Origin of the sequence: Micromonospora sp. NPDC005173 (assembly GCF_040608515.1) — a bacterium.
Classification (GTDB): domain Bacteria; phylum Actinomycetota; class Actinomycetes; order Mycobacteriales; family Micromonosporaceae; genus Micromonospora.
In genome coordinates this window covers 1-57,671 of sequence record NZ_JBEXIK010000036.1, presented here as the reverse complement: position 1 = coordinate 57,671, position 57,671 = coordinate 1, and the positions used below count along the sequence as shown (strand labels likewise).

General features: G+C 68.2%; 46 protein-coding genes and 6 pseudogenes. 28 read left to right on the top strand and 24 right to left on the bottom strand.

The genetic code is table 11. The features are described from left to right. Positions 1-246: 246 nt before the first annotated feature. Positions 247-1,100, bottom strand: a protein-coding gene (locus ABZV00_RS28640; protein ID WP_355611638.1) for an IS5 family transposase whose coding sequence is annotated in 2 segments (ribosomal slippage) — positions 247-710 and positions 710-1,100 — 855 coding nt in all. Because the reading frame shifts where the segments join, the coding sequence is not laid out codon by codon here. 126 nt (positions 1,101-1,226) lie between these two features. Further along, positions 1,227-1,589: a cyclic-phosphate processing receiver domain-containing protein gene (locus ABZV00_RS28635; RefSeq protein ID WP_355611665.1), complete on the bottom strand. Its 363-nt coding sequence runs from the start codon at positions 1,587-1,589 to the stop codon at positions 1,227-1,229. Positions 1,590-1,769: 180 nt separating this feature from the next. On the opposite strand from ABZV00_RS28635, the gene ABZV00_RS28630 reads away from it, so the two are divergent. Further along, the gene (locus tag ABZV00_RS28630; protein ID WP_355611635.1) at positions 1,770-2,051 is read left to right on the top strand and encodes a hypothetical protein; all 282 of its coding nucleotides are present in this window, start codon (positions 1,770-1,772) and stop codon (positions 2,049-2,051) included. A 138-nt stretch (positions 2,052-2,189) separates the two neighbouring features. Here the strand turns inward: ABZV00_RS28630 and ABZV00_RS28625 are convergent, their stop codons facing one another. Further along, positions 2,190-3,020, bottom strand: coding sequence for an SDR family oxidoreductase (locus ABZV00_RS28625; protein ID WP_355611632.1), 831 nt, complete (start codon positions 3,018-3,020; stop codon positions 2,190-2,192). 324 nt (positions 3,021-3,344) lie between these two features. Between ABZV00_RS28625 and ABZV00_RS28620 the strand changes: the two genes are divergently transcribed. From ABZV00_RS28620 to ABZV00_RS28610, 3 genes are all read left to right on the top strand, one after another. Next, on the top strand, positions 3,345-3,794 hold the full coding sequence (locus tag ABZV00_RS28620; RefSeq protein ID WP_355611629.1) for an adenylyltransferase/cytidyltransferase family protein: 450 nt from the start codon (positions 3,345-3,347) through the stop codon (positions 3,792-3,794). Positions 3,795-3,966: 172 nt separating this feature from the next. After that, a complete protein-coding gene (locus ABZV00_RS28615; RefSeq protein WP_355611626.1) occupies positions 3,967-4,482 on the top strand; it encodes a pyridoxamine 5'-phosphate oxidase family protein in 516 nt (171 codons plus the stop codon). A 155-nt stretch (positions 4,483-4,637) separates the two neighbouring features. Then, positions 4,638-5,096, top strand: coding sequence for a hypothetical protein (locus tag ABZV00_RS28610; protein ID WP_355611623.1), 459 nt, complete (start codon positions 4,638-4,640; stop codon positions 5,094-5,096). 192 nt (positions 5,097-5,288) lie between these two features. Here the strand turns inward: ABZV00_RS28610 and ABZV00_RS28605 are convergent, their stop codons facing one another. The 4 genes and pseudogenes from ABZV00_RS28605 to ABZV00_RS28590 all read right to left on the bottom strand — a co-directional run bounded on the left by ABZV00_RS28605 (position 5,289) and on the right by ABZV00_RS28590 (position 8,432). Further along, entirely contained in the window at positions 5,289-6,524 is a 1,236-nt protein-coding gene (locus tag ABZV00_RS28605) for a DUF6596 domain-containing protein (RefSeq protein WP_355611621.1), read from the bottom strand. Continuing rightward, entirely contained in the window at positions 6,521-6,844 is a 324-nt protein-coding gene (locus ABZV00_RS28600; RefSeq protein WP_355611619.1) for a YciI family protein, read from the bottom strand. Before ABZV00_RS28600 ends, ABZV00_RS28605 begins: the two co-directional genes overlap by 4 nt. A gap of 53 nt (positions 6,845-6,897) precedes the next feature. Further along, entirely contained in the window at positions 6,898-7,506 is a 609-nt protein-coding gene (locus tag ABZV00_RS28595; protein ID WP_355611617.1) for a dihydrofolate reductase family protein, read from the bottom strand. 300 nt (positions 7,507-7,806) lie between these two features. Continuing rightward, a pseudogene (locus tag ABZV00_RS28590) lies at positions 7,807-8,432 on the bottom strand (DUF4291 domain-containing protein). A gap of 317 nt (positions 8,433-8,749) precedes the next feature. On the opposite strand from ABZV00_RS28590, the gene ABZV00_RS28585 reads away from it, so the two are divergent. Further along, positions 8,750-9,322, top strand: coding sequence for a GNAT family N-acetyltransferase (locus tag ABZV00_RS28585; RefSeq protein WP_355611662.1), 573 nt, complete (start codon positions 8,750-8,752; stop codon positions 9,320-9,322). On the opposite strand, the gene ABZV00_RS28580 is transcribed toward ABZV00_RS28585, so the two are convergent. The 4 genes from ABZV00_RS28580 to ABZV00_RS28565 form a co-directional block, all read right to left on the bottom strand. Next, complete coding sequence (locus tag ABZV00_RS28580) at positions 9,305-9,997, bottom strand: hypothetical protein (RefSeq protein WP_355611614.1); 693 nt, start codon at positions 9,995-9,997, stop codon at positions 9,305-9,307. The genes ABZV00_RS28585 and ABZV00_RS28580 overlap by 18 nt on opposite strands. 217 nt (positions 9,998-10,214) lie before the next feature. After that, positions 10,215-10,838: an NAD(P)-dependent alcohol dehydrogenase gene (locus ABZV00_RS28575; RefSeq protein WP_355611612.1), complete on the bottom strand. Its 624-nt coding sequence runs from the start codon at positions 10,836-10,838 to the stop codon at positions 10,215-10,217. Between the two features lie 114 nt (positions 10,839-10,952). Beyond that, a complete protein-coding gene (gene ygiD, locus ABZV00_RS28570; RefSeq protein ID WP_355611659.1) occupies positions 10,953-11,798 on the bottom strand; it encodes a 4,5-DOPA dioxygenase extradiol in 846 nt (281 codons plus the stop codon). 188 nt (positions 11,799-11,986) lie between these two features. After that, entirely contained in the window at positions 11,987-12,868 is an 882-nt protein-coding gene (locus ABZV00_RS28565) for a LysR family transcriptional regulator (protein ID WP_355611610.1), read from the bottom strand. A 116-nt stretch (positions 12,869-12,984) separates the two neighbouring features. Between ABZV00_RS28565 and kdgD the strand changes: the two genes are divergently transcribed. From kdgD to ABZV00_RS28525, 8 genes are read left to right on the top strand one after another with little or no spacing between them, the layout of a single operon-like run. After that, positions 12,985-13,899, top strand: coding sequence for a 5-dehydro-4-deoxyglucarate dehydratase (gene kdgD / locus ABZV00_RS28560; protein WP_355611608.1), 915 nt, complete (start codon positions 12,985-12,987; stop codon positions 13,897-13,899). A 2-nt stretch (positions 13,900-13,901) separates the two neighbouring features. Next, positions 13,902-15,512, top strand: coding sequence for an aldehyde dehydrogenase (NADP(+)) (locus ABZV00_RS28555; RefSeq protein WP_355611605.1), 1,611 nt, complete (start codon positions 13,902-13,904; stop codon positions 15,510-15,512). A 44-nt stretch (positions 15,513-15,556) separates the two neighbouring features. After that, a complete protein-coding gene (gene gudD, locus ABZV00_RS28550; protein ID WP_355611602.1) occupies positions 15,557-16,912 on the top strand; it encodes a glucarate dehydratase in 1,356 nt (451 codons plus the stop codon). Between the two features lie 38 nt (positions 16,913-16,950). Next, the gene (locus ABZV00_RS28545; protein ID WP_355611599.1) at positions 16,951-17,967 is read left to right on the top strand and encodes a tripartite tricarboxylate transporter substrate binding protein; all 1,017 of its coding nucleotides are present in this window, start codon (positions 16,951-16,953) and stop codon (positions 17,965-17,967) included. After that, positions 17,964-18,497 carry a tripartite tricarboxylate transporter TctB family protein gene (locus ABZV00_RS28540; protein WP_355611596.1) on the top strand — a complete coding sequence of 178 codons (534 nt, stop codon included), beginning with the start codon at positions 17,964-17,966 and terminating at the stop codon, positions 18,495-18,497. Before ABZV00_RS28545 ends, ABZV00_RS28540 begins: the two co-directional genes overlap by 4 nt. 46 nt (positions 18,498-18,543) lie before the next feature. Next, a complete protein-coding gene (locus ABZV00_RS28535; RefSeq protein ID WP_355611593.1) occupies positions 18,544-20,058 on the top strand; it encodes a tripartite tricarboxylate transporter permease in 1,515 nt (504 codons plus the stop codon). Positions 20,059-20,093: 35 nt separating this feature from the next. Next, the gene (locus tag ABZV00_RS28530; RefSeq protein WP_355611590.1) at positions 20,094-20,486 is read left to right on the top strand and encodes a universal stress protein; all 393 of its coding nucleotides are present in this window, start codon (positions 20,094-20,096) and stop codon (positions 20,484-20,486) included. Positions 20,487-20,522: 36 nt separating this feature from the next. Then, positions 20,523-21,446, top strand: coding sequence for an AEC family transporter (locus ABZV00_RS28525; protein ID WP_355611587.1), 924 nt, complete (start codon positions 20,523-20,525; stop codon positions 21,444-21,446). A 159-nt stretch (positions 21,447-21,605) separates the two neighbouring features. On the opposite strand, the gene ABZV00_RS28520 is transcribed toward ABZV00_RS28525, so the two are convergent. Further along, entirely contained in the window at positions 21,606-22,190 is a 585-nt protein-coding gene (locus ABZV00_RS28520) for a hypothetical protein (protein ID WP_355611584.1), read from the bottom strand. Between the two features lie 240 nt (positions 22,191-22,430). On the opposite strand from ABZV00_RS28520, the pseudogene ABZV00_RS28515 reads away from it, so the two are divergent. The 8 genes and pseudogenes from ABZV00_RS28515 to ABZV00_RS28480 form a co-directional block, all read left to right on the top strand. Then, positions 22,431-22,562, top strand: a pseudogene (locus ABZV00_RS28515) (DNA polymerase ligase N-terminal domain-containing protein); the annotation flags it as partial. Positions 22,563-22,891: 329 nt separating this feature from the next. Then, positions 22,892-23,767, top strand: coding sequence for a transposase (locus tag ABZV00_RS28510; RefSeq protein WP_355611581.1), 876 nt, complete (start codon positions 22,892-22,894; stop codon positions 23,765-23,767). Continuing rightward, the gene (locus ABZV00_RS28505) at positions 23,743-24,819 is read left to right on the top strand and encodes an integrase core domain-containing protein (RefSeq protein ID WP_355611578.1); all 1,077 of its coding nucleotides are present in this window, start codon (positions 23,743-23,745) and stop codon (positions 24,817-24,819) included. Before ABZV00_RS28510 ends, ABZV00_RS28505 begins: the two co-directional genes overlap by 25 nt. Before the next feature lie 61 nt (positions 24,820-24,880). Then, the gene (locus ABZV00_RS28500) at positions 24,881-25,660 is read left to right on the top strand and encodes a hypothetical protein (RefSeq protein ID WP_355611575.1); all 780 of its coding nucleotides are present in this window, start codon (positions 24,881-24,883) and stop codon (positions 25,658-25,660) included. Continuing rightward, positions 25,660-26,562, top strand: coding sequence for a bifunctional diaminohydroxyphosphoribosylaminopyrimidine deaminase/5-amino-6-(5-phosphoribosylamino)uracil reductase RibD (gene ribD, locus ABZV00_RS28495; RefSeq protein WP_355611573.1), 903 nt, complete (start codon positions 25,660-25,662; stop codon positions 26,560-26,562). Before ABZV00_RS28500 ends, ribD begins: the two co-directional genes overlap by 1 nt. Positions 26,563-26,730: 168 nt before the next feature. Beyond that, positions 26,731-29,685, top strand: coding sequence for an AAA family ATPase (locus ABZV00_RS28490; RefSeq protein ID WP_355611571.1), 2,955 nt, complete (start codon positions 26,731-26,733; stop codon positions 29,683-29,685). Positions 29,686-29,765: 80 nt separating this feature from the next. Continuing rightward, positions 29,766-29,918, top strand: a complete 153-nt coding sequence (locus tag ABZV00_RS28485) for a hypothetical protein (RefSeq protein WP_355611568.1) — start codon at positions 29,766-29,768, stop codon at positions 29,916-29,918. Next, entirely contained in the window at positions 29,881-36,120 is a 6,240-nt protein-coding gene (locus ABZV00_RS28480) for a S8 family serine peptidase (RefSeq protein WP_355611565.1), read from the top strand. The genes ABZV00_RS28485 and ABZV00_RS28480 overlap by 38 nt, the downstream gene beginning before the upstream one ends. A 684-nt stretch (positions 36,121-36,804) precedes the next feature. Here the strand turns inward: ABZV00_RS28480 and ABZV00_RS28475 are convergent. The 4 genes and pseudogenes from ABZV00_RS28475 to ABZV00_RS28460 form a co-directional block, all read right to left on the bottom strand. Next, positions 36,805-38,113, bottom strand: a pseudogene (locus tag ABZV00_RS28475) (ISL3 family transposase). Positions 38,114-38,237: 124 nt separating this feature from the next. Then, the gene (locus ABZV00_RS28470) at positions 38,238-38,819 is read right to left on the bottom strand and encodes a dihydrofolate reductase family protein (RefSeq protein ID WP_355611656.1); all 582 of its coding nucleotides are present in this window, start codon (positions 38,817-38,819) and stop codon (positions 38,238-38,240) included. 63 nt (positions 38,820-38,882) lie between these two features. Continuing rightward, positions 38,883-39,773, bottom strand: coding sequence for a helix-turn-helix domain-containing protein (locus ABZV00_RS28465; RefSeq protein ID WP_355611562.1), 891 nt, complete (start codon positions 39,771-39,773; stop codon positions 38,883-38,885). 401 nt (positions 39,774-40,174) lie between these two features. Further along, positions 40,175-40,399, bottom strand: a pseudogene (locus ABZV00_RS28460) (site-specific integrase); the annotation flags it as partial. Between the two features lie 513 nt (positions 40,400-40,912). Here ABZV00_RS28460 and ABZV00_RS28455 point away from each other — a divergent pair. Further along, positions 40,913-43,846, top strand: coding sequence for a M20/M25/M40 family metallo-hydrolase (locus tag ABZV00_RS28455; protein WP_355611559.1), 2,934 nt, complete (start codon positions 40,913-40,915; stop codon positions 43,844-43,846). A 190-nt stretch (positions 43,847-44,036) separates the two neighbouring features. Next, positions 44,037-44,417, top strand: a complete 381-nt coding sequence (locus ABZV00_RS28450; RefSeq protein ID WP_355611556.1) for a transposase family protein — start codon at positions 44,037-44,039, stop codon at positions 44,415-44,417. 318 nt (positions 44,418-44,735) lie between these two features. Here the strand turns inward: ABZV00_RS28450 and ABZV00_RS28445 are convergent, their stop codons facing one another. The 3 genes from ABZV00_RS28445 to ABZV00_RS28435 all read right to left on the bottom strand — a co-directional run bounded on the left by ABZV00_RS28445 (position 44,736) and on the right by ABZV00_RS28435 (position 47,661). Next, a complete protein-coding gene (locus ABZV00_RS28445; RefSeq protein WP_355611554.1) occupies positions 44,736-45,146 on the bottom strand; it encodes a VOC family protein in 411 nt (136 codons plus the stop codon). Positions 45,147-45,159: 13 nt separating this feature from the next. Beyond that, on the bottom strand, positions 45,160-45,933 hold the full coding sequence (locus ABZV00_RS28440) for an ArsR family transcriptional regulator (RefSeq protein ID WP_355611551.1): 774 nt from the start codon (positions 45,931-45,933) through the stop codon (positions 45,160-45,162). A 459-nt stretch (positions 45,934-46,392) separates the two neighbouring features. Further along, entirely contained in the window at positions 46,393-47,661 is a 1,269-nt protein-coding gene (locus tag ABZV00_RS28435; protein WP_355611548.1) for an MFS transporter, read from the bottom strand. Positions 47,662-47,718: 57 nt separating this feature from the next. On the opposite strand from ABZV00_RS28435, the gene ABZV00_RS28430 reads away from it, so the two are divergent. Then, positions 47,719-48,696 (top strand): helix-turn-helix domain-containing protein, encoded by a 978-nt coding sequence (locus tag ABZV00_RS28430; protein WP_328414351.1) that lies wholly within the window; start codon positions 47,719-47,721, stop codon positions 48,694-48,696. Between the two features lie 273 nt (positions 48,697-48,969). On the opposite strand, the gene ABZV00_RS28425 is transcribed toward ABZV00_RS28430, so the two are convergent. Then, positions 48,970-51,198 (bottom strand): UvrD-helicase domain-containing protein, encoded by a 2,229-nt coding sequence (locus tag ABZV00_RS28425; protein ID WP_355611544.1) that lies wholly within the window; start codon positions 51,196-51,198, stop codon positions 48,970-48,972. 757 nt (positions 51,199-51,955) lie between these two features. On the opposite strand from ABZV00_RS28425, the gene ABZV00_RS28420 reads away from it, so the two are divergent. After that, a complete protein-coding gene (locus ABZV00_RS28420; protein WP_355611541.1) occupies positions 51,956-52,492 on the top strand; it encodes an isochorismatase family protein in 537 nt (178 codons plus the stop codon). Between the two features lie 138 nt (positions 52,493-52,630). After that, positions 52,631-53,503: a transposase family protein gene (locus tag ABZV00_RS28415; RefSeq protein ID WP_355611538.1), complete on the top strand. Its 873-nt coding sequence runs from the start codon at positions 52,631-52,633 to the stop codon at positions 53,501-53,503. Here ABZV00_RS28415 and ABZV00_RS28410 read toward each other — a convergent pair. Together ABZV00_RS28410 and ABZV00_RS28405 are read right to left on the bottom strand one after the other, a co-directional pair. Continuing rightward, entirely contained in the window at positions 53,500-54,444 is a 945-nt protein-coding gene (locus tag ABZV00_RS28410) for a hypothetical protein (RefSeq protein ID WP_355611535.1), read from the bottom strand. The genes ABZV00_RS28415 and ABZV00_RS28410 overlap by 4 nt on opposite strands. Then, positions 54,441-54,773: a PadR family transcriptional regulator gene (locus ABZV00_RS28405; RefSeq protein ID WP_328414369.1), complete on the bottom strand. Its 333-nt coding sequence runs from the start codon at positions 54,771-54,773 to the stop codon at positions 54,441-54,443. The genes ABZV00_RS28410 and ABZV00_RS28405 overlap by 4 nt, the downstream gene beginning before the upstream one ends. Positions 54,774-55,135: 362 nt before the next feature. Between ABZV00_RS28405 and ABZV00_RS28400 the strand changes: the two are divergent. Then, a pseudogene (locus ABZV00_RS28400) lies at positions 55,136-55,384 on the top strand (VOC family protein); the annotation flags it as partial. Here ABZV00_RS28400 and ABZV00_RS28395 read toward each other — a convergent pair. Then, a complete protein-coding gene (locus ABZV00_RS28395; RefSeq protein WP_355611532.1) occupies positions 55,336-56,283 on the bottom strand; it encodes an SDR family NAD(P)-dependent oxidoreductase in 948 nt (315 codons plus the stop codon). The pseudogene ABZV00_RS28400 and the gene ABZV00_RS28395 sit on opposite strands and share 49 nt — an antisense overlap. Before the next feature lie 110 nt (positions 56,284-56,393). On the opposite strand from ABZV00_RS28395, the gene ABZV00_RS28390 reads away from it, so the two are divergent. Next, entirely contained in the window at positions 56,394-57,059 is a 666-nt protein-coding gene (locus ABZV00_RS28390; RefSeq protein WP_136725630.1) for a TetR/AcrR family transcriptional regulator, read from the top strand. Positions 57,060-57,468: 409 nt separating this feature from the next. Here the strand turns inward: ABZV00_RS28390 and ABZV00_RS28385 are convergent. Continuing rightward, positions 57,469-57,671 (bottom strand): annotated as a pseudogene (locus tag ABZV00_RS28385) (MFS transporter); the annotation flags it as partial.

Sequence of the window (57,671 nt, the reverse complement as noted above, 5' to 3'; positions counted from 1 at the left end):
GAGACAACACCGTGTACCGCGCAAACTCCGGCCTGTGCCAGGTGGGGGGCGTCAGCCGATGCTTGCCGTCTTCGATCGCAGGAAATACTACTGGCGGGTGTGGCGGTAGGAGGGAAGAAGCCAGCCAGGTGCGTAGCGGGTGCGGCCGGCGATCACCCAGACGAACTCGACCGTCAGGGCTGCCGCGACCACCGCGAACGCGGCGCCGCGCCAGGACAGCCAGTCGTGGGGGGTGACTAAGAGCTCCTAACTCTTTGAGTGTTGGAGTCGGCGCCAGCAGATGATGGCGCAGGCGAGGGTGAGGAAGGCTTGGTGGATGTCGTCGCGGATCTCCCACCGCATCCGCAGGCGGCGGAACCAGTGCAGCAGGGCGATGGTTTGCTCGACGACCCAGCGTCGGGTGCCGAGTCCGGAGCCGTGGTCGACGCCGCGTCGGGCGATGACGGGTGTGATGCCTCGGGTCCGTAGCGCGCGGCGGTAGATGTCGTAGTCGTAGCCGCGGTCTGCGTAGATCCGGTCGGGCCGTTGCCGGGGTCTGCCGCGGATGCCCTTGATCGGCGGGACTTTGTCGATCAGGGGCAGGAGTTGGGTGACGTCATGGCGGTTGCCGCCGGTCAGGCTGACGGCGAGGGGGATGCCGCCCGCGTCGGTGATGACGTGGTGTTTCGAGCCTGGCTTGCGGCGGTCGACCGGGCTCGGGCCGGTTTTGGGCCGCCCTTGAGCGCCCGAACATGGGAGCCGTCGATCACCGCCCGGGACATGTCCAGTTGCCCGGCGGCCCGGAGTTTGCCCAGCAGCACTTCGTGCAGTTGCTGCCACACGCCGGCGTCGTTCCAGTCCCGCAACCTGCGCCAGCAGGTCATCCCCGATCCGAAGCCGAGTTCCTGGGGCAGGTGCTCCCACGGGATCGCCGTGTAGAGCACGAACAAGATCCCGCACAACACCTTGCGGTCATCCAGCGGCTTACGGCCGGGATAGCGACGCCGACGTGGTGCTCGAGGTGGCAGCAACGGCGCGATCTCGGCCCACAACTCGTCCGAGACGATCCACGGCGGCTGCTCACCCCTCCTCACGCCCGAGCACGCTAATCGACCGTCCATCAAGGACGAATGCCCCTAGATCATTCTGTTAGGAGTTCTAAGAGCCACCGACACGGCTGCTCAGCGACCGCTCATGCCGCCGTCCGAGTGTGACAGCCGTCGGGCGGCGCGTTCGAGCCGGTCAGCTTACGCGCGGCCGTCGAGATAGCCGACGTCCGTGGAGCCCGACGCGACGCGGACGCGATACCCCCAGTGCCGTAGGACCTGGGCGATCTTTGCGGCGCCGGCCGGGTTGGCGGAGTGGACGTTGATGACGCCGACGTCAAAGGGGCGCTTGTCGAAGGCAGCCCGTTCCAGGACCTCCACGACCGGCCAGATCGTGTCGTCCCCGCCTAGGTCGTGGTCCAGCCACAGCTCGTCTAGGCGCCGGTCCCGGTACCGATCGAGGAGTTCAACTCCGGCGGCACTGGTGTGGGCCCCCTCGGCGCTACGGCCATCCACGAACGAACGGAGGTCATCGACCAGGACGATCGTTCGGCGGGCATCCACGCGATGATGATGCCTGGCACCGTCAGGATCCGACATCCGGATTTTGCCGCCGACCGTGCGCGTCGACGCCGGAGTGCCCATCACCCTTCGTGACCATCAGCGGCGGTACGTCCAGGCGCAGGTGCGTCCGGTCGTGCCGATGTCCGTGCGCCTGCTCGGGCTCCGCCTATGATCGTGTGCATGTTCGTCGAGGTCATTGGTAATCTTCGGTTGCCCGACGACGTCGATCGCGATGACGTCGAAGACCTACTCGCGACTGCTCTTGAGTCGGACGGCGAAGTGACCGGCGCGGGTAGCGGGTCGGGGCGGTGGCATCTCGACGTCGAGGTCTCGGCCAATGCGGATCAGTATCCACACGTGCTTCGAAGGCTGGCCACCGCGCTGGTCGGCCAGGATCTTGGATGGGTGGTGCTCCGACCAGAGCACGAGGAGACGGGGAAGCCAGCCCGCGAGCTTGCCTGAGGCCGCTCACGACACGTCCGCTTCTGCCGCTGAGGCGGTGCTGCGGCTCACGTCGATCGTCACGGTCCGTACGCCGCTCAGCAGGCCATTGATCACAAGTCTGGCGAGCGCGCCACATGGCGACGATCTTGGCTCGGCTTACGCCACTAGCTCCTCGCTGAGGGTCCATAGACGCGCGGCCGCCTCGGGGTCGCGGGCCAGGGAGCTCGGCTCGATCTGCTTGCCGCGGAAGAAGTAGCCTCCGGTTACCTCGGCCGCCTCTGGGGCGCTGGCCAGGTGGACCGGGGTGGCCGCGCCGGTCTGGACGGTACCCATGAAGGGCTTGGCGGCCGCGACGAGGAGCTTCGCGACGCCGCGGACCTCGCGGCCCAACTGGGTGCGGATGAGGCCCGGGTGCAGGCAGTTGGCGACCACGCCGGTGCCGGTCAGGCGCTTGGCCAGCTCGGCTGTGAACAGGACGTTCGCCAGTTTCGACAGCGGGTAGCTCGGCTCGCCGCGGGCCAGTTCGTCCCAGGGAATCTGCTTGGCCGAGCGATGCACATTGGACGAAACCGTGATCACGCGGGCCGGCGCGCTGCCTACCAGCCGTTCCCGCAGCAGGCTGGTCAGCAGGAACGGCGCCAGATGGTTGACGGCGAACATGGTCTCGTAGCCGTCGACCGTGAACTGCTGCTTGAGCATGATCACACCGGCGTTGTTGTCGAGCACGTCGAGCCGGTGGTACTTCTCCAGCACCTCGGCGGCCAGTCGGCGCACTTCGGCCAGGCTCGACATGTCGGCCGTCAGGAGGTCCACCTCGGCGCTGGGCGCCCGATGCCGGATCTCCTTGACGGCCGCTCGCCCTCGCTCGACGTCGCGCCCGACGACGACCACGGTGGCCCCCAGCTCGGCCAGCCGGGCCGCCGTCTCCCGGCCAATCCCGCTGGTCCCGCCGGTCACCAGACACACCTTGCCGGACATTGTGGTCATCGACCCTCCCGGATGTACTTGCCGCAGCGCCATTCTCTCCACGGCGACGCCTCGAGTACCAGGTGTGGCTCGACGCCGTCAGCAGACGTGCCCAAGACACACGAGCGCGACGAGCAATCCCTCCGTCGAGCGAACGCGTCTGCCCTCGTACATGTGGCAAACGCCTGAAGACGTGCCAGCCTTCAGGTATCTCTGATTTCCGTGCCCGGCGCACTCATTCGCCGCGATCCGCTCGGTCATGCCGATGTCCGCGCCTCGGCGGTCTCGTCCGGTAGAACGGTGAGCGACCGCGACTGGTGTGGGCGAAGAAGCAGGTGAGTTGTTGTGGAGAACCCAGACGTGGGTGCGGCTGCCATATCGCGGGTTTACGTCGACATGGTTGGAGACCTGTTCCACGCGGGCCACGTGTCGCTCCTCCGGGAGGCGCGCCGCCATGGTGACTGGCTGGTCGTCGGCGTGCTGTCCGACGACACCGCAGCCTCCTACAAGCGTCGTCCCATCATGACCCTCGCCGAGCGTGTCGCCGTGATCGAGTCGTGCAGGTACGTCGACGAGGTGATTGAGGACGCCCCGCTCCAAGTGACCGAAGAGTTTCTTGCCGAGCACGGGATCACCACCGTGGTGCACGGCGACGACTTGTCGCCCGAGGGGGCCGAGTTCGTATACGGGCCCGCTGCAGCAGCCGGGAAACTCACTTACGTTCGGCGCACGGGAGGAATCTCAACCACCCAGTTGATCCAGCGGGTGCTCGACGCGGCCGCCTCGGCGAAATGAATGACCGGATCTGCAGCAGACGGCTTGCGCTGCGGCCATCCGGACATGCCGCGATCCGCGCGCTACGCAGCGTCACGCCGAGCTGGCCCGGTTGCCGTCCGGACGTGCCGAATACAGGGCGTCCGGGTGAGGAGGGTCGGTGGGAGTTTGAGCGGCTCAGGAGAATGCCGGTATGCCGCTGACGAACCCTTGGCTTGCCGGTCCAACTCCTGATCGAGAGCTGCCGCGCGAGCAGCTCGAAGAACGCATCCTGAATCTGCTGTCGACTCACAACCTCGCTGTGATCGCCATCGTCAACAAGGACGGCAGCCCTTCCGCGACCCCGGTGCGCTACTACAGCCTGGGCTTCGAGATCTTCTACACCAGTTGGAATGCCTCGGTGAAATCCCGGAACCTCAAGCGCGACCCGCGGATCTCCGCAGGGATCGTCGCGCCCCTTGTCGGACAGTCGAGCAGCCGCGGGGCGCAGCTGTTCGGCAGGGCACGGACTCTTGAGCGTGACGACCCCGAGGTTGAGCAGTACTGGGAGGCGTTCCGGTGGCAGTCGGACCACGTTGAGCAAGGACGCTCCCTGAGGGAGCCGCCCACCGACCCTCTGACGATCATCACCCCCAACCGCATCCTTTACACAGAGCACTGGCTGCGACGTGCTGGATACCGACCCCGGCAGACCTGGCGCCCTGCATAGGCTCTGATACCCGCTTCTACCGCAGTCCGGGCGTTACTCGGCGTATCCGCAGGCCTGAATTGGTGTAGCCGTATTCGGGCTCAGGTCGATATCGTCGCGCCGTGGTGCAAACCAGGCGGTACCCCTATGTCGGTCCGGCCGAGTTCCGTGACCGGGTGATCGCGGTGGACGCTGTTGCCGTGGACTCGGTTGCCTCGCTCGACGAGTGGCTGGCTGGGCGCGACCGTGGAGATCTCGCCGAACCGGTCACGTTCGTCGTTGCTCTCGATGGCGTGCTCAGGCTGGCGCCGCGTCGTAGCGAACACATCGCCCTCGCGGGCGGGCGGGACGTACTCGCCGCCGGTGAGATGGCGTTTGCCTCCGCCGGCATCGGCTGGCGCGTCGCCGAGGTGACCAACCAGTCGACTGGCTACTGCCCCGACCCGGACTGCTGGCCCGCTGTGGCCAAGGCGCTCGACCGAGTCGGCATACCGCATCCTGGCGGCTTCACCGACCGGGTCATCTTCCGCCGTTGCCCGAGCTGCGGCGAGCGCAACATCGTGCGGGACGACGACTTCACGTGCGCCCTGTGCGGTAGCGCCCTGCCCGCGCAGTGGAACCTCACGTCCGACTGACGGCATCCGGATCTGCCGCGGACGGCGCGTTGCGGAGCGTGACCGCCGGCGTCCCGAGGGACGTCCGGACGTGCCGATGACAGTGCAGTGCCGACCGTAGAAGCTGACGATCTCATGCGGGTATCGGGCCGATCTGATTGCGTCGGGGCCGGCCGCCGCTGCGCGCGGGGTTTCGATCGGGATTCGTGGGCGCTACCGCAGTTGGTCGCGGCGGCGGGTCAGGTTGGCGGTCTCGGCGGTGTTGCCGGCCAGCTCGATGGCTTTGTCGTAGGCCGCGTGCGACTGCTGACTTTGGCCCAGCCGGCGCAGCAGGTCGGCGCGGGTGGCGTGGTAGGGGTGGTAGCCGGCCAACGCGCCGTCCAGACGGTCGACGGCTGCCAGTGCCACCTCCGGTCCGTCGAGCTCGGCGACCGCGATGGCCCGGTTGAGGGCGATGATCGGCGAGGAGTCGAGGTGGACGAGTTGGTCGTAGAGGGCGAGGACCTGCGACCAGTCGGTGTCGCGGATGTCGCGGGCGGAGGTGTGCACGGCGTTGATCGCGGCGAGGATCTGGTAGCGGCCCGGAGCCGCCCCGGCGGCGGCAGCGGCGAGGCGCTCGCGCACCAGCCGGTGACCCTCGGCGATCAGCGCCGCGTCCCAGGCCCCACGGTCCTGCTCGTCGAGAGCGACCAGTTCGCCGCTGGCCGAGACCCGGGCGGGGCGGCGGGCCTCGATGAGCAGCATCAGCGCCAGCAGCCCGGCCACCTCACCGTCGTCCGGCAGGAGGGCACGGATCAGGCGGGTGAGCCGGATCGCCTCGGCGGTCAGGTCGTGTCGTACGGGATCGGTGTCGGGGCCGCTGGCCAGGTAGCCCTCGTTGAAGACGAGATACAGCACGGCGAGTACGCCGGAGACACGAGCCGGCAGATCGTCGGCGGACGGCATCCGATAGGGGATGCGCGCCGCCTTGATCTTGGCCTTCGCGCGGGTGATGCGCTGCTCCATGGCACTCTCGGCCACCAGGAAGGCACGGGCGATCTCGGGCACGGTCAGACCGCCGAGCATGCGCAGCGTCAGCGCCACGCGGGCCTCCATCGCCAGCGCCGGGTGACAGCAGGTGAAGATCAGCCGCAGCCGGTCGTCGTCGATGGCGCCGAGAGGCTCGGGTGGGGTGTTGTCGTACACCATCTGAGCCTCCTTGTGCTTGTCGTCGCGCTTGTTCTCGCGCCGGATCCGGTCGATGGCCTTGCGAACGGCGGTGGTGGTCAGCCACGCGCCGGGGTTGGGCGGTACGCCGTCGACCGGCCACCGCTCCATGGCGGTCGCGAACGCCTCGGCCGCTGCCTCCTCGGCAATGTCGAGGTCACCGAAACGCCGGGTCAGCGAGGCGACCACCCGCGCCCACTCGTCGTGGTAGGCCCGGGTGACCGCCTCCTCGACGTCGCTCACTGGAACGGCCGCACCTCGATCTTCCGATCGCAGACCTTCGACGCCTCGGCGGCGAGCTTGAGCGCCACATCCAGATCGCGGACCTCCCACACCCAGACGCCGGCGAGGTACTCCTTCGACTCCACGAAAGGCCCGTCGCTGAACACCGCCTGCTCGCCCCGGTTGTCGATGACCGTCGCCGCGTCGGTGTCCGCGAGTCCGCCCGCGAAAACCCAGTAGCCCTCGGCGATCAGTCGTTCGTTGAACGCGCTGATGGCAGGCCGCCTGTCCGTGCTGCCGGGATTGCTCTTGTCATCGATCACGGAAACCAGATACCGCATCTGAAGATCATCTCCTGTGGTGTCAAGACAGCGTGGTTCGGCGGTCAGGGACTTCAGGCCGTTGCATACCGCGGGCGCCCGGCCGGCCGGTAGACCTGGATCGTCACGCCCTTCGAGTCGACCCGCGACTCGACCAGGTCGAACGCAAGATCCGGACCGGTCTCCGAAAACAACCGCGCGCCCTGGCCGAGAACCACGGGAACGACAATCAGAGTCATCTCGTCGACCAGATCGTTCTCCAGCAGCCACCGGGTCAGGGCGCCACTGCCGTGTACCTGCAGCTCACCCCCGGGCTTGGCCTTCAGCTCACTGATGGCCGCCGCGAGGTCACCGCGGAGAACGGTCGTGTCCTCCCAACGCGGCGCGGTGAGCGTGGTCGAGGCAACGTACTTGGGGGCCTCGTTCAAGGCCACGCCGATGGGATGTGCGCGCATCTGGTCGATTGATCCCCAGGAGCCGGCGAACAACTCGTAGGTGCGCCGGCCGAACAGGAACGCGTCGGCGCGCTGGTAGGTCTGCGTGATGAACGTCCTGGTCTCGTCGTCACCCGCCCCCCGGGCCCATCCGCCGCGCTCGAATCCGTTCCTGCGGTCATCCGACGCGGCGCCGTTTCCCTGCATCACTCCATCGAGGGTGACCTGGGTCATGGTCGTCAGCTTCATGATCGCGGTTCCTTTGCCTTGGCGCCGCCCCTTGTGGGCGGCCTCACCCCTGCTACGAACACCACGTCCCCGATCCGACACCCCCTCCCGGACTTCTTTGAAGAATTTTCCGGGACGCCGGTCGTCATCGCTCCGACAACACGACAGTTTCGCAGCGACTGCGCTTCGCCTCCTCAAGCACGCCCAGCGCGGACAAGCTCCTGGACCAGATCGACCGATCACGAAGATCCTGACTAGTCGTCCGCACATGCCGCCGAGCGGGCGCGCTGGCGTGCCGAACGGCCGTCACTGTGTGTGCTGTTACTCGGGCACTTCTTCGGCGGTGACGTCCGGGCTGGCGTTGAGGCCGGCGGCGATCTGAGCCGGCAGCGGGTAGACATGTTCGACAGGCAGGTGAGCTGCTGCCGCCTGTTCGTCGCCGCCGCGCAGAAGGTCCCTCACGCGGTGAACGGTGGGGGTGATGTCCGTGACGGCAACGATCCAGTCATCGCGTACCGGTCGACAGCCCCGCCGGACAACCCAACCTGCAGCGACCGGTACGGCAGCGCCTTCAGATGCAGCGACCGTTCCGGATCCCACTGCACTCGCACTGGACCGGTCTTCAGTTGCCGCGACCAGGTCGCCTTGTCGCCGTGCAGGTCTCGGTCGTAGTGGCTCAGGCAGGCGTGCGCCAGGGCCCACTCAAATCCCTCCCGCGTGATGTCGATGGACAGCACGCGTTCTTGCCCTGGCTTGGTGGCCCAGCCGCAGCGGTACATCATCCACAGGAAAGAGGGCTTGATCCACGTCATCCGGTCCTGCTTGAAGGGGGCCACGAAACGGCCGGCTGCCACCGCCGGCAGCGCAATCTGCGGGGAATACGCCTGGTACACGGTGATGGTGTCGGCCGAGTAGCGGGCGCGGATCTGACGGGCGCGAATGGACACAGCCTGATCGTCACCGATCGGGGCTCGACTGCTCCACGGAGATTCCGCACCCACGCCGGCGCCAGGCCGAAATGAACCTGCGGCTGCATCCGGATCTGCCGCATCGCGCACGGTGAGTAGCTCGGCTCGGCGGTTCTTGGATCAAGCAAAGTGACAGAGCGTCACATTCTGCGAGGCGTCCGGTGTCGTAGGGTGGGCCGCTTCGAGCCGTCCGGGGGCCAGGTGGGACGGGTCAGAACCACGAGGCGGAAGGCTGGCTGCTGAGCGTATTTCCCAGCGGCGCGGGGAAGGACGGGCTGCTGTACGGCCGTATGGTGATGGCCGTGACCGACGTGACGTACACCCGCCACGGCGCCGAGGCTGCCGCCGGGTTGCTGGATGAGTTGTGCATGGTATACGCAGACGCCTACGGCCAAGTCGCTGGCGAGGACACGACAGTCAAGGCCGACGCGTTTCGCGACCGTGCCACAGGTGCATTGAGTGCGCGCAACTACGAGCTGGTCACGGCGCGGGCGGATGGTGAGCTGGTTGGCTTCGTCTTTGGCTACAGCTTGCGGCAGGAGCGCGACTGGTTCGCAGGCCTGGACCCGGCTCCCGAAGCTGGTTTCACCGACGAGCGCGGCGCCGAACGCACAGTCGTCCTGGCCGAGATCGAGGTGCGCAAAGCCTGGCAAGGTCAGAGGATTGGACGCAGCTTGCACGACACGTTCTTGGGAGGACGTCTCGAGGAGCGTGCCACGCTGTCGGCCAACCCGGACGCCACCGCAACTCATGCGCTTTATGAGGGATGGGGCTGGCGGCGGGTGGGCACTAAGCCCGGTCGGCCCGGCGCCTACTACCGCGAGTACGCAGTGTTCGTGCGCCGACTTCCACTACTTGATCGACGGTGAGCGGTAGGCGTCGATCGACTGATCAAGTTGCTTGACGGCGCGGGTCCGCTTCCACGGGTCGAGTCCGCGGCGCAGTTCCTGCAGTCGCTGCTCGATGCGGCGCGTCGAGTTCAGCGATGTCAGCTCCACTACTTCGGTGATGGTCTGGCAGGCCAAGCCGATGTTCTGCTGGCGTGCGAACGCCTCAGCGCGATACAGCAACCGGAACGAGCGGTTATGTAAGTTGCCTTCGTCGGTGAGGCCCAGTGCCTTCTCGGTCGCGGCGAGAACTTGGTCTGTGCCCTGGAACTTCAATGCATTCTGTGCGCTGGTGCTCCAGAAGAATGACTCGTCGTAGAAGTACCACCACGACTGGCGAGGGGCTTGGTCGGCTAGCGCCGCTTGCAGGGCAGCGTACTCGCGATCGAGGGTGTCCTTCGACTGGTCGGCCTGCCCGTCGGCTGTGAGGGCGCGGACGGCCACGTCGGCGGCGTAGGCGCGGGCGTAGGGGCTGCCGCTCTGGTCGGCCCAGGCGGCGGCGGCGGCATGATCGAATCCGACACGAGGTTGACCCTGCCACGTCGCCAGGTGACTCATCGTGCACAAGATGTAGGTCACCAACTCCACTGCCCGCGCTTCGTGCGCGGCGCTGCGCGCATCGTCGTAGAACCGTTGTGCGGAGCCGTAGTCGCCCATGTTGAAGCACAGCACTCCGTGAGCGCCGAGATCGCCTCGCCAAGCGGCACGGTGCCGGCGATCGGCATCCGCAGCGCCCCTTTCTCGGCGGCCCGCACGACCTGGTCGAGGTCGGCGGGGACAGCGCTGGCGACCAGCATTTCGTACGGCCCAGGCAGGGCCGCCCGCGCGAACTTCGCGGGCGCGGGGTGGATGTCGACGATGTGACCGCCGGGCTTCACCAACGTCTTCGCCGATTGAGCGGCAGTTTGCCGGAGGCGTCGAGGACGACGTCGAACCGCCCCGCGAGTTTCGCCGGGTCGAAGTCGAACTCGACGATCGGGGAGACGCCGAGGTCGTGTGCCTCCTGGACGACGGTACCGCGGCAGCTGCCGCCCACGGAGGCGCCCATCATCAAGGCGAGCTGGACGGCGGACCGGCCGAGGGCAGCGGCGACGAAGACGGACTGCCCGGCCTTCAGCTTGCCTTTGTTGACCAGGGCCTGGTAGGCGGTGACCGCGGGCGTCGGGAGTGCGGCGCCCTCCTCCCAGGAGATGTTCGCCGGCTTCTTCGCGATGCCCTTCTCCTCGGCGAGGACCATCTCGGCGAACGCCCCCGCCCCCTTGATGCTCGCCCCGCCGAGAACCTCGTCGCCGACGCGGACCCGGGTGACGCCTTCGCCGATCGCCTCCACAACGCCCGGGAAGTCGTGGCCGAGGGCGCGCGGGAACTTCCGTCCGGTCATTATCTGCAGCCTGCCGCCGCGGATGCCCGCGTCCATCGGGTTCACCGCCGCCGCCCGCACACGGACCAGGACCTCACCCCTGCCGGGCTGCGCTGGCTCGAAGTCCTCGAGCCGCATGACCTCGGGGCCACCGTACTCGTGGTACCGGATGCGCGGGGACGGCTGGAATGGATGGGTGCTCGAAGCAGCGGCGCGATCACCGCCCGCGCCTCATCAAATCGGCAGGACACGCTAAATGTTGGTGCCGTCGGGCGGGACCTCGGCGGGCGGCCGCGGCGAGCCCCCCGCACCTGCGGCGTTCGGGCAGGACAGACCGAGGGTGTACGCCGTCATCGACAGTGAGCCGTAGGCGTAGCCGTCCACGAGGATCCCGGTCTCGGAGGCGTCGTTGACCGCGGCGAGGCCGGCGAGGTACAGCGCGGGGATGAAATGGTCAGGTGTCGGCACCGCGTGCCGGAAGTCGCGGTGGCCGACGAGCGTCGCGAAGTCGGTGGGGTTGGTCAGCATCAGGGTCTTGGCGTCCTCGTCGAAGCGCTGGGCCCAGTCGTAGCCGTCGTCGGTCAGCTTCCAGTCCATCCCCTGGAGGTTGTGCACCACGTTGCCGCTGGCCACGATGAGCACCCCGCTCCGACGCAGTGGCGCGAGTCGGGCGCCGAGATCCACGTGGTAGTCCAGAGGCTTGTCCGCGTTGATACTGAGCTGCACCACAGGAATCGAGGCGTCGGGGAAGGCGTGCGTCAGGACCGACCAGGTGCCGTGGTCGATTCCCCAGCTGTCCACGTCGGCGCCGACCCAGGTCGGGTGGACGGCGTCGCTGACCTCCGCAGCCAACTCGGGCAGGCCGGGGGCGGGGTACTGCACCTCGAACAGCGCCGGCGGAAAGCCATAGAAGTCGTGGATCGTGCGCGGCCGCGGCATGGCCGTGACGGCGGTGGCATTGATGTACCAGTGTGCACTGATGACCAGGATCGCGCGGGGACGAGGCACCGCGGCACCGAAGGCCTTCCACGCGGTGGTGTAGCGGTTGACCTCAAGGGCGTTCATGGGATTGCCGTGACCGATGAAGGCGGCGGGCATGAGCGTGTCCCGGCCTTGGAGGTTGTCTGTGTACACGTCGTCGCGCCGCTCCAGACTCGCCGCGCCGGCTGGCGCACCTCCTGCTGCTCGGTTTGGTCTTTTACATCATGCTCTACCTGCAGAACGTACGTGGCTAGGGCGGTGTTTCAGAGGTATCGGTCGAGCCGAGCCGGAGTCCAGGCTGCTGACTACGTCGTCACCTTGGCCAGGAGGGCGGCCAGCGCCGGGTTCTGGTGGGCGCCGCGCCACAAACAGTGCAGCTTCACCGTGTCCTCCTGGATGTCCCTGACATCCAGAAACGCGAGGTTCTCCAGGCGCAGCGCCGAAGCCGACCTGGGCACCAGGGCCACGCCGAGATTGGCGTTGACCACGGACAGCAGGGTGTGCACCTGGCTGATGTGCTGGACGTATCGGGGGGCGACCCCCGCCTGGTGGAAGGCAGCGACCACCAGTTCGTAGAAGTACCAGGCCTCCGACGGTGAATAGGTCACGACGTCGTGCTCGGCGATGTCGGCCAATTCCGGTGGACGGCCGAGGCGGGTCAGTGGGTGGTTGCTGGGCGCCGCCAGCACCAGCGACTCGGTGTGCACCAGACGGGACGCCAGCAGGTCGGACCGGGGCACCTCGCGGACCAGCCCCACCTCGATCTCGTCGGCCAGGATCGCGTCGAGTTGCGCCCGGGTCACCATCTCGGTGAGCACCAGGTCGACGCCGGGCAGGTGCTCGGCCGCCGCGGCGATCCAGCGCCCCAGCACCGTCAGGGCCGACACCGCGGTGAAGCCGATCCGGATGGATCCGGCCGTCCCGTCGGCGACCCGTCGCGCGGTCAGTGGGGCCGTGGCGGCGAGGGCCAGCAGTCGCCGGGCCTCGTCGAGGAACACCCGGCCGGCGGGCGTGAGCGCGACGCCGGTGGGGGTGCGTTCGAACAGCACCAGGTTGGTGCCGCGCTCCAGTCGCTGTATCTGGCGGCTGAGCGGGGGCTGTGTCATGCGCAACCGCAATGCCGCCCGGCCGACGTGGCCCTCCTCCGCGACGGCCACGAAACCCCGCAACTGATCAAGCGTGAACATCCCACCTCCAGGGGAGATGCCGAAAAGGTATCAGATGATGCCCATCTTGAGTTGGACGGGTATAAGCGGAGGTGGTTAACCTCGCGGTCACCTACTCGAAACAGGAGTTGAGCGTGATGACGCGTTACACCCCCACGGAGCTTCAGCGCGTGCTGGGGAGCGGGTTGCTGTCCTTTCCGGTTACCCACTTCACCGACGAGCTGCAGTTCGACGAGGCGCTGTACCGCGACAACCTGGCCTGGCTCTCCTCGTACCCGGCGGCGGGTCTGTTCGCCGCCGGCGGCACCGGCGAGTTCTTCTCCCTGATCCCCGAAGAGGTCGGCCGGGTGGTCCGCGCGGCGGTCGAGGCCAGCAGCGGTGCCATGCCGATCCTCGGACCGGCGGGCTACGGCACGGCACAGGCCGTCGAGATGGCCCGCGACGCCGAGCGCGCGGGCGCCGACGGGATCCTGCTGTTCCCGCCGTACCTGACCGAGGCGAGTCAGGACGGCCTCGCCGCCCACGTCCAGGCGGTCTGCGCGGCCACCTCGCTGGGCGTGATCGTCTACCACCGCGCCAACGGCGCGTTCGGCGTGCCGACCGTCGAGAGGCTCGTCCGCGACTGCCCGAACCTGATCGGCTTCAAGGACGGAATCGGCGACATCGAGCTGATGACCCGCCTGTACGCGACGGTGGGCGACCGCCTGCTCTACATCGGCGGCCTGCCCACCGCGGAGACGTTCGCCCTGCCCTACCTCGAACTCGGCGTCACCACGTACTCCTCCGCGATCTTCAACTTCGCCCCCGAGTTCGCCCTGGACTTCTACACCGCGGTGCGGGCGCAGGACCGTTCCGGCGTCTACACCCGGCTCAACGATTTCGTGCTGCCCTATCTGGAGATCAGGAACCGCAAGGCCGGCTACGCGGTGTCGATCGTCAAGGCCGGCATGCGGGCCGTCGGCCGCCCGGCGGGCCCGGTGCGGCCGCCGCTGACCGACCTCACCGCCGACGAGCTGAGCACGCTCACCACCCTCATCAAGAAGGTGGGCTGACCATGACCACCACGGATGCCAGCCCCAGCCGGATCGACACGGCCCTGACCGGCGCCATGCTGATCGGCGGCAGTGCCGTCCGCGGCGGGGGCGGCGAGGTACGGGCGGTCGACCCGCGTACCGGAAGCGAGCTCGAACCGTCGTACGGGCTGGGCGGCGCCGCCGAGGTGGACCGCGCCGCGAAACTCGCCTGGGCCGCGTTCGACAGCTACCGCCAGACCGACCCGGAGACCCGGGCCGGGTTCCTGGAGACCATCGCCGCCAACATCGAATCCCTCGGCGACGCCCTGATCGACCGGGTGCAGGCCGAAACGGGCATCCCGGCGGCGAGGGTGCTGGGCGAACGCGCCCGCACCTGCAACCAGCTGCGTCTGTTCGCCTCGGTCGTCCGCGAGGGCAGCTGGCTCGGCGTACGGATCGACCCGGCCCAGCCCGACCGGACGCCGTTGCCGCGGCCGGACATCCGCCAGCGCCGCATCCCGCTGGGCCCGGTGGCGGTCTTCGGCGCCAGCAACTTCCCGCTGGCGTTCTCCGTGGCCGGCGGCGACACCGCCTCGGCGTTGGCCGCCGGCGCTCCGGTCGTGGTCAAGGCACACGGCGCCCACCCCGGCACTTCCGAGCTGGTCGGACGGGCGATCCAGGCCGCGGTGCGCCAGCACGGCCTGCCCGAGGGCACCTTCTCCCTGCTCTTCGGCGACGGCCCCGGACTCGGCGCCGCACTGGTCCGCCATCCCCGGATCAAGGCGGTGGGCTTCACCGGGTCCCGCACCGCCGGGACGGCCCTCGTCGCGGCGGCCGCCGCGCGACCCGAGCCCGTCCCCGTCTACGCCGAGATGTCCAGCCCCAACCCGGTGATCGTGCTGCCCGGCGCCCTCGCCGAGCAGGGCGCCGAGCTGGGCACCGCGCTGATCGCGTCGGTCACCACCGGCGTCGGTCAGCTGTGCACCAGCCCGGGGCTGGTCTTCCTGCCCGCGGGTGACGGCCTCGACGAGTTCGTCACGGCGGCCGCCGACGCCGTCCGCACCTCCCCGGCGGCACCCATGCTCACCGCGGGGATCTGCGCCGCCTTCACCGCGGGCGTGGACCGGCTGGCCGCGATCGAGGGCGTGACCGCCCTGGCCCGGGGCGCCGAGAACGCCGCGATCGCCTCGGCCGGACGTGCCGGAATCTTCGTCACCGACGCCGCCACCTTCCTGGCAGACCCGACGTTGCACGAGGAGATCTTCGGCGCGGTGACGGTGGTGGTCCGGGTCACCGGCAGCGAGCAGCTACGGGAGGTTGTCGAACGGTTCGACGGCCAGCTCACCGTCACCGTCCACGCCGCCCCCGGCGACCACGACGAGGCGCGGCGGCTGCTGCCCCTGCTCGAACTCAAGGCCGGCCGGGTGCTGTTCAACGGCTGGCCGACCGGGGTCGAGGTGGGCCACGCCGTGGTGCACGGCGGCCCCTTCCCGGCCACGTCCGACTCCCGCACCACGTCCGTCGGCACCCTGGCGATCGACCGGTTCCTCCGGCCGGTCAGCTACCAGAACATCCCCGCCGAGCTGCTGCCGGCCGACCTCGCCGACGACAACCCGCTCGACTTGCCGCGGCGCGTCGACGGACGGCGCTGACCGATGGCCCCCGCCGGACGAGCATCCTTCAGGAGGTGTGAACCATGACAACCAGCACCCTGCCACCGGGCAGCGGCTCACCGGTCGTGACCGACATGCGGGTCGTGCCGGTTGCCGGTCACGACTCCATGCTGCTGAACCTCAGCGGCGCACACGGCCCGTTCTTCACCCGCAACATCGTGATCCTCACCGACACGACGGGCCGTCTCGGCGTCGGCGAGGTGCCGGGTGGACCGGCCATCACCCAGACCCTGCAGGACGCCCGCGACCTCGTGGTCAGTCGCCCGATCGCACACCACCACGCCGTCTTGGCCGCCGTCCGGCGCCGCTTCGCCCACCGCGATGCCACCGGGCGCGGCATGCAGACGTTCGACCTGCGTACCACCATCCACGTGGTCACCGCGCTGGAGGCGGCGCTGCTGGACCTGCTCGGGCAGTACCTGGAGGTCCCGGTGGCCGCCCTGCTCGGCGATGGTCAACAGCGCACCAGCGTGCCGACCCTGGGCTACCTGTTCTTCATCGGCGACCGCAACCGCACCGACCTGGCGTACCGGAGTGAGCCGGAGGCTGCCGACGACTGGCTGCGGCTGCGGCACGAGGAGGCGCTGACCCCGGAGGCCGTCGTCGCCCTGGCCGAGGCGGCCCAGGCCCGCTACGGCTTCCGGGACTTCAAGCTCAAGGGCGGCGTCCTGCCCGGTCCCGTGGAGGTCGAGGCGGTCACGGCACTGGCCGCCCGCTTCCCGGACGCCCGGATCACTCTCGACCCGAACGGTGGCTGGCTGCTGAGCGAGGCCGTCGACCTGTGCCGCGGCCTGGGCGACGTGCTCGCCTACGCCGAGGACCCGTGCGGCGCCGAGGGGGTCTTCTCGGCGCGCGAGGTGATGGCGGAGTTCCGTCGCGCCACCGGCCTGCGCACCGCCACCAACATGATCGCCACCGACTGGCGCGAGTTGGGCCACGCGGTCCGCGCCAACTCGGTCGACATTCCCCTGGCCGACCCCCACTTCTGGACCATGAACGGATCGGTGCGGGTCGCCCAGCTCTGCGAGGCGTGGGGGCTGACCTGGGGTTCCCACTCCAACAACCACTTCGACGTGTCGTTGGCGATGTTCACCCACGTCGCCGCCGCCGCGCCGGGGGACATCACCGCCATCGACACCCACTGGATCTGGCAGGACGGCCAGCGGCTCACGAAGAACCCGCTGACCATCGTCGACGGCGCCATCGAGGTTCCCACCGCGCCCGGTCTCGGCGTCGAACTCGATCTCGACCAGGTCGAGGCCGCGCACGAGCTGTACCTGAAGCACGGCCTCGGCGCCCGAGATGACGCCGAGGCCATGCAATACCTCATCCCCGGCTGGACCTTCCAACCCAAGCGTCCGTGCCTCGCCCGGGGCTGACCCCCACCACCCCCAGAGAAGCTCACCGAGGAGCCGTCATGAAATCTCCCGTCTGGTCCCACACGACCTCCCGCCGGCGGCTGCTGGCCGGCGTCGCGGCGCTTGCCGTGCTGCCGGTCGCCGCCTGCTCCGGAGTGCAGGGCGGCAAGGACGCCGCGGGGAGCGACTACCCCACCCGCGCCGTGCAGTTCACCGTCCCGTTCGCGCCCGGCGGCAGCAGCGACCTCATCAGCCGCGCCGCCGCCAAGGCAGCCGAGAAGCCGCTCGGCCAGTCGGTGGTCATCACCAACAAGGCCGGCGCGAACGGTGCGGTCGGCGACAAGGAGGTGCTGGCCTCCGCCGCGGACGGCTACACCGTCGGCCTGGCGGTCAAGTCGCTGTTCGCCATCACGCCGCTCGCCGTCAAGGACTCGAGCGCCATCCAGGTCGACAGCATGGAGATCGTGGCCACGCTGACCCAGGAGGACTACGTCCTCGTCGTCAACGGGGCCTCTCCGTACAAGACCCTCGACGATCTGCTGAAGGCCCCCAAGATCCGGTACGCCACCGCCGGGGTGGGCACCGGCGCCCAGCTGTCCCAGGCGCTGCTGCTCAAGGCCGCGAACGTGAACGCCACGGACGTGCCGTTCGATGGTGGTGCGCCGGCCACGACCGCCCTGCTCGGCAACCAGGTGGAGGCGCTGTCCGCCTCCCTCGCCGAGACCATGGAGCAGATCAAGGCCGGCAAGCTGCGCCCGCTGGCGGTCTTCTCCGAGAAGCGGAGCACGTACCTTCCCGAGGTGCCCACCGCCAAGGAGAAGGGCGTCGACGTCGTGGTCGACCAGCGGCGCTTCATCATCGCGCCGAAGGGCCTGCCCGCCGACGTCGCCAAGAAGCTCAACGACTCCTTCGCGGAGGCCCGCAAGGACGCGGCGTACGACAAGTTCCTCAAGGACAACTACATGGAGCGCTGGGAGGTCTCCGACGAGGAGGCCCGCCAGCACCTCACGGACGCCGCCAAGCAGTACGCGGACCTGACGGCGAAGTTCCAGCTCACCTTCGGTTCGGGCAAGTGACTGCAGAAGAGAGCGCAACACCCGGTGAGCGTGCCGTCGTCGACGGCACGCCCCCGGTTACCGAGCCGCCCGGGGGGGAGATCCCCTCGGGCGGCCCGGGCCACGCGGTGCTGGCCGGGGTCGTCCCCGTCCTGCTCGGCCTGGCCACGATGTGGCTCGCCAGGAACCTCGGCCTCGGCACGCTGACCGACCCGGGCCCGGGTCTGTGGCCGATGATCGTCGCGGTGCTGGTGCTGCTCACGGGTATCGGCATCCTGCTCAGAGCACGTCAGGCGACGGACACCGAGGCGTTCACCCGGGGCGCCGTCGTGGTGGTCATCGCCGCCGCCAGCCTGGCGGCGTACGCGTTCCTGTTCGAGCTCGTCGGCTTCGAGATCCCCACCGTGCTCCTGCTGGTGCTGTGGCTGAGGTTCTTCGGCAACGAGACCTGGCGCACCACGGCGGTCGTTTCGGTGGTGGCGACGGCGGCTGCGTATGCGCTGTTCATCACCGCGCTCGGGGTGCCGCTGCCCCACCTGATCGCCATCTGACCGACCTGGCTCACCGACCCCCTGTAGGGCCGAGAGGAGATCCGCCATGGACCTAGCCCCCGTGCTGTCCGGGTTCGCGGTGGTGTTCGAACCACAGAACCTGCTGTACTGCCTGCTCGGCGTGACGCTCGGCATGCTGGTGGGCGTGCTGCCGGGTCTCGGCCCGGCCGCCACCATCGCCATCCTGCTGCCGATCACCTACGGCATCGAACCCGCCGCGGCGGTCATCCTCCTCGCCGGCATCTTCTACGGTGCCCAGTACGGCGGGACGATCACCTCGGTCCTGCTGCGGCTGCCCGGGGAAGCCTCGTCCGTGGTCACCGCCATCGACGGTTATCAGATGGCCCGGCAGGGCAAAGCCGGCTCAGCCCTGGGCATCGCCGCGATCGGCTCCTTCATCGGCGGCACAGGGTCGATCATCCTGTTGACCCTCGTCGCGCCCTTCGTCGCCAATTTCGCGCTGGAGTTCGGACCGGCCGAGTACACCGTCCTCGCCCTGATCGGCATCTTCCTGATCGCCACACTGGGCAACGGCACCCTGATCAAGAGCATCGCCGCAGCAGGTGTGGGTCTCATCCTCGCCACCGTCGGGCTCGACCCGATCGTCGGCACCGCCCGGTTCACCTTCGGCAGCGACCAGTTGGCGGACGGAATCGACTTCGTCATCGTCGCGATGGGGCTGTTCGGCGTCGGCGAGATTCTCTACAACCTGGAGCACCGGCTCCGGCCACAGCCCGCCGTGCTGTCGTTCGGGCGGGCCATCCCGACCCGCATCGAGTGGCTGCGGTCCCGGCTGGCCATCCTGCGCGGATCGCTGGTCGGCTTCGTCCTCGGCGTGCTGCCCGGCGGTGGCGCCACCATGTCCTCGCTCGTCGCCTACGCGGTGGAGAAGCGCTCGGCCAAGGATCCATCCCGGTTCGGCAAGGGCGCGATCGAAGGGGTGGCCGGCCCGGAGAGCGCCAACAACGCCGCCGCGACGTCGTCGTTCATTCCGCTGCTGACCCTCGGCATCCCCGCGAACGCGACCATGGCCGTGCTCTTCGGCGCGCTGCTGCTGCAGGGCATCCCGCCGGGACCGCAGCTCATCGTCGACCACCCCGACGTGTTCTGGGGCGTGGTCAACTCCATGTACGTCGGGAACATCCTGCTGCTGTTGCTCAGCATCCCGCTGATCGGGGTGTTCGTGCGGCTGCTCAAGGTCCGCGCGGCGATCCTCGCGCCGCTGACCATGCTCATCACCATGATCGGCGTGTACAGCATCCGGAACAACGTCTTCGACATGTTCCTGGTCGTGGCGCTCGGCCTGGTCGGGTACGGGATGAAGAAGCTCGGCTTCGAGCCCGGCCCGTTCGTGCTCGCCTTCGTCCTCGGCGAGTTGCTGGAGTCGTCCTTCCGCCGGTCGATGCGCCTCTTCGGAGGCGACCTCACCGGCTTCGTCGAGCGCCCGGTATCGGCCGTGCTGGTCGCCGTCTTCGTGCTGACCGTGGTCGTCGTGCCGCTGCTGCGCGCGGTCCGTGGCCGGCAGGCGGCGCGTGCCGAGCGGGCAGTCGTCGGCGTCTGACCCCCCGATCGCACCACCGTCTGGAAGGAAGAGAAATGGCAGTCCTGCTCGGCTACCTGCCGACTCCGCAAGGCGAGGCGGCCTTCGCCCGCGCCCTCCAGGAGGCCGCGCTGCGCTCCACCACGCTGGTGGTCGTCAACTCGGCCCGGACCGGCGCCCTCGTCGACCCGGCCCTGGCCGACGACGCCCAGCTGGCCCGGCTGCGCGCCGCCGCCGACGCCGCCGGGGTGCCGGTGGAGATCCGCCAGCCGGTCGCCGAGCACGGCGCCGCCGCGGACCAGCTCATCGACGCGTCGGCCGAGGAAGGTGTGGACCTGCTCGTGATCGGTCTGCGCCGCCGCTCAGCGGTCGGCGAGTTCGTGCTGGGCAGCAGCGCGCAGCGGGTGCTCATGGAGGCCCACACCCCGGTGCTCGCCGTCAAGGCATAGGTCGGCCGCCGGCCCGGCGACCAGGAGAGAGACGACGTGCAGGGCGTGCTCACGGGTTTCGCCGTCATCATCACCGTCATCGCCGTCGGCTACGCGCTCGGCCGTGGGGGAGTGCTGGGGCCGGAGGCGGCCACCGTGCTCTCCCGGGTCGCGTTCTTCGTGGCGACGCCCGCGCTGCTGTTCGAGACGGTGGCCCGGGCCGACGTCCACGCGGTCCTCTCGTCCGCCCTCGTCGTCACGGTGGTGAGCACCACCGCCGTGGCGACCCTGTTCGTGATTGTCGCGAAGCTGTGCTGGCGCCGCTCCGTACCGGAGGCGACGATCGGCGCCCTGGCCTCCTCGTACGTCAACGCGGCGAACATCGGCATCCCGGTCGCGGTGTACGTCCTCGGTGACGCCTCGTTCATCGCGCCGATCCTGATGTTTCAACTGGTCGTGATGGCGCCACTGGCGTTCGCCGTGCTCGAGCTGACCACGGCCCGGAGCAGGCCGTCGCTGGTCAGGGCAGTGGCCCAGCCGCTCACCAACCCGGTCACCGTCGCCTGCGTCCTGGGGCTCGTGGTCAGCCTGACCGGCTGGCTGCCGCCGGAACCTGTCCTGCGACCGGTAGAGCTCGTCGCGGCGATGGCGGTGCCCGCCACACTGATCGCCTACGGCGTCTCCCTGCACGGCGCGCCGGCGCCCGGCTCCGGAGACACCGGGCGGGACGTCCGGCTCGCCGTCTTCCTCAAGACGGTGGCCCAGCCCGCCATCGCCTACCTTGTCGCCCGCTTCGCGATGGGCCTGCCGCACACCCTCGTGCTGGCCTGTACGGTCACTGCGGCGCTACCGACCGCGCAGAACGTCTTCGTCTACGCGGTCCGGTACGGCTGGGGCGCGGTCCTGGCGCGCGACTCGGTGCTGCTGTCGACCGCGGCCGCGGTACCCGTGCTGATCGGCGTGGCGGTGCTCGGGAGCTGACACCCGCCCCGTCGGCCCTGGTGCCCGGCCCCTGCCGCGGGCTACCCGAGCGGCCCCAGCTGCTGCTCGATGCCTGCTCGGGACGGAGCCTCGGCTTCTCGACTCCGGTACGCACATACGAAGCTGCCCGTCCGGGCAGCGTGCCGAGCAGCGCGGTGCTCAGATCAGCCAGCGGTGCTTCTGGACGACGGGCAGCTTGGCCCACTGGCGGCCCAGCCCCCAGGTGTGCCCGGCGTAGGTGAGGGCCAGCACGACGGCGCCGATCGCGTAGATGACGTGGTAGTCGGTGATCGGGTTGGTCGAGCCGCTGGGTTCGCCGGCGCTGGTGTGCTGGGCGAGCGGCCATTCGGCGGCCCACATCATCGCCATCATCAGGGTGGCGGTGCCGGCGGCGATGCGCATCCCGATGCCGAGGGTCAGCGCGAGGCCCATGCCCAGGAGGCCCAGCATAAATGCCCAGTCTGCCCAGGCGTCGCCGGCAATGCTGTGGAAGATGCCCTGGAAGGGGCCGATCTCGACATTGGACAGGAAACCCTTGGTGGGCGACCCACCGTTGACCCAGGCGCGGGCCGACGGCGCCGCGTAGCCGAAGCCGAAAGTCTTGTCCAGAAACGCCCACAGGAAGACGAACCCGGTGGAGATGCGCAGCACGGCGAGGGCACGGGCGGCGGTCTTGGTGAGCATGGAGCCGGGCGCCTCGACGTGCTCGAGGTGCGCCGCGTGGCTCCGGTCGATGGTGGTCATCGTTCCTCCTCAGTTGCTCTCTCTGCCTTTGACTCTGCTCCTGTGGAGGCGCCGGCGCCTGGGCCCAAGCACCTGACCCGGGTGGGACCAAAGTCCCGTCTAGCCGGCCAAGGCCGTGAGCCAGCTCGCCTTCGAGGGCCGACCCACCCCGGCCATGACTGACCATTTTCGACAACCAAGATCAGCCGTTGACTTGTCACTCTCCGCATTGGCAGGTGGTAGGGCCGGCGGGCGCCGACAATGGCAAGAGTGCCGCCCGCCTTCGTCCTGTACCAGCACCGCACACCACGACCGCACTTTGACCTGCGGCTTGAGGAGGACGGTGTGCTGCGCTCCTGGGCGGTGCCTCGCGGCCTGCCGGACAGTCCCAGTGACAACCGGCTCGCGATCGCCGTGCCCGACCACCACCTCGATCACCTCACCTACGAGGACGCCGACAAAGTCGATCGCCGACATCGGCACGTGGGAGGAGCACGACCGCACCGACCGCCGGATGGTGTTCACGTTGCACGGCCGCACCGGCCGCCGGCGATACGCGCTCATCCGCACCGGCGAGGGGTGGCTGCTCCACTTGATGAAGGAGCAGCCTCCGGAGTGCCGGTCGGGCGGGCCCTGCACAGGCTGACGGACATGCGGAACACAGATGGCAACCCGGAGGCGAAGGCTGCGGCCGAGTTGGTCCGGGCCAGGTCAAGACCGACATGCGCGAGTGGAGTCTCGCCCGCATCGTGTGGGTCGCCGCCGACCGCGGCTTCGCCTCGGCGGAGAACCGAAGGTTCCTGCAGCAGGGCGCGGGCGGCTACATCCTTGGTGAGAAGCTGCGCGCCGACGCCGCCCTGGCCCGGCAGGGCCGCTACGCCCAAGTGGCCGACAACCTGCAGGTCAAGGAAGTCAACATCGGCGCCGACGACCGGTTCGTGATCTGCTTCAACCCCGACGCCGCCCAACGTGACGCCGCCATCCGCGAGCGACTGGTCGCTCAGCTCACCGACAAGATCGACGGCTCGGACACGCTGAGCGCCACGAAACGCGCCGAGCTGCGCGGGGTGATCTCCACCAAGCCCGGCCTGAACCGCTACCTACGCGTCACACCCAAGGGCCTGCTGCGCATCGACGCCGCCGCCATCAGGGCCGAGCAGCGCCTGGACGGCAAGTACCTGCTGCGCTGCTCCGACCCCAAGCTGTCGGCCGAGGACATCACCCTGGGCTACAAGCAACTCCTCGAAGTCGAACGCGGCTGGCGCGACATGAACACCACCCTCGACCTGCGGCCGGTGTTCCACCGACGCGAGGACCGCATCCGCGCCCACATCCTGCTCTGGTGGCTCGCGCTGCTACTCATCCGCGTCGCCGAGACCAGCACCGGCCACGACTGGGGCAAGATCCGCGCCGACGTCGAGCGGCTGCACGTCGGCGTGTTCACCGGCCCCGCCGGCACCTTCTGCCAGCGAACCGAGCTATCGCAGCCTGTACCGCTCGGAAACCCGGTTCTGGCCTCTGAGGTGCGGTTTTGTGCGGCCCAGCCAGCCGACCGCGGGGCATGGTGGCGGGCATGTTCCTGTCCTTCGGGTACCTGATCTTGTGTCAGCTCCTGCGGTTGGTGGCACAGGGAATGCGCGGCGAGCGATCGAAAGATGTCGAGATTCTTGTGTTACGTCATCAGGTCGCGGTTCTGCGCCGCCAGGTCGCACGTCCGGACCTAGAGCCCGTCGACCGAGCCGTCCTGTCAGCGCTGTCTCAGCTGCTGCCTCGTTCCCGCTGGTCGACGTTCTTCGTCACCCCCGCCACCCTTCTGCGGTGGCACCGTGAGCTGGTCGCCCGGAAGTGGACCTACCCGAAACGACGACCCGGGCGCCCTCCGATAGGGGCGGAGATCCGCGCCCTGGTGCTGCGCCTGGCCCGGGAGAACCCGACCTGGGGCCACCGCCGGGTGCAGGGTGAACTATTCAGATTGGGTTATCGGGTGGCGCCGAGCACGGTGTGGACGATCCTGACCGCTGCCGGTGTTGACCCGGCTCCGCGGCGCGGCGGGCCGACCTGGACCGAGTTCCTGACCGCTCAGGCCACGGGCGTCCTGGCCTGCGATTTCCTGCACGTGGACACGATCGGGCTGACCCGCATCTACGTCCTGTTCATGATGGAGGTCAGCACCCGGCGGGTTCACCTTCTCGGCGCCACCGAGCATCCGACGGGGGAGTGGGTCACTCAGCAGGCCCGGAACCTGTTGCTGGATCTTGGCGACCGAGTCGCCCGGTTCAGGTTCTTGATCCGAGACCGTGACAGCAAGTACATCGCGCCGTTCGACGAGGTCTTCAGCACGGCGGGCATCGAGGTCCTGCGCACCCCGCCTCGGGCACCGCGGGCGAACGCGTACGCGGAGCGGTGGGTTCGCACGGTCCGCCGTGAATGCCTCGACCGGATGCTGATCTACAACAGGCGGCACCTGCTGGCCACCCTCGGGGAGTACGTGGCTCACTACAACGAGCACCGGCCGCACCAAGCCCGGGGCCAACAACCGCCCAACGCCACCGACATGCCGCCACGACCGGTCGTCGACCTGACGACCGCACGAGTGCGCCGTAGGAAGATCCTCAACGGGCTGATCAACGAATACTCCCAGTTGTCGTAGCTCTGACCGACTTTTCGAGCGGTACACGCAATACGCGCTGATCGGCGTCACGGCTCAGCTCATGCTGCTCGATCGGCTGCTCAACGACGTGCCATCGTCAATTCGCTCCAGCCTCGTACGCCTCGCTGCCCAGTACGCCGAATCGGCAGCATGGTTGAACCACTCGCTCAACGACGCCCCATCCGCCCAGCACTGGACCCGGAAGGCGCTCACCTGGGCGGACCAGATTGCTGATCCGACCATGACAGCGTGGGCGACGTACCGCAGCAGCCAGCACTGGCTTATCGCTGGAAAGTCGCACCGTGCTGTCGAAGAAGCCGAAGCTGCGATGTTGCAGGACAAGAAGGTGCCCAGGCCGGTGCGGGCGGCACTCCGCGTGCAGCATGCCCACGCGCTCGCCACAGTCGGCGAGCATCAAAAGGCCATGCAACTCCTGGACAACGCGCATGAGTGGGCCGCCGACCGCGGCCCAGGTAAGCCCGAAGGCGAGCACGCCTCCTACTGCACAAGCGGCTACATCGAGGTTCATCGAGGCACATGCCTGAGGATAGGGCGTCGGCCGGACGAGGCCATTGCGGTGCTCGACGCCGCGCTGCCGTCGATCCCGTCGCTCCACCGCCAGGATTTCACCGCAGCCCTGCTGACCAAGGCCGCAGCCCATGTAGCGGCTGACCAGCCTGAGCAAGCCGCGGCCACGGCGCATATCGCGCTACCGATCGCTCGGCGAGCTGGATCGCGCCGGATCCTGCACCAACTCGGCCAGATCGGCTCCGCTGTTGACAAGCACCGTCATCTGACCGACGTGCGTGCGTTCCTCGACGACCTTGTGGAGACTGCCTGATGGCGTCAGATCTCGAGCTGTCCGCGATGCGGCATGCCATCGCCCTCTCCGCTTTTGGGCTGGGCACCACGAGCCCGAACCCGCCCGTCGGGTGCGTGATCCTGGATCAGGGTGGAACGTTAGTGGGTGCGGGGTTTCACCAGCGCAAAGGAGAGCCGCACGCCGAAGCACACGCTCTTAACGCGGCGGGAGGTGCGGCTCGCGGCGGTACGGCTGTCGTCACACTTGAACCATGCAACCACGTCGGCGTCACGCCGGCGTGTCGCCAGGAGCTGATCAACGCCGGCATCTCCCGGGTCGTCATCGCCGTCATCGACCCAACCTCCCGCGGTGAAGGTGGCGCCTCGATGCTCACCGCCGCAGGCGTCGAGGTCGAGACCGACGTGTTGCGCGACGAATCCCTGACAGTCCTTGAGCCGTGGCTGACCGCAACCGTGCGCCGTAGGCCGTACCTGACTTGGGCGTTTGCAGCGGAAGGCGGGTATCAATCGGCGGCGGAAGAACGACTCCTGCTCGACCTTCGCGCGAACGCTGACCTCGTCATTGCGGGCAAGACCCTCGACGAGGGCATCCCAGGAGGCCACGCTAGCGCGCACTTCACACTACTTGGCGATGCCGACATCGGCGCCGGCCTCTCGCAGTGGCTGTCAGCCGCCTACGAAGCCGGCGTACGCAGCACGCTCGTAGTCGGTCACGAGCACGGTGCCGCGCTGCGACCGCACCTGCACGCCGTCGACGAGCTCGTCGTCGCTGTGCCGCGAACTGACCCGTCTCAAGCGTTGGGAGTGGTCCATTCCGACCTCATACCGATCGGTTTCCGACTGGTCGAAGTCGCGGCTCACGCGGACTCGTTGACGTCCCGCATGCGACGCCTCCGCGCGTGGCGCGGAATAGACTCGTAGGCGTGTGTCGCCTGACTGGCTATGACGGCCTGAGTTGGCCCTACCAGGACGCGACAACTGGCCCCACCGCGAGGAGCCGTATCGCGAACTCGCCGGAGACCCGACGACAGTGAGGATCCCAACGGGCGGGTAGTTGCGCCCGAGCATCGAAAAGCGAGATCATCACGCATGCTCGACCCCTCGCCCGAGGACGACGGGACTTCACCGACCGTTTCTACGCCGCATTTCGTGGGTCGTGATCGGGAGATGGCGGCGCTTCGGGTCGCCTTGGCCCGGCCACCGGCGATCGTGCTGGTAGAGGGCGAGGCGGGGATCGGGAAGAGCCGACTGCTGCGAGAGTGGTTGGCCGCGCCGGACCAGCGCACTGCCTTGGTCTCGGTGTGCCCACCGCTTCGCGAGTCGCTGACGTTGGGGCCGATCGTCGACGCGTTCGGTGGGATCGATCGCCCGGTGTCGCGATTGCGGCTCACCGAGCTTGCGGGTGCGTTACGGCCCCTGTTCCCTGAATGGTCCTCGGACCTGCCGCCCGCATTGCAGCCCTTGGACGATGCGAAGGCGGCACGGCATCGCCTGTTCCGCGCCCTGGACGAGCTGCTGCGGGCTCTGCGTGTCGACGTTCTCGTGCTCGAGGACGCTCACTGGGCCGAGGAGGTGACCTTGGAGTTCCTGCTGTTCGTCGCCTCCCGACAGCAATCGCACGGGCCGAGCCTCGTGATTTCCTATCGGCCGGAGGAGGTGGACGTCGGATCGCTGTTGCTGCGGCTGACGTCCCGGTTGCCTGCTGGCGTGACCCAGCTGAGGATCGCCCTGGCGCCGATGCGACCCGACGACACGGCAGCGCTGGTGTCCTCGATGTTGGACGGCAACCCGATATCGCAGGAGTTCACGACGTTCATGCACGAGCGGACCGGTGGCGTTCCTCTGGCGCTGGAGGAGTCGGTTCGCCTCATGTGCGACCGCGCCGACCTCGTCTTCCGCGACGGACAGTGGGTCCGGCTGAAGCTGCGCGAGCTACAGGTGCCACCGACGGTGCGCGACTCCACCCGGGAGCGGGTGGGCCGTCTGTCGCCGACGGCGCGGCAGGTGTTGCGAGCCGCGGCTACGTTGGCTGAGCGGTCATCGGTGGCCACGATCGCGGTGACCGCCGGTCTGTCACCAGCTGCGTGTCGAGGCGCTATCGCGGAGGCGGCCAACGCCGGCGTCCTGGACGGAGACGATCGCGGCCAGTGGCGATTCCGGCATGTGCTCGCCGCCACGGCTGTCTACGAAGCGATCCCGTTGACCGACCGCAGACACTTCCATCTGCTGGCCGGCCGGGCCTTGGAGGACATCCATCCGCCGCCTGTCGCACGCCTTGCCCATCACTTCCGTGAGGCGGGCGAGACGCAGTCCTGGGCGCGGTACGCCGAGCAGGGTGCCGAGCTGGCCATGGCCTCGGGTGACCACACCAAGGCGGTCGACTTGCTGGTCGATCTGTTGTCGTGGGCCGTGTTGCCGCCGACGGATCGGGCACGAGTCGCGCGCATCGCCGGAGTTGCCGCACTGGGCCGTCGTGAACCGGTCGACGAGGTCTATCACCGCGTGATCCGTACCTTGCGCTCGGTGCTGGAGACCCCCGGTCTCTCCGCGCGCCAGCAGGCCGAGATCCGCAACCCCCTGGGTCGGCTCCTGATCACCGGGGGTGAGGCGCAGGCCGCACTCAGCGAGCTCGAGCAAGCGGTGGCCAACCTCGACCATGAGCCGGTCGAGGCGGCTCGGGCAATGACCTATCTGGGATGGGCCTATGCGGGGCCGTGGCCGGCGTCGACCCATCGGCGTTGGCTGGATCGCGCCGCTGAGCTCACCGCTGAATTCGATTCTCCCGCGGAGCGGCTGAACCTGGCGGGCAACCGAGCCGCGGCGTTGCTCATGCTCGGCGAAGAGGAGGCCTGGGACGTCGTCGCCGGCCTGCCCATCGACGGCGCGACCTCGGCGGAGCGTCTCGACGTGGCCCGCATCCACGCAAATGTTGGGACCGGCGCACTGATCTGGGGTCGGTACGCCGCCGCGGAAGAACACCTCGCCGTGGCCATGCGCCTTGCCGAGGCCGAGCAGGCGTCCCGGTTGCAACACAACGTCCGACTCGAACAGGCCAACCTGGCGTGGCTCACCGGCCGGTGGGAGGGTCTCGCGGAGCGAAGCGCGGCACTCGCCGATGCCGACCGAGACCGGCCGGCGCACTACCTGGGCAGCATTCGCCTCGCGGCCCGGCTGGCAGCCGCAGCCGGACGGCGGCGCGCTGCGGAGGAGCAGTTCCGGCTGGTCCTCGAGGAGTCTGCCCGTCTCGGCGCAGCCGACGACACGATGGAGGCCGCCGCTGCGCTGGCCAGACTGTGGTTGACGGACGGAAACAGCGGCCGGGCGCTGCAGATCACGAACGAGCCGATGGACACCGTCCGGAGAAAAGGCATCTGGGTCTGGGCGACGGACCTCGTCCCCGCCCGGATCGAGGCGCTCCTCGCCGCGGGCGACCTGAAGGCCGCGACACGCCTGGGCGACCAGTTCGCCAGAGGACTGCGTGGCCGTACGGCGCCTGCGCCTCGCGCCGCCCTCACCGTATGCCGTGCCCTGCTGGTCGCCGCAGCCGGAGACCACGCCCGCGCGGCGACGGCATACGACCGGGCGGCGCGCGCCTGGAGCGCGTTGCCGCGCCCCTACGACGCCATGCTCGCCCGCGAGCGTCAATCCGAGGCGCTCATAGCGCAAGGCCAGGTCGAACAAGGTCGAGAGCTGCTGGCCGCACAGTACGAGCAACTGTTCAGGCTCGGAGCCCGCGGCGACGCAGACCGTGTCGCACAGCGGCTTCGCGAACACGGCGCCGAGGTTCCGCGACTGTGGCGCGGCGGCCGACGAGGGTACGGCGACCAGCTCTCACCGCGCGAGCTCGACGTGGTCCAACTGGTTGTCGCCGGCAAGACGAACCGGGAGATCAGCCGGATCCTGGCCAAGTCGCCGGCCACGGTGGATCAACAGCTGCGTGCGGCGATGCGCAAGTTGAAGGTAACCTCCCGGACCGCGCTCGCGGTCAAGGCGGTAGAGGCCGGAGTGTTCGCAGAAGAGGACTCCCTCGACGGCCCGTCGTGAAAATTGACGTATCCGCTGGATAGCGACGGCCACTCGTCCCCCCGAGCATGACTGCATGATTCATAGCCGTAGGGCAATGCATGCCTGAGCGACCAGTCGCGCGTGACGACGCCGCCATCGAGCACCCGCCACCACCCGAGCTGCCCCGGGAGCCGCGCGTCAGCGCCCCCGACGCCGACGGTGCCGACGGTGCCGATGACCACAAGAACCACGACCCCTATCAACCCCTGTAGGCCAAGGACCCATATGAGACTCAAAGCCCTCGCGGCTTCGCTGGCCGCAGTGGTCAGCCTGAGCATGATCCAGCCATCACCGGCGTCCGCCGCTGAGCCGGATCCTGGCGCTGCCGCCAACAAGATCGCGTCGAACCTGAAGGACCGCTTCCGCACGGAGCCGGCGTCTGACTTCTGGATCACGTTTGACACCAAAGCCGACCTCGGGCCGGCGAAGAAGATCACCGACTGGACCGCTCGTGGTCAGTTCGTCTACGACGCGCTGACCGCAGCGGCGAAGAACTCCCTGGCATCTGTCTCCACCGAACTCGACCGGGCAGGCGTCAAATACACCTCCTACCCGATCGCCAACACCGTGTTCGTCAAGGGGGGCACCGAAAAGCTCGCCCTCGACGTGGCCTCGAGGGTGCAGGTCGCCGAGATCCACGCGACGCCGCAGGTCGCGCTGGTCGAGCCAGTGGACAAGAAGGTCCCAGCTGACCAGGCTGCCCGCCCCGCCGCCCCGAAGGCCGCCGCCGAGGATGGCACCGTCTCGTGGGGTCTGGACGCCATCCACGCCCCCCAGGCGTGGGCCATGGGCGCCACCGGTGCGGGCATCACCGTGTCCAACCTCGACTCGGGCGTCCAATTCGACCACCCCGCCCTGATGCACCAGTACCGCGGCACGAAGCCCGACGGCACCGTCGACCACAACTACAACTGGATGGCCACCCGGGGCACGTGCACCGGCGCACCGTGCGACGACAACGGACACGGCACGCACACCATGGGCACCATGGTCGGCGACGACGGCACCAACCACGTCGGCGTCGCGCCGGACGCGCAGTGGATCGCGACAAACGGCTGCTGCGACAGCAGCGGCGTCGAAACGCTGCTCCAGTCCGGCTGGTGGCTGCTCGCCCCGACCGACGTGCAGGGGAACAACCCTGACCCGTCCAAGCGCCCGCACGTCATCAACAACTCGTGGGGCCAGACCGTCGAGCACAGCTTTGACGACTTCTTCCAGGCCATTGACGAGGCCTGGAGCGCCGCGGGTGTCTTCAGCGTCTGGTCATCGGGCAACACCACGCCGTACGCGGCCTGCGACACCGTCTCCTCGCCCGGCTCCGCCGAGAGTGCCTACTCCGTCGGCGCCTACTCATCGGACGGCACGCTCGCGGTGTTCTCCCGCAAGGGCGAGGGTGAGGGTGGCCGGATCAAGCCCGAGATCTCCGCTCCGGGCGTCGCTGTCCGTTCGTCCTATCCGAACAACAGCTATACCGAGATGTCCGGCACCTCGATGGCGGCCCCCCACGTGGCCGGCGCCGTCGCGGCGCTGTGGAGCTACGACCCGACCCTCATCGGGCAGGTCGAGCAGACCCGCCGCCTGCTCGCCGAGTCGGCCGTCGACGTCGACGACACCGAGTGCGGCGGCACCGCCGACGTCAACAACAAGTACGGCGAAGGCCGGCTCGACCTCGTCCGCCTGCTCGAGCTCGCGCCCCGGCAGGGCGGCACCCTCACCGGTGTCGTCACCGCCAACGGCGTCCCGGTCCCCGCCGCCGAGGTGACGATCAGCGGGCCGTTCAGCCGGTCGATCGGAACCGACAAGGACGGCCGGTTCACGACGAACCTCCCGGTCGGCGACTACCAGCTCAGCACCAAGGTTTTCGGCTACCTGACCGCGACCGCCAACGTCACGATCTCCCTCGGCCAGGACACCCTCGTCAAGCTGCCGCTCACGGCCGCCAATAGGCACGACATCAGCGGCAGGGTTGTCGACGACAAGAAACAGCCCGTCCCGAACGCCGATGTCTCCGTCAAGGACACGCCGCTGAAGCCGGTACGCACGGATGCCAACGGCGCGTTCACGATCGCCGCTGTCCCCGAGGGCGGGTACACGCTGGGCATCAAGCCCAACGCCTGCTTCTCGCCCACGACGGTCCCGCTGACCGTCGGCGCGCAGAACGAGTCGCGCGAGATCCCAGTCGGGCTCGTCGTCGACAAGGGCGGCTACAGCTGCGCCGTCTCCGACGGCGAGTACCTGGGCGGCACCGACCCGGTCGCGTTCACCAGCGGCGTGTGGGCGACGGTGAAGCTGCCCTTCCCGATCGCGCTCTACAACGGCAGCCACGACACCCTCGGTATCAGCCTGCGCGGCGTGATCTCCCCGGACACCGCCACCGGACCCGGCAGCGGCGGTGCGGGCATCTTCCCGTTCTACGTCCAGACCCCGGTCGAGTTCGCCCCCGGCGGGGGAGTCTTCACGGCAGCCACCAAGGTCAACGGCGAGGACGCGTTCGTCGTCGAGTTCCGCAACGCCAAACTCTGGGCCTATCCGGACCGGTCGGAGTACACGGAGCCGGTCAGCTATTCGGCCACGCTCACCCGCTCCGGCACGGTGATCTTCGGGTACGGCGACGGCATCGGAACCAACGACCCGGTGACCGCCGGCGCGCACGCCATCACCGGCATGCAGGGCTGGGCCGGCGTCGACGGCATCCGGTTCTCCGACAGCGCCCCGGTGCTGCGCGACGAGATGATCGTCACCTACGACATGCCTGACTTCGGGTACCTGGACGCGACCGTCGTCGACCAGAACGACGGGCTGCCGGTGGCCGGGGCCAAGGTCTCCTTCACGAACAAGAATGGGCTCGTCGAGACCGTCACGACCAACGGGACGGGCATCGTGCATCGCCAGCTTCCGGTCGGCGACTACACCATGACGGTCGACGCGCCGAACTACACGACCGCGGCATACCCCTTCTCCCTCGACAAGCTCTACGCGAACGCCAAGATCGACGCGCGTCTGACCACGGGTGTCGCCGGCCTGAAGGCTGACGGCCTCGACGCGCTGTTGGGCACCGACCAGAACGGTGTCGGCTCGCTGACGCTGACCAACAACGGTTCCGCCCCACTCACGTACAACCTGGGCGAGGCCGCGCGCCACCCCGACCTTGACGACGCCGGCGCCACCGGGCGCACCGGGACGGGTGCGGCCAGCACGATCGACCTCACCGCGTGGAAGGCCGGTGCGAGCGGCATGAAGCCGTCGAACGTCGACGGCAAGGCGGCGACGGCGAGCACCGCGGAAGCACAGGCGGCTGGCAAGGTCGGCGTGACCTCCGGCGGTGAGGTCATCACCCGGATCGCCATCCCGGGCAAGATCGAAAACAAGGAGCCCTCCGGCATCGGGTACGACGGCGACGTCTGGGTCCACGACTACAACGCGCGGACCAACACCGCCTACACGGTGACGGGCAAGCCGACCGGGAAGGTCTTCGACGCGTCGTGGAACCCCGCGTACCGGGCGTTCGACATGGCGCTCGACACCAACACCGGTGACATGTGCCAGATGGAGGACAGCCCGGCCAGCTACATCCACTGCTTCGACCGGGAGACCGGCAAGGAGACCCGGCAGATCAAGGGTGACTGGTCCACGCTGCAGCTGACCGGACTCGCCTACAACCCGACGGAGGACGTGTTCTACGTCGGCGGTCGGGCGAACGGCATGATCGGAACCGTCGCCGGAACGTCGCACGACAACGCGGGTGCGCTGCTGTCCTTCTGCGCCCCGCCGCTGCCCGAGGTGATGGGCCTGGCCTACAACCAGGCGTCCGACACCATCTGGTACACCGACCTCACCTCGAACAGGCCCACCCGCCTGCTGCAGGTCGACCCCGACGACTGCTCGCTGGTGAACGCGTGGTGGTTCCCCGGCCAGAAGGCGGGCCAGGGCGGCGGCCTCGAAACCGACTCGACCGGGGCGCTGTGGGCGGCGGACCAGGTCGCCGATGACGTCGTGCTGGTCGACGTCGAGGACGACCTGCTCACCGACCTGCCGTGGCTGTCGCTCTCCTCGACCGGCGGCACCCTTGCCCCGGGCGAGTCGACGACCGTCAAGGTCTCGATCTCCTCGAAGGACGCCAAGCCGGGAGTCCTCGGTGCGAACATCGTGGTGAGGTCCGACTCCGGACGCCAGTCCAAGACCTACGTCCCGGTGACGCTCACGACCACGAAGTACCAGGTCGGCGTCAACGCCGGCGGCCCTTCGTTCACCGACGGCTCCGGCTACACCTGGTCCGGCGACCAGGCCGCCGGCAAGGCGGCGTGGGGCTACGAGGGGAAGACGAAGGTCGCCTCCACGAAGGCCGCGATCGAAGGAACGACGGACGACGCCCTGTTCCAGTCGCAGCGCACCACGCCGGACAAGCAGTTGTTCTACCGCTTCCCCGACGCGCCCAAGGGCACCTACGCGATCGACTTCGGGTTCGCCGAGATCGAGAAGGTGGCCAAGGGGAAGCGGGTGTTCGACGTCCTCGTGGACGGATCGCTGACGGAGTACGCGTACGACGCGGCCGCGGCCGTGGGGCCGAACGCCGCCGACTGGCGCACCGCCGTCGTGAAGCACGAGGGCGGCCCGCTGACCGTGGAGCTGCGGGGCTCGAAGGGCCTAAAGGCCCCGACCATTGCCGCGCTGCGTGTGACGCTCGACCCGCGCGCAGACAAGGCGGAGCCGGAGCCCCAGCCCGAGCAGCCGGAGCCGGGCCCCGTGCCGGTGGCCCCCGCCGGTCGCTCGTACTCGATGAAGGTGACCGACGGACTCTACCGCCAGGGCACGGAGGAGTCCGGGTGGCACGGCGATGACCTCTGCGGCGTGCTGTGGTTCGACTCCAGCTTCCTGCAACCGTTCTACGACACGGCCTGGGACGGGGTGTGCGTGACGACGAACGGCACGCTGACCTTCGACCGCGCCAGCACGCTGGGGAACAACACCGCACTGCCATCGCCGTACCCGATCGACGCGATCTATCCGCTCTGGGACGACCTCATCGTCGACGACGAGGCAGGCATCTACTTCGGCACGACCGAGGTGGACGGGCTGGCGGCGCAGGTCATCGAATGGCGCAACGTCACCTTCTACAGCGACCGGACGGCTCGCGTGAGCTTCTCGGTCACCCTGATCGCGGACGGACGGGTCCAGATCGGATACGGCGACGGCGTCGGCGGCGACAACCCCCTCACCCGAGGGTCGTCGGCGACAGTGGGCCTGGAGAGCCTGAACCGCAACCCCGCGAGCCAGTACTCCTTCGACCAGCCCATCCTCAAGGCCGGCCTGGGGCTGGAGTACACCCTCCCGGCTGCGGGCACGATCGAGGGAACGGTCACCGACGCGAACGACCGCAAGCCGATCGCGGGCGCGATCGTCACGCTCAGCGGGCCGAGCGGTGAGCGGGTCATCACCGCCGACGAGAAGGGCCGGTGGAAGGCCCAGGCGCTGGTCGGCGAGAACACCGTGGAGGTGTCGGCGCCGAACTATGTCACCGCCAGTCACCCCGTGACCATCGCCAAGAAGGATCAGGCCGAGGTGGTCGACACGGCGTTGACCACGGGCGTCGCCACCATCACCGGAGGTGACTTCGACTGGCTCCTCGACAAGGACCAGAAGGCGACCGCCGACGTGACCGTGACCAACACCGGCTCCGCCCCACTCGAGGTGCGGCTCAGCGAGCAGAAACGCACCAGCGACGACGGGCACGAGGCCGCCGACCTTCCGTGGCTGACCCTCACGGGCGCGGCCGCGGCCGGCACGGTCAAGCTCGCGGCCGGCGAGTCCACCACGGTCACGGCGACGGCCGACAACGCCGACGTCGAGCCCGGCGTGCTCGTCGGGGACGTGCTCGTGGCGTCGAACGCCGGCAAGGGCGAAGCCCAGCTCAAGCCGGTCCGCCTGGCGACCTCGGCCTACTGGAGGGGCGTCGACGCCGGCGGATCCGGGTACGTCGGTGCCGACGGCTTCGTCTGGTCGCCCGACCAGCAGCTCGGCTCGCGGCCGTGGGGCTACGTCGGCGGCAAGGCGCGTGCCACCAAGGCCGACATCGCCGGCACCGAGGACGACGCGCTGTTCCGCACCCAGCGGACCGGCGAGACGTTCAGCTACGTGTTCAAGAACGCCCCCGCCGGGAAGTACCGGATCGGCCTCGACTTCGCGGAGATCGAGGAGGTCAAGGCCGGCAAGCGTGCCTTCGATGTTCTGGTCGACGGCAAGGTCGTGCTCTACGACCACGACGTGCAGGCGAAGGTGGGTGCGCTGACCGCGGACGTGAACACGGTCACCGTCGAGCACGCCGGTGGCGATCTGAAGGTCGAGCTTCGCCGCGAGATCGGCGAGAGCGACCCGATCCTCAACGCCCTGAAGGTCCAGCAGGACCCGCGCCTATGAGATAGCCAACCTATCCGCCAGCAGTGGGCGGAGCCTCCTCGGAAAGGATCGCCGGGGAGGCTCCGCCCACGACTACCGAGTGTGCGGCTTCGGACCGTACTCGCGCACTTGGTGGCAAAGTATCCGAGTTCCTCGTCAGTGGCGACGCGCCAGACGACGAAGCGCGTTGCCCGCCACGCCAGAGCCCTTCGCCACCGTCGCCCCCGACCGCGCCCTCGCCGCCGACTCCCACAACCCGCCTCGCCCGGCGCCACCGGCACGAAGCTCCGCCAGCAGTTGGCCATCGGCGGAATCTGCACGTCGTGCCGACTGACAGTGAGGATGTAGGTGGCGTCACCCGGTCGGGCCTGGCTCACCGACTGACCGACGTTGCTGTCTTGCTGTGCGATTCGTCGATTGGTTCCGGATGACCCCGTTCCTGCACGTCACTGGCAGGGGCGTTCGTGACCTGAGCTTGTGCAAGAAGCCCCTTCACTGTCTTGTCCGCCCGTCGCCGGCGAATGCGTGCCGACCCTGTCGGTGCAAGCGGAAGGGACGACGGTATCCAGGATGACAGCCGAGAAGCGCCAGGTCACGGGTGGGGTAGACACCCACGAAAAGACTCATCACGCCGCTGTGGTCGACCACGGGTCGGGTGCTCGGTGACCAGGAGTTCCCAGCCACCGCCGCCGGATATCAGGCTCTTCACGATCGAGGGTGTAATTGCGGCCTGAAGCCTCCGGTCTCGAGCAGCGATCTGGCGATGTAGTTCGTGAGGTTGCGGAACCCGAGTGCGGAACCGCGCAGGTGCTCGAGCCGGCCGTTGATCGCCTCGGTGGGGCCGTTGCTGGTGCCGGGACGGTCGAAGTAGGCCAGCACGTCGGCTGCGCGTTTCTTCAACGTGCGGCCGAGCGTGGTGACCTCGACCAGTGCGTTCGGGACACCGGTGCTGATCGTGTCGATTAGCTTGACCATCAACTCGCGGCCACGGCGCCGGTCCTCGTGTCGGTAGGCGGCGATCATTCGCTGGTAGATGCCCCAGGTCGCCTCGACTTCGACATGCGCGTCGTCGGCGAACAGCGCGGTGAGCCGAGCGGCCTGCTTGTCGGTGAGCAGCCCGGCACCTGTGTGCAGGGTCCTGCGCGCGGAGTAGAGAGGGTCGTTCTTCATGCCGCGGTGGCCGTGGATCGCCAACTGGACCCGGCGGCGGCACCGATCCAGCGCATCGCCGGCCAGGCGCACGACGTGGAAGGGATCCATCACCGCAACCGCGTCGGGGAGCTCTTCGGCGGTGGCGGTCTTGAAGCCGGTGAAGCCGTCCATCGCGACCACGTCCACGGCGTCGCGCCAGGCCTCGTCGCGGTCGGCGAGCCAGGACTTGAACGCCTGCTTGGAGCGGCCCTCAACCATGTCGAGCAGCCGGGCGGGACCTGTGCCATCACGGACGGCGGTGAGATCGACGATCACGGTGACGAACTTGTCGCCGCGGCGGGTGTGGCGCCACACGTGCTCGTCTACCCCGATCGCGGCCACGCCGTCGAAGCGGTTCTCGTCGTTGATCAGCACCCGCTTGCCTTCGGCCAGGACAGCGTCGTTGGCAGTGTTCCACGCGACCCCGAGTCCCCTCGGCGACCCGGGCCACGGTCAGGTGCTGGCACACGATCGCCTCGAGTGCCCACCGCAGCCCGCGACGCGACAGCTTCGCTCGCGGCTCAGCCGCGAGGCTGGTGTCCTGGCGCCACACGTGACCGCAAGCGGTACACCGGTAGCGGCGCACGGTCACCACGAGCGTCGTCGGCCGCCAGCCCAGCGGCTCGTGGGCCAGCTCCCGGGTCACGGTGTCGCGCGGTACGCCTTCGCAACCACAGCGACGGCACCACGGGTCCGGCTCGACGACCCGGCATGCCAGCACCGCACGGTCGGGCCTGAGTCGTTGGCCGGTGACGGCCAGGCCGAGCTCGTCGAGCCGGCAGAACTTGGTCAGGTCAGGGGAGGCAAAGGTAGCGTCAGACAAGTCGAGGTGTGCCAATCTGGAAGACCACGACTTCCGTCCCGGGGCAGCGATGCACAAACGCAGCCGGACGCCCGATCTCGTGTCACCGTCGCAGCGGTGTTCTTCGCGTACCCACTCAGATCGGTCAACGGCGCACCCGATAGCGCAGGTGAAGCACCCGGTTGCCCTGAACAACTACGTTTGGGCCTTCCAGCAGGTGCTGCGCGTCGACGGAGCCGAAGTAACGCTTACCGGACCCGAGCACGACGGGTGCGACGTCCATGCGTACCTCGTCGACCCAACCTGCGGCGAGCGCCTGGCTGCCGACGTCGCCAGCAGCGAACTCGACAGTGCGGTCACCCGCAAGCTCCCGCGCCTTGGCCACGGCCGCCTCGATGCCGTCGACAAAGTGGAACGGCGCCTGGAGGTCCCAGCCCTCGGGCGCACCACGGTGACTCACCACGACCACATGGTCGATCCCACTCGGAGGCGTCCCATCCCAGCCGTCGGTGATGTCGAAGGCGTGACGGCCGGCAATGGTCACCCCGACCTCGTCCCAGTACGGCCGGACGTAGTCGAACGAAGCCTGCGACACCTTCAGAACGCCACTGTCGTCCAACGGCACGTCACCGCTGACCAGCCACTCGAAGATCGGACCGGGATCGTCGTTCTCAGCCGCGATGTAACCATCCACCGAAACCGACGCGTTCATGACCACTTTCCCCATGGATTCCTCCTCTGTTTGGAGTCCCAAGTCTTGTGCGGCGTGAGCTGTCGCTCTTGTACGAAATCAATCGGCTGGGAGCGGCCAGCCGTCCAGGACGTGGTCGGGATGATCGCGCAGGAATCGCCGCCGGACTTCGGCGTACCGGGTCGGCGTGAGCCCGGTGAACTCCCGGAACTCGCGCACGAAGTGGGCCTGGTCGAAGTAGCCCGCGCCAGCGGCAACGTCTCCCCAGTCGATCGGTGCAGCGACGTCGAGCGCCAACACGGTGGAGCTGAAGCGGTAGCTGCGAGCCAGCCGTTTTGGCGTGACACCGACTACGGCCTTGAACCGCTTCGCCAAGTACGTGCTGCTGGCGCGGGCCGCCACACCGATGTCGCTGATCGGCACTGTCCCGCCTGTCGCCGCGACGGCGCTGCTCATTTGGCGGACCAGGTCAAGACCGTCGATCACCCGCAGCCGTCGCACCAGTTCCTCCTCGAGCAACATCAGCATTTCGTGCGGTGCGTTCGCCAAGGTCAGTCGGTGTCGCAATTCAGCGATAGCGGGCTGGCCCCAGATCCGCTCCACCGTCGCAGGTCGGTCGCACAACTCGGCCGCGGGCATCGGAAGGAACGGTGCCAGGCCCCACGGCCTGAAGTGGACGCCCACGGACCGGGTCGGGGTTGGGTAACTGAACTCCCACGCACGCGTGGGCGTGGTGACCGCGCAGCCGTCGGCGTACTCCACGGCGTCTACGTCGGTGCCTGCGCGGATGAGAAACGGCGCCCCGAGGTTGACGATGAGCAATGGCGCGGGCGCCGCCGGCAGCATCAACCGGGAGTACGGCGGGGCGCCCTCCAGGTAGTAGAGGTCGTCGATCAGCCCGTCCAGCGGCGGACCGGGCACCCTGGATACATACTCCACGCCGACATCATTGCCGACGGCCCATCCGGCATCACGCGCCGCCGCCAGCATCGAGCCGGCGCCGATCCCTGACGGGCGCCCCGGCGCATTTCGGTCCCCAACTACACCCCACGTTGTGAAGGGCCGGATATCAGCAGTTGCTGTCCTGGCTGCGTCCTTCGGCCGGGTCGTGAAGGTTGGGGTGGAGGGCACCGGTGCCTGCGGCGCTGGCCTGGCGAGGTGCTTGAGCGTGTCGCGCATCACCGTGGTGGAGATCGACCGTCCGGACCGCAAGACTCGCCGGAGCAAAGGCAAGTCCGATCGATGCCCTCGCCGCCGCCCGCGGCCCTGTCCGGGCAGGCCGTTGGTGTCCCGAAGATCCGTACCGGACCGGTCGAGGCGATCCGTGCCCTGCGGGTGGCCCGTCGAGGAGCGGTTAAGGCCCGGATCGCCGCCCTCAACCAGCTGCACGGTCGCAGCGCCAGCGTCATCACGCTCTCGCCGTACTCGGCCAGTCGCTTTGTCGCGGCCACCGGGTCGACGCCTCCTTGCGCCGCGCTGACCATTGCGTCGATCCACGCGTGCGCCTCTTCCGGTGTCGCCACCGATGTTGACTTGGACAGGCGGCGCTTGGTCGTCGCGTCGACCCACCGAACCCGCGCCCGGCAGGGATGTTCCCGGCCGGCCCGAACCTCCATATCGGAGGCAAGCGGTACGCCGATCGGTGGCTGACGGTGTGTCGGGCGACGGTCGGCCCGCAGCGTTGACTACAGGGCCGCGCAATGGGGCGCGCGGTGGCTGTCTGCTCTGCGCAGCCGTCGAGAGGGCCGCCCCGATTCATGGGGGGCCATCGAAAAAGAGGTAACCACCTATCTTGAAGCCCCTGAATGAACGAGGTGACTCCCTAGGAAACATCGATGGGAGGCCTTGAAAAGTATCAATGGGGGGCTGGGTGGGTGCCCCCGTGAAAACTTTCGATGGGGGGCATCGAGGATCCCCCTGTTCAGTCACCCCTTGAAAGTATCGATGTTTGTGTCCGCCGCGCTCGTCGTCCTCCACTTCGAACACGACCGCACCGCACCACCTGGTCACGCAGCGCTACAACCGTTGCTCAGAAAGGCTCATTGACAAGCTGGGAAGCGCCTGAAAGTGTCTCGCGTACAACGAAATTCATCCGACGTTTTTTGGTCTGACCATTCAGGGAGATCACGGTGCTGCGGAAGAAACCTCTTGCAATGACACTTGGCATGTCATTGCTCCTGTCCATGGGTGTAGCGGCTGACGCGTCCGCGACCAGCGTCGGCGAGGAGCGCTTCCAGCCGAGCGCCACCTACGATCTGTCGGTGACCGACGCCGAGCGCGACGCGATCCACGCGGAAGTCGAGGCGTTGGCTGGGCGCGTCAACATCGCGCGGGCGGGGGACGGCACCTACGACCCGCTCAGTCTGATCGGGGCGATGCTGGACGGGTCGAGCTACGACTCCATCTCCCGAGGCGGCACGGCCGCGACGGCGTACCCCTTCCCGGTCAGCAACACCGAAGCCAACCAGAACGAGTACGACCGCAAGGTCGCCAAGCTCGCCTGGGTGGTCAAGCTGGCCACCGACCTGGGTTTCCCGGTGGTCGTCCAACGCCAGCCCGACAAGTACGTCTACGCAGAGATCGGTGACCCGGACGCCCCGGAGATGGTCATGGCGTTGAGCCACCTCGACTCGCCGACGGCTTCCGTTTCGCCAGCCCAGCTGGCGCGCTGGCGGGACGCCGATGGCAACCTCGGCACTCCTGGTGCGTACCACTCGCCCTATGTCCAGGACGGCTGGGTCTACGGGGCGGGCCTGCAGGACGACAGCGGCCCGACCCTGGCGACGCTGCTCGCGGCCAAGGCGCTGCTCGAGGCGGGGTTGCCCCTCGACCGACGCATCCGCATCGTCATGGGAATCTACGAAGACGGCGGTCCCGGCACGCCCTCGACGACGAACACCGCCACCTTCCAGTCCATCCCGTACAACTCGAACCCGAGCTTCTACGACAACTGGGCCTACAAGAACCTCAACCGGGAGGAGATCCCGATCGCGGGCTACACCTCCGACTCGCGGTTCCCGGTCATCGTCGGCAACTCCGGATCGGTGACCCCGTCGGTGTCGATGAGCTTGTCCGCAGACAGCACCAAGGCCTTCCGGTTGACGGATGCCACAGCCGGCGTCACCCGGCGCGAAGGCGACCCGACGCTCAAGGACATCGCCTACGGCAGCACCACGCAGATCGCCTCGCGGGCCATTTTCACCCTCGACGTGGCGGGGGCCGGCTCTGCCGAGCGCGACCGATTCGTGTCGGCGATCACCGCTGCCGCGACCACGAAGGGTTGGCTCCCGGCTGCTCCCCGCACCACGCCCAAGGTGCAGACCACGATCACCGGCGACTCGCTCACGCTGGAGATCAACACCGATGTGGCGATGGAGATGCCGACCCCGCAGTACGGCAAGAATGCCATCGTGTGGGGAATGTTCCTCCTCTCCAAGGGACTCGGCGCATTGGGGACCACGGCCGCCGACATGCAATTGAAGAAGGCCGCCGACGGCATCGCCGACCTGTTCTTCCGCGACGGTGTCGAAGGCGAAGCCTATATCGGCAAGTACATGGGCATCCCGGCGAGCCTGTTGCGCAACCCGAGCAACGGCACGCCGAACCTGACCTTTGCCCTCATGGGAGGCATCAATTCAGAGACCCCGACGAGCTTTTACACGGACGCCTCCGGCAGTCTCAGCATGCCGATGTATGTGCGCAGCATGCACGTCACCGCGGCTGATTCCGGCCAGGCAACGGCGGCGGTCACGGCCGCCTTCCAGGCGAAGGGGTTCACCATCGGCAACCTCGGCTCGCCCGTCGGCGCCGGGTTGTACGTTACTCACGACAACCCGCTGACGGCTCTTCAGTTCGGGAGCTACGAAGCCTCGATCGACCGCAATCCGGAGGAGTTCGCGGATCCATATTCCCTCAGGGACGTGGTCTATCCGCAGGGCACGACCGGTGGCACCCTGGCCAGCAGTTTCCGCAATAAGATGACCGCCTTCGGCGCCGTCATCCCGGGTAACGAGCGCTGGTGGCACACGGCCAACGAGCGGATGAAGGTCGACTCGGCAGTGCAGATGACCAAGATCATGGCCGATGGCATGCTGGAGATGGCCCGGTACTCCGGGCCCGCCGGTGCCAAGTTCATGTCGGCAAGCATCCCTGGGCTGAACGCCGACCGGGCGGACCTCGACCTGCTCGACGTCACGATCGGAACCTACAAGGACGCGTCGGCCGCTGTCGGCACGAGCCAGTTGGGCAACCAGGCCCTGCTCGGCGCCACCTCGTTCAACATCCCGATGTGGAACGGGCGCGGCAACTCGGCCCCGACGGCGTCGGCTTTCGCACTGGGGCACGCCCCGGGAGGGGTCTACTTGCCCCTGACCGACACCGAGTACCTGAACAACACGTACGTGGCGCCGATGCGTCTGGAGTTCAAGGTGGAGCGCCCCGACCACATGTCGGACGCGGCTTGGGCGAAGTTCGTCGCCGGCGGCTACGGCGACTTCCAGTTCAACATTCTCGTCGGCGACGCGGTTGTGCCGCTGGCCGTTCCTGCGGGGCAGAGTGCGGACAAGTACTTCTCCTCGCGCATCTCGGCCAACAACCCCGACGCCATCTACCTGTCGGTCAACCTCGCGATCACCGATGCCCCGTACACCGGGGTGCAGGGCGTCCTCGCGGATTCCAAGACGGACCTGTACACGGTCAATCCGACGTACTTGGCCTCAAACCCTGATCCGTTCCCCGGTCGCGGGGCCACCGAACAACGGGGCTTCTTCACCTTCGGTGATGGGCAGAAGAACGCGGAGTTCTCCTCACCCGACGCGGTCTACGTGACAGTCGCCAACGCCGTCACCGATGCGAAGCCGTCGGCGGTCGTGAAGAAGTTGAAGGGCAACAAGAACGAGTTGACCATCACGGTGAAGCAGACCCACATCGACGGCAGCGAGTCTCCTCTGACGACCACGTTCACCATCGACAACAACGCTGCTGGCACTTACACCGTCGGCGATTACAAGGTATACGTCGAAACCAAGGGCAACACCCAGGTGCGGTCGATCTCCATCGTGTGACGCGTGTGAACCGGAAGTTCAGCGCGCGGACGAGAGGGCATGCGCGGTGCAGGGCCCCGGCAAAGTCGTGAGGGTGCCCGGCTTGATGTGGTTGGTGTAGACGCGCCCGTGCTGGTGGTAGCAGGGCGGGCATGACCGGTTCAGATGATCATCGAGGTTCCTACGCCTTATTGATCGTCCGAAGTGAGTCATGCCCGCGCTGCCATCATCGCTGATCTCGTCCTTCTCCGACGCACCGGCTGTCACCGTGCCCGAAGCCGCTGCCGGGCTGCCCGCGGCGTTGGCGGGTCTGCCGGATCCCCGCGCCCGCCGCGGGGTACGGCACCGGCTGACGGTCGTCGTCGCTGCTGACTTGTGTGCCGTGGTGGCCGGCTACCGCTCGTACGCCGCGATCGCCGAGTGGATCGCTGACGTGCCGGCCGCGACCGCTCTCGCGTTGGGCATCACCCCGGACCGGCGCCCGTCCGAGGCGATGATCCGCCGGTTGTTGCAGGCTCTGGACCCGGATCTGCTCACCGCCGCCATCAGCAGCTGGCTCTTGGAGCCCATGTCGACGCTGCCGTCTGCGTGATCGACCGCCATGAGGGCGGAAGCGAGGCACCGGCTGCCGAGGGCATCACACTGCGAACGCTACTAACTCGCGCCGACCTTGGGGCACACATGGGGCACAAGGCACCGTGAAACGTCGTCAAGCAGTGAGCATCCATGGCAGCCTGAGGTGCCGCGTGAGCAGGTGTCCGGAGCCGTTTCCGCTGGTGGCGGGACGAGGGCTCTAAGTTCCGCTTCAACGTATGAGGCCCAGGCCGCATTCGGCCCACAGCGTTCGAGCTCATCAGCAGAGATTTCTTCGACCGCGAAGTCCAACTCCGCCGTAGCGGCAGTGTCCCGGTCAGAGTGCGGCCGGTGTGGGTGCACCCACTCGGTGGGCGGGTTGGAACAGTTCGATGAGGTTGCCGGCGGGGTCGGTGAGCAGGATTTGGCGGCCACCGGGACCAGTAACCACGTCGCTGCGGAACGACAGTCCCGTGCTGTGCAGTCGGTCGATCTCGGCATCCAGGTCGTCGATGATCAGATGGATGCGGTTGCGTCCGGCGTTGGTCGCGTCGTCGGGGGTGGCGCGGGCGCCCGAGCTGGTTGGCCCGGACAGCAGCAGCCGCAACGGGCCGCGCACCACGTCTGCGAAGGCGGGCGCGGCGCTGGTGTTCAGGGTGAAGCCGAGATGGGTGGTGTAGAAGTCCACGGCCGTCTGTACGTCATCAACGAGGTAGCGGACACTGGCGTACTGGTCGGGTGTTGTCACTGCTGAATCTCCTTCAAGGGCGGGCGGCGGTGAGTACGGGCAGCAGGTGTCTGATGCGGGTGTCGATGTCGGCCGCGGTCTGCTGGAAGGCGGGGTAGCTGGCTTGGTCGGTGTCGCCGGCCGTGGCGGGGTCGGAGATGCTCCAGTGCACCCGCCGAGGATGGTCCGGAAAGTCAGGGCAGGCCTCGCGGGCCTTGTCGCACAAGCTGATCACGTAGTCGAACCGGCGGCCGATCACCGTGTCTAAGTGTCGGGGGCGCTGGCCGATGATGTCGATGCCGAACGCTTCGCGCAGCAGCCGTACGGCGTTGGGATGAAGGCGGGGCTTGGGCCGGCTGCCGGCGCTGGCCACCTCGACCTGGCCGCCGGCGCGATGGCGTAGCAGGGCCTCGGCGATCGGTGAGCGCGCGCCGTTGCCAGTGCACACGAACAGCACGCCGACGCGGGGCGAGCGCCGCAGGTCGACCAGTGGTATGCGCGGCGCATGCTCCCGGTGCAGCGCCGGGTGCAGCGCGGAGCCGGATTCGGCCAGCGCATCTGCGCAGCGGTCCAGATCCAGGTGGTAGTAGCTGTCGCGGCCGTCGAAGCTGCTGCGTGTGGCGGTGACCAGCCCGCCGTCACGCAGCAGGCGCAAATGGTAGGAGACCAGGTTCTGCGGCTCACCCATCAGCGTCACCAACTCCCGGACCCGGTAGTCGCTGTCGGCGAGTTCGGTCAGCAGCCGCCACCGCAGCGGATGGGCCGCCAAGCGCACAAACGCCGGGGCGGCTTGATTCGACGACGCCATGACAGCAAGATACATCAAACAGGCTTGATGGAGTAACCACGTGTTGAGGACATGGGTGGTGGCCGAGCCCTAGCCCATGGCGATAGCAGCCAGGCTGGCGGTGTCAAGGTGAGTGCCTAACTGAGTGACTACGGGTGCGAACACGGCCGGACAACCACGGACGACGGCGGACCATTCGCGCAGGTTGGAGGCTCAGCAACGCCAGCTCAACGAAGGGGGAGTCGTTGCCTGGGGGTCAAGGGGTCGTCGGGTCGAATCCGGCCGTCCCGACGCAAGTCACGGGCATGATCCAGAGTATTGGACTTGACCTGGGGACCACGTCGATCTTGAGGGGTCGCTTCATGGTGCACCTTGACCCTGGGGCCACAACTTCGGCAGGCATGCTTGCCGCCTTGTATTGCGATGTCCCGCTCGCAGTGCCCTCGCATGGCCGGACTTGAGTAATTGGGCCGCGCTGATTCATGCCATGCGGCCTTCGCGAGCCCTGATAAGCGCCTGGGTCATCAGCGCTGCGGCAAGAAAGACGGCGGCGAGGATGGCCCAGCCCGCCGCGCCGTGTTCGATGGCGGCGGTGACGACGAGCGGCGCGAGCATGGCGCCGAGTGCTGCGCCGGTCTGGCTGACGCCCTGGTAGGCGCCGGCGTTGGCAGGGTCGGCCAGTTCGAAGGCGAGTGTCCAGCTGCCGGCCTCGGAGAGGATCTCCGCGAGACTGTGCGCGATGGCTGCGAGGACCAGGACGGCCACGGCGATCGCGAGTGAGCCGCAAGCGGCGATGGAGTACAGGGCGCAGGCGAGCGCCAGGAGTGCGCCGGCCTGCGCGATTGCGCGGCCGGAGGAATGCAGGTCGGTTGTTCGGTGTGCCGCCCAGAGCTGCAGGACCGACACGATGGCGGTGTTCGCGGCCAGCAGCACCGCCACGGTCACCGCTGGCGTCTGGGTATGGCCAACGACCCACAGTGGCATCCCGACCGTCAATAATCCGAACTGCATGGATAGGAGCGCGTAGAGGGCAGTGATCGCCAGATAGGTGCGGTCTCGCAGCGGTGAGCGTCGCATTGGCCGACCGGATTGGGTCCGCCGTCTAGGGTCGGTGTCTACGTGGGTCGCCTGGGGCTGCCACCGCGCCCGGACGAGCGTGTAGGCCGCGACGAGCGTCAACGCTCCGGTGGCCAGCATGGCCACCTGGTACGCGGGTCTCGTGTCGATGGCGAGGGCAATCGCCGCCAGCGCGGTCCCCAGGGCGATGAAGACATTCATCACGACCCGCAGCCGGGCCCTCACAGCTAGCCGGTCTGCCGCGGTGAAGGACTCCGCAATCATCGTCGTGAGTGCGGTGCGCTGCATGGCCTGTCCGCAGACCGCGACGCTCGCGACGACGACGAACGCAGCCGGCGTCCGGGCCAACAGGTAAGCAAGCAGCGCTACACCCTGTCCGGCGGTGGCCAGAACCATCACCTGCCGCGCGCCGATCGCCCGGGCAAGGTAGCCGGCGCCCAGTGCCGCTCCGACCCCGAGGCATCCGGCGATGGTCAGCCCGAGCCCGACGGTCGTGGCGGGGAAGCCGGCCACGCGCGTGAAGTACAGCACGCTGACGCTGAAGAACACGCCCTTTGACAGTGAGGACGCGATCGTCGACCAGGTCAGCGCCCGAGCGGTTGGGTCGACCGGGTTCAGGTATGGGGCAAGCCACTCAGTGATGGACGGCCGCCGGACCGTTGCGGGAAGCATGATTGCAGTTGTCGCACTGTCCGGTCCCTTGCCGCCAACGATGTAGCGTTGTGCTTCATGGTCCGCTATGAGTTGGTCGATAACGACTTGGCTGATGTCCGGTTCGCGGTGTCGCCACTCAACGAAGTGGTGCTGTCGCTGCGGGCGTGGCGAGACCCGGGTCGGTATCCCTTGCATTTGCGTTGGGTGCGCTCCGTCAACGAGTCGCGAAGCGCGCTGGACCACGAGACACTGCTGGCCCTGACTGATTCGAGACTTTGGACGCCTGACTTCCTCAATCCCCGGCCGTCCTCCCCGCTGACCCACTTCGATGATGAACTGGCGAGGCTGGCCACCATCGACCCGGCCGTGGTCGTCCGCGACCTGCGGGCCGTGCACAGTGCGGGGTCGCTGCCCCGCGCGTTGCGTGGTCCCGTCCCTCGGGTGCTGTCCAGGATCATCGATGCCCTGGCCGGCTACTGGCGGCACTGCTTTGCGCCGCACTGGCCGCGCATGCGGGCGCTACTTGAGGGCGATGTGACGTTCCGCGCGCGGCAGATCTCCCAACACGGACTTGCGGCAATGTTCAACGGGCTCTCGCCTGCAGTCCGGCTCGTCGACGCGACCGTCGAGGTGCGGCTGCGATCCCGTCTGCAATACACGCGGGCGACCAACGGCGGCCTGACCCTCGTGCCGAGCCTCTGGACGCTCAACGCATCGACGCCGGCCTCCGAAGCCGAACCGCCGATGATCATCTATGCGGGGCGTGGGGTGGCGACGCTGTGGGAGCCGCAGCCGTTGGCCGCGCCGGGCGCGTTGGCGGCTCTGCTGGGCGTTGTCCGGGCCGGTCTGCTCGTCGCGTTGGAGACGCCGGCGTCATCCACCGAACTCGCGTCCCGCCTCGGCGTCACGCCAACTGCGGTCAACCAGCACCTGCGCGCGCTGCGCGACGGTGGTCTGCTTGTCGGGGTACGCGACGGCCGGTCCGTGCTCTACCGCCGTTCCCCGCTCGGTGACCGCGTGGTAGCGCCCGACCCTGCCTCCTGGCCGGGGTGAACTGTTTGGCGGGCCGACGATCGCGGTGCCGACAGCGGACGGGCGGCGAGTAACCCCTCGAACAGGGTGGCGATGCCTGCCGTCAGCTCCTGCGAGGTCGTACCCAACGACACCTGGGGTAGGCACCTCGCGGTCATCAAGGGCTTGCGACCAGGGTTAGCGGCGCCGCCGTGGTGGTCGAGGCGGTAACAGCGGCGCGATCTCGGCCCACAGCTCGTCAGAGGCGATCCACGGCGGCTGCTCACCCCTCCTTACGTTCAGACAGGACGATCCTCACGTCCCGAGGACACGCCCAACATCTGGAGATGTTGTCCCAGGGTGTCGCGATTGCTGCGTGAGTATCAGCTGTCCGAGTTCCTGGGTGCATCGGGTGAGCGCGACGTAGAGGCCGTTCCAGCCGCGCGGCTCAGCGGCGATGCCCTGGGGGTCGATGAGTAGCGTCGCGTCCCATTCCAATCCCTTGGACTGGGTTGCGGTGAGCACTGGCACATCACTCAGCACGGCTAGGAGTTCGGCGATGCGGTCCGCGGGGGCGATGACGCCGACCGTGCCACCATGCCACCGTTGCTGCAGCCGTCGCGCAGCTTGGGCGGCGGCGTCGGCAAGCTCGGCGGACGTGATCGTGAGCTCCCAGGGGGCGATGCCGGAGGAGCGTACCGCCCGTGGCGGAGTGTTGTGGCTGCCAGCTTTCGTCAAGACCGGTTCGGTGAGGTCCATAACCTCACGTGGGGTCCGGTAGCAGATGGTCAGTTCCGCGGCGGTCCAGCGGTCTCCGAAAACAGCCTGCACCGCTTGTGCCCAGCTGGTGTGCCGGTGCGCTGCCTCCGCCTGGTCGATGTCGCCGACGGCGGTGATGGATCGACTGGGACAGCGCCGTAGGACCATGTGCCACTGCATCTCGGACAGCTCTTGCGCCTCGTCGATGACGACGTGGCCATACACCCAGCCGCGCTGCCGGCGAGCGCGGTCGGCGACGAACTCGCCCTGTGGTTGCGGGGCGTCGACCTCGCCGAGCAGGTCGGCGAGGGCGTCGAGCAGGGCAATGTCGCTCGATGCCCATGGGGCGGGCTCGGCCGAGACAGCGGTGATCTCCTCCGGGGACAGTTGCGGGGCGAACCGGGCCAGCAGGGTGCGGTCGGTCAGGAGATCACCCAGCAGGGTTTCGGCGTCGAGGGTGGGCCACCATGCCTCGATAAACCGGGCGATGGTGGCGTTCTCGGCGATACGAAGACGGAGTTGATCGATCTCCTCCTCGGAGAACAATCCGTCGATGTCACTGCCGGTGGACGTCCTGCCGGAGTGGTGGTCATGCCGCATGCCCCTGTCGACGCGGGCGAGGATGTCCTCGAAGCCCTCCTCCATCTCGTCCATCAGCGCCTCGCGCTGCTCGACGACGACTTCGGCAAGGAGGTGGTGCAACTGCTCGGCGAACGCTGCGCGGGCGCGGTGGTACGGGCGTCCCTGCACCGCCGAGGCGAGCGCCTGCGCCACCGTTGCGGCTGTGATGACGTAGAACTCGCCCTCCCAGCGCAGCTTCAGCTCGCGTGGCCGGGGGAGCAGCGACGTGACGTAGTTTTCGAGCGCGGGCTGCCAGAGGGCGCGGCCCTTGATTTCGGCGAGAAGCCGGCTCTCGTCGCGGCCCACGCGGACCTCGGTCAGTAGAGTGTCGCAGGTCGCCGAGACGACGGCGGTCTCACCGAGCGCGGGTAGCACCTGGCCGATGTACTGGAGGAACCGCGGTGAGGGGCCGAGGACCAGGACCGCTTGGTCGGCCATCTTTCGGTGGGCGAACAGCAGGTAGGCGACGCGGTGCAGAGCAACCACGGTCTTACCGGTGCCGGGACCGCCCTGAACGATGAGCGGGCCGGTCGCCTCAGCCCGGATGATGTCGTCCTGTTCGCGTTGCAGCGTGGAGATCGCCGTCGACATGCGGCCGGTGCGCCGCTGGTCGAGGGCGGCAAGAAGAGCGCCTTCACCGACGAGTTCCGCCGTTATGGTCCCGTCCAGTGGCTCGTCGTCCACGCCGGCGACGGTCGATCCCGTCGTGCGTATGTGACGGCGCCGTGCCTGACCTTGTGGGTCGACAGCCGTCGCGGTGTAGAACGGCCGAGCTGCGGGAGCGCGCCAATCGACCAGCAGTGGCTCACTGTCCTCGCCATCGTTGCGGAGACCGACACGGCCTACGTGTCGCACGGTGCCATCAAGGCCGTCGAGGCGGCCGAAGACCAACCCTTCCCGTGCTCGCCGTAGCTCTTCGTACTGCTGGCGGAGCATGCGCTGCCGGGCCCGTTCCAACGCGTCCAGGGCCTCTGACGAAAGCTCGACCTGCAGGTGGTCGGCCAGCCTGTCGCGCCGGGCCGTGGCCAAGTCGAGAAACGCCTGTTCCTCGGCGACCGCGGATCGGCGCGCGACGCCCTCTGCGGTAGAGGTCGGCGGTTCGCCGTCCGGTGTTATTTCGCTGACGCCAGCAGTGCCGTTGTTCAGAGCAGACTTCCGGCGCATTCGCAAATCCTTGTATTGGTGTTCCCCTCGGCCCGGACGAGCCGCAGTGCATTCCGGCGGCAAGCATAGGGCTGGTTTCCCTTGTCGGCCAGGAACTCCGCCGGCAGAGATGGGGATCTCAATGCCTTGCAGTTCCGGGTCGCTTGTGGCCTCACCCAATCTTGATTCGCTTATTGACAGTTCGGTCCTTATCTGATCTGCGGGTGGCCCTTCGACCAACCACACGCCCACGATGCGGATCCACGACGACAGCACCATTGGGAGGGGCCGAGACGTTGTTCCAGCCAATGAAGGTGCTCTTCCGCCTTAGGGTCGGATGGGGTGTAGGGCTCGGTGAGTTCGTCTGGACTGGCTGGCATGGGGTGTGCTTGACGATCCGCGGTAACGAGCCCGGTAAACCGAGGGGATCGCAACGGGCGGATGAGGCGGTAAGACACGGCATGGAACGGGTCGTCGGTTCGAATCCGGCCGTCGCGACGCAGGTGAGGGGCCATCTCGAAAGATCGAGACGGCTCCTTTGTCGTACCTGGGTGACTAATTGAGTGACTATGAGCGCTATTCAGAAGGGCTTATCGCCAGGTGCGGTAGATCCCGAGTCCGGTGACGCCCCGTAGTCTCTAAGGAAGTCGGTGAGGTGTCCGCGCCAGCCGGTGTGGAGGGTGTTCCGGTTGGTCACGTTGCGATGACGCACACTCGCCTGCGACGGCTGCTGTTGACGGCGGTTATGCCGTGCCTGCCAGGGTGTTAGGGTCGCGAGATGCCCTCACCCCTTACCAAGCCGTTCCTCGCCGGACGCACTGCGCTGATCGTTGTGGACCTGATGCCGCGTATCGTCGAGCAGGACTTGGGTCCCCACAAGGGCGCCGACGTGGTGGCCCGGGCAAGCCGTCTGGTGACAGCGTTCCGCCGGGCAGGCGGAACCGTGGTGCTGGTCCGGGTGGATCGGCCGGGCGTCGCCGAGCAGCCGCCCGGCAGCGGGTTCGTCCCGGAGATGCAGCCGCAGCCCGGCGACATCGCTGTGGTGAAGCAGACTATCGGCGCGTTCTATGGCACAGGCTTGGCCGACCAGCTGCGGGACTGCGGCGTGAACACAGTGGTCATGGTCGGCATTGCCACGACGATGGGCGTCGAGTCGACCGCGCGCGCTGCGTCCGATCACGGGTTTGAGGTCATCTTCACGGCCGATGCGATGAGCGGCATGACGGCGGCGGAGCATGACCACGCGCTGACGGTGGTCTTGCCGCGGTTCGGCGAAGTCGTCACCACTGACGAGGTGCTCGATCGGCTCAGTTGACGCCTGTCACCCGTACTGCACTGCCGGATTCTCACCTCGCTCGGCGATTCCCACCGGAAGCGGGTGGTGGGTCTACTGTGGTCAAGCACATGGGTGTCACTGCAGGTAACGGTAACCGCCCGGGAATAGATCACTTGGGTGGTGTGGACCGCAGAGATCATCGAAGGGCAGCCGCCGCGTTGCCCGGCCATGACCGGGCTACGCGGCGATCAGGTCGCCGAGTTGGCGAGCGTCGTGTTCGGCTTGCTGGACGGGGTGTCGCAGCCGGTTCGGGGCCGGCGGCGGGTGCTGGGCCTGTACCGGGCCGTCGTGCTGACGCTGTTTCTCATGCGCCGCAACGAGTCCCAGGCCGTGGCCGGCGAGTTGTTCGGCTGCTCGCAGTCCACCGTGTTCCGGATCGTGTGCCGGTTGCGGCCGCTGCTACGCGCGGCCACCGCCGAGGGCGCCGGCCAGGTACGGCTCCAGGCGAAACGATCGGCGGTGCTGGTTGACGGGTTCCTGGCCCCGACCGATAACCGCACCGGCGTGAGCGACCTGTTCTCCGGCAAGCGCCACACCTGCGGGTTGAACATCCAAGCCGTATCGGACCTTGCCGGCCGGCTGGTCGACACCGGCCTACCGGTGCCCGGTGCCCGCCACGACAGCAAAGCCTTGGCCGAGTCCGGCATCGCCGACCGGTGGGCCAGCCACCTCGAACCCGGCGGGCCCCGGCATGCTCGCCGACCTCGGCTACCTGGGCACCGGCGCGATCACCGGCATCCGCAAACCCCGCGGGGCCGACCTGACCGGCGTCCAACGCGCCTGCAACACCGCCATCAACAGCGCCCGCGCGGCGGGGCCATCGCCCACCTGGTCAACTGGAAAGTCCTCGACACCGGCTGGCGCGGACGCCTCACCGACTTCCCCGAAGTACTACACACCGTCACCGGACTCGAAATCTACCGAACCTGGGCTTTCCCGACGACTAGCCTGTCGCCACACCCGACACCGATGTGGCGCGGGGCCTGCTAGGCGCGGGCTTGGCGGCGGAGGCCGAGGGCACCGGCGGTTAGCAGGGCGATGGCCCCGATGACGACCGACCAGAACCACGTGGCGCCGAGAACCTCGGGCTGACCCCAGGCGCCCAGGGCTCTGAGCGACAGCATGGCGATGATCAGTGGGATGAGGAGCACCCCGGCCGCGATGGTCGCCCGGGCATCGACGGCAACCCATAGCAGGAAACCGGCCATCACGACGACGGTGGCCCCCGGTTGCAGGCCGATCGTCACGTCGTAGTCCGTGGGCAGCAGAAACACCGCGACCGGCACGGCGAGCAGCCAGGCCACTGGCCGCCGCGTGCCCGGCGCCGGCCAGAGGATCAACGGCACGATCAACAGCACGGCGAGTGGCAGCGGCCAGAGGGTCGAGTCAGTCATGGCGACTTCGCGGATGAACTCGATCGGCGGATAGTGGCGCTCACCGGTGACGCTGTCTACGCCGACCAAGGCGAGGCCCAAAACGACCAGCGCAGCAGCGAGCGCGCTAAGCGTTGCCAGCAGGCCCAGTACGTATCGCCCGCCGGCTACCGCGACGACCGCCAAGGCGGCGATGACGGTTACCAGTGGATAGATGAGCTCAGACGGGTAATCCACGCCGTCGGTGACGATGCGGGGAAGGACTCTGCCGGTCTCAGCCAGGCTGCCGGCCGTGGCATACACCAGCAGCAGGAGCACAGCCAGGCGCAGCGACCCACGCAAGCCCTGGCTTGTCGAACGTGCGTCGTGCGTCCTGGCACGGGTCTGCAATCCCCGTAGGACCAGCATCGCCCCCTCCCGCGCCGTTGGGCGCTGCTGATCAGGGCCGGCCGCCTCCATGAGCGTGCCGATCATCTCAGCGCCGCGCTCACGCCGGTAGCGCTTCGGGTACGCCCACAGCAGCAGCCGGTACCGCGCCTCAAGTACCTCCTGAGTCATGCCGGTCTCACCGTCCGAACGCGCAGCGCCGGTCGGTCGATCACCACGCGCGCAGCCTGGATCATCCGATCGGCCTCGGCGCGGAGCACGGCAACGCCCTCGTCCGTGAGGTTGTAGTAGCGCCGGGCACGCCCGTTGACCACCTCCTCGTCAGCTACGCGTAGAAGCCCTTCGGCGCTGAGCCGGTCGAGTGCCGCATAGAGGGTGCCAGCCGCCATGCGTACCCGACCGCGCGACAGTTCCTCGGCGCGTTTAATGATCGCGTATCCGTGGAGTGGGCCGTCCATCAGCGCGGCGAGCGCAAAATAGCTCTGTTCGCGGATAGTCATGACATCAGAATATTCAGTCAAGGTGAATACAGCAAGGTTGCGCGGCAGAGTGGGAGCGCCACGCTCGGTCCGCCTCCTCGGCCCGCGGCCCTCAACTGCCGCCACAGCGACATCGGCGGAAGTGACCCCAGTGGACCCAACCGCCCGCAAACGAGCAGGACTGGTACGGCAACTCCGCACGCCCAGTCGAGGCCAGAAGGGTTCGGCCATGACCAAAGACAGCACTTATGATCCATTGCACAACTGGCGTGGTCCGTGGGGCTGTACAGCAAGGCCGGTGCCGTCTGGTCCGAGTTACTCCTGCGCCATGGCGTCCCGGTGGAGCAGTACAACACCCGATCGGCCCTGGAGGACCCCCTGAGGGCGTGCGTCCTCGGATCTTCTTTCAGCAGGTCCCCGAGGGCAAGACCGCCAAGTGCCGCCTGCACCTGGACGTACGCGCCGCACCCGGCCTGCACGGCGACGAGCGGATGGCCGCCCTCGAAGCGGAGTGCGAGCGCCTCGTCGGTCTCGGCGCCACCCGCTTGCGCCGCGACGAGCCGGCGCCTCCTACCAGCGCGGGCTACATCGTGATGGTCGATCCGGAGGGAAGCGAGTTCTGCTTGGACTGAGCGACGGGGAACTTCACCCCGGTGAGGTCTTCGGAGACGGCCCACAGCCGCTGCTGGACGGCTACCTCGTACGACTGCGGGCTGGACGTGACCAGCCGGGGGTGGCCCATGACCTCGTTGCGTCCGCCGGGACCGTAGTACTGGCCGCCGAGCGCGGCGGGGTCGGTGGCGGCGCGCAGGGTCGGCAGCGCGCCCATCGCTGGCGTCTGGGTGATCAGCGGCGCGAGCCAGGTGAGCGGAAGCCGGAGGACCGCGGGGGTGTTGCGGGCGAGCTCGGTGCTGGACATGCCGGGGTGCGCGGCCATCGCGACGGTGGTGCCGTGCGTGGCGAGCCGGCGCTGCAGCTCGTAGGTGAACATCAGGTTGGCCAGCTTGGACTGGCCATAGGCGGCGGCCCGGCTGTACGACCGCTCCCACTGCAGGTCGTCGAAGTGGATCGCGGCCCGGATGCGGTGGCCGGTGCTGCTGACCGTCACCACGCGGGAGCCGGGCACCGGCAGCATCAGGTCCAGCAGCAGCCCGGTGAGCGCGAAGTGGCCGAGGTGGTTGGTGGCGAACTGCATCTCGAAGCCGTCCCGGGTGGTCTGCTTCGGGGTGTACATCACGCCGGCGTTGTTGATCAGCAGGTCGATCCGGTCGAGCCGGGACCGCAGCGCCGCCGCCGCGGTCCGGACGGAGTCGAGCGAGGTCAGGTCCAGCGCCTGCACGGTCACGTCGCCGGTCATGCGGGCCGCGGCCTGCTCGCCCTTCTCGACGTTGCGCACGGCGAGGACGACGGACGCCCCGCGCTCGGCGAGCGCCTTGGCGGTCTCGTACCCCAGTCCGGTGTTGGCCCCGGTCACCACGGCCACCCGTCCGCGCTGGTCCGGAATGTTCGCCGTCGTCCACTTCTCGCTCATGTCAGGCTCCCAACGTAACTAACGTACCAGAGGTATCTTGTGCCGACGACGTTAAAGTACTTTCGGTACGTTGTCAACGTACCGCAGGTACCTAAGTTAGGCTGGTGATCGTGACTTTCCAGCGGGCGCGAACCGAAGAGCAGCGGGAGATCCGCCGACGGGCCATCCTCGACATGGCGTCGGCGATGCTCGACGAGATGCCCGTGGCCGCGGTCACCCTGAACGAGCTCAGCCGCCGGGTAGGCCTGGCGAAGCCGAACGTGCTGCGCTACTTCGAGTCTCGCGAGGCGGTGCTGCTAGAACTGCTGGACCACTTCCTGCAGGAGTGGCTGACGGAACTGGCAGGCGAGTTGGCTGCCGGCATCGACGAAAATCTACCCATGGCCGAGCGGGCGGCAGCGGTGGCCGAGATCCTCAGCCGTTCGCTCTCCGGCCGAGTGGTGCTGTGCGACCTCTTCGGCGCACAGGGCAGCGTCCTGGAACACAACGTCTCCGTCGAGGTCGTAGCACGCTACAAGCGCGCCTCCCTGGACCGCCTGACAACCATGACCGCCCTGATCCAGAAGTACCTGCCGGAGCTGGGCGAGAACGCAACACTGTTCAGCCTGCAAACCATGGTCATGGCCGGCGCGCTGTCGGCGTACAGCACACCCCCACCCAGCCTGCAGGCGGCCTACCAGGCCGAGCCCGACCTGGCCCGCTTCCACCTGGAGCTGAAGGACTACTTGAAGCTGGCCCTGACCGCAACCCTCCTGGGCGTGCTGCCCCGCCGCTGACCTGCGTTGCACTGGACAGGCCAAAACCTCTGCATTTCTCGCGCATCGATGCGGAGTGACCGGGTTCGGCTGGTTGTCGGCGCCGACATGGACCCCGCTCTGGTGTAGCGCCAGTGCTGCGGGCAGCTGTCCCGGGCGTCGAGCTCGATCGGCGTGATGCGGCCGTCGGCAGGACCGCCCAGGAGCCATGCCTCGGTGTCTGGCATCAATGATCACCCACCATTTTGACGACTGCCAGCAGACCGGCTATCGCGGTGATGAGGCTCGCCGACGCGCTGGCGTCCGCCGCGCGCTGGCGGCGACGTCGGGCTGCACGTACTCGAAACGATGACCACCCTGATCCAGTCGGCAGCCGAAGGCCAGCGGATCGAGCTGACGACGGTGGTGGAGCGGCCCGCACCAGTTCCGCTCACTCCGGTCGAGGACTGGAAGGCGTACGACGCATACGGACACTGAACGAGGGTCGGGTGGCGGTCGGCGCTGGCCCGGCGGTGCGGCCCCGCCACGCGTCTACGGCGAGCAGTGTGAGGGCGACCAGCGTGAGCAGCCCGCCGACGAGTGCCAGCGGGCGTGCGCCCGAGGTGGGCAGGAGGGCACCGCCGAGCAGTGATC

Coding starts and splice junctions, on each gene's coding strand:
- ABZV00_RS28470 (WP_355611656.1), bottom strand. CDS start 38,819: ATGGGGAAAGTGGTCATGAACGCGTCGGTTTCGGTGGATGGTTACATC.
- ABZV00_RS28535 (WP_355611593.1), top strand. CDS start 18,544: ATGGACCTAGCCCCCGTGCTGTCCGGGTTCGCGGTGGTGTTCGAACCA.
- ABZV00_RS28450 (WP_355611556.1), top strand. CDS start 44,037: ATGCCCGCGCTGCCATCATCGCTGATCTCGTCCTTCTCCGACGCACCG.
- ABZV00_RS28480 (WP_355611565.1), top strand. CDS start 29,881: ATGACCACAAGAACCACGACCCCTATCAACCCCTGTAGGCCAAGGACC.
- ABZV00_RS28575 (WP_355611612.1), bottom strand. CDS start 10,838: ATGCGGCTCGAGGACTTCGAGCCAGCGCAGCCCGGCAGGGGTGAGGTC.
- ABZV00_RS28490 (WP_355611571.1), top strand. CDS start 26,731: ATGCTCGACCCCTCGCCCGAGGACGACGGGACTTCACCGACCGTTTCT.
- ribD (WP_355611573.1), top strand. CDS start 25,660: ATGGCGTCAGATCTCGAGCTGTCCGCGATGCGGCATGCCATCGCCCTC.
- ABZV00_RS28405 (WP_328414369.1), bottom strand. CDS start 54,773: ATGACTATCCGCGAACAGAGCTATTTTGCGCTCGCCGCGCTGATGGAC.
- ABZV00_RS28500 (WP_355611575.1), top strand. CDS start 24,881: ATGCTGCTCGATCGGCTGCTCAACGACGTGCCATCGTCAATTCGCTCC.
- ABZV00_RS28615 (WP_355611626.1), top strand. CDS start 3,967: ATGCCGCTGACGAACCCTTGGCTTGCCGGTCCAACTCCTGATCGAGAG.
- ABZV00_RS28555 (WP_355611605.1), top strand. CDS start 13,902: ATGACCACCACGGATGCCAGCCCCAGCCGGATCGACACGGCCCTGACC.
- ygiD (WP_355611659.1), bottom strand. CDS start 11,798: ATGCCCGCCGCCTTCATCGGTCACGGCAATCCCATGAACGCCCTTGAG.
- gudD (WP_355611602.1), top strand. CDS start 15,557: ATGACAACCAGCACCCTGCCACCGGGCAGCGGCTCACCGGTCGTGACC.
- ABZV00_RS28425 (WP_355611544.1), bottom strand. CDS start 51,198: ATGCGCCGGAAGTCTGCTCTGAACAACGGCACTGCTGGCGTCAGCGAA.
- ABZV00_RS28630 (WP_355611635.1), top strand. CDS start 1,770: ATGTTCGTCGAGGTCATTGGTAATCTTCGGTTGCCCGACGACGTCGAT.
- kdgD (WP_355611608.1), top strand. CDS start 12,985: ATGACGCGTTACACCCCCACGGAGCTTCAGCGCGTGCTGGGGAGCGGG.
- ABZV00_RS28465 (WP_355611562.1), bottom strand. CDS start 39,773: ATGCTGGCGGCGGCGCGTGATGCCGGATGGGCCGTCGGCAATGATGTC.
- ABZV00_RS28440 (WP_355611551.1), bottom strand. CDS start 45,933: ATGGCGTCGTCGAATCAAGCCGCCCCGGCGTTTGTGCGCTTGGCGGCC.
- ABZV00_RS28410 (WP_355611535.1), bottom strand. CDS start 54,444: ATGACTCAGGAGGTACTTGAGGCGCGGTACCGGCTGCTGCTGTGGGCG.
- ABZV00_RS28510 (WP_355611581.1), top strand. CDS start 22,892: ATGCGCGAGTGGAGTCTCGCCCGCATCGTGTGGGTCGCCGCCGACCGC.
- ABZV00_RS28595 (WP_355611617.1), bottom strand. CDS start 7,506: ATGAAGCTGACGACCATGACCCAGGTCACCCTCGATGGAGTGATGCAG.
- ABZV00_RS28600 (WP_355611619.1), bottom strand. CDS start 6,844: ATGCGGTATCTGGTTTCCGTGATCGATGACAAGAGCAATCCCGGCAGC.
- ABZV00_RS28580 (WP_355611614.1), bottom strand. CDS start 9,997: ATGGGCGACTACGGCTCCGCACAACGGTTCTACGACGATGCGCGCAGC.
- ABZV00_RS28430 (WP_328414351.1), top strand. CDS start 47,719: ATGGTCCGCTATGAGTTGGTCGATAACGACTTGGCTGATGTCCGGTTC.
- ABZV00_RS28505 (WP_355611578.1), top strand. CDS start 23,743: ATGTTCCTGTCCTTCGGGTACCTGATCTTGTGTCAGCTCCTGCGGTTG.
- ABZV00_RS28485 (WP_355611568.1), top strand. CDS start 29,766: ATGCCTGAGCGACCAGTCGCGCGTGACGACGCCGCCATCGAGCACCCG.
- ABZV00_RS28435 (WP_355611548.1), bottom strand. CDS start 47,661: ATGCTTCCCGCAACGGTCCGGCGGCCGTCCATCACTGAGTGGCTTGCC.
- ABZV00_RS28520 (WP_355611584.1), bottom strand. CDS start 22,190: ATGACCACCATCGACCGGAGCCACGCGGCGCACCTCGAGCACGTCGAG.
- ABZV00_RS28565 (WP_355611610.1), bottom strand. CDS start 12,868: ATGTTCACGCTTGATCAGTTGCGGGGTTTCGTGGCCGTCGCGGAGGAG.
- ABZV00_RS28585 (WP_355611662.1), top strand. CDS start 8,750: ATGGCCGTGACCGACGTGACGTACACCCGCCACGGCGCCGAGGCTGCC.
- ABZV00_RS28625 (WP_355611632.1), bottom strand. CDS start 3,020: ATGACCACAATGTCCGGCAAGGTGTGTCTGGTGACCGGCGGGACCAGC.
- ABZV00_RS28530 (WP_355611590.1), top strand. CDS start 20,094: ATGGCAGTCCTGCTCGGCTACCTGCCGACTCCGCAAGGCGAGGCGGCC.
- ABZV00_RS28545 (WP_355611599.1), top strand. CDS start 16,951: ATGAAATCTCCCGTCTGGTCCCACACGACCTCCCGCCGGCGGCTGCTG.
- ABZV00_RS28395 (WP_355611532.1), bottom strand. CDS start 56,283: ATGAGCGAGAAGTGGACGACGGCGAACATTCCGGACCAGCGCGGACGG.
- ABZV00_RS28420 (WP_355611541.1), top strand. CDS start 51,956: ATGCCCTCACCCCTTACCAAGCCGTTCCTCGCCGGACGCACTGCGCTG.